Origin of the sequence: Parasphingorhabdus sp., from assembly GCF_039982395.1 — a bacterium.
Taxonomy (GTDB): Bacteria; Pseudomonadota; Alphaproteobacteria; order Sphingomonadales; family Sphingomonadaceae; genus Parasphingorhabdus.
Window position 1 is genome coordinate 1 of the sequence record NZ_JBDWYO010000001.1, and the last position, 56482, is coordinate 56482.

Here is a 56482-nt window from a genome sequence, read left to right on the forward strand (position 1 = left end):
GGGCATCACACAAATTCAGAACACCTATCAGAAAGGCATATTGGAACTGTTGCCTCAAAGCCTGGATCGCTGAATGCAATAAAACGAGCATTTCTATGAGATTACGAAAGAAATGCGCGAAGGTCAGCTCTCCTGGCTTACTCTCGCCTAAAAACGGACATCCCGCTAACGGCCCACTTTCCGAGTTCGATTCATGCCATACCCACACGGGCATACATGTTTCCGTGCTTCCCGCAGGAAACCGATTTTCGCTAAGCTGAACAAATGGTGCTGCTAGAGAGAATTGAACTCTCGACCTCGTCATTACCAATGACGCGCTCTACCACTGAGCTACAGCAGCCGGACCATTTTGCTTCGTTGGTGTTGGCCGCCGCGACGGGCGGTTTCCAACCAACCGCGGGCCTAAGACCAAATGGTTACCATCTTGTCAAGCGGAGTTGCGTTTTTCGCGGGATAGTGCAATCAGACGCCATGCCAAAACCGCAGCCAAAATCCGAAAAGATACGCAAAGAACAAGAGAAAGCCGAGCGATTGGCTGAGCAACTTCGTGCCAATTTGCGCCGCCGCAAGTCCCAGGCCAAACAGCTGGTACCCAGCGATGGCGGCGACGGCAAAGCCTAGTCCTCGGCGTTCACGACCGCCCGTTCTGGCTTTATAATTTCGAAATCGCTAACCGCCTCGATGAATTTTGCGGCTACCGGTTCAACCTGATCCGTCTCCGGATCAAACCAGACATAGGTCAGCTTGACCACATTGAGCAGCTCTTCACCGCGCAAAATATGCACCAGCAACGAATAGCTGGTCCGGCCAAAGCGAGTGATCCGGACCGCGACATCAATCAGGTCATCCGCCTTTGCCGGCGTACGGAAATCCACTTCAGCATGGCGCACCCAATTGTCACCGCCAAAATGCTGCATGAAACCGCCAAGCATATCGCCTTCGCCTTGCGGACCATTGTCCGCCATCAAAGCGCGCATATATTCGGTCAGACCAACGTCGGCAAAGACCAGATAGTTGGCGTTAAAGACAATGCCTTGCAAATCGCATTCGGCGTAGCGCACACGGATCGGCGTGATTAGCCGAAAACCGTCGCGGAGATTTTTCTGTTCTGTCATGAGGCTGGCTCATTCCCCAGCCTCATGAGACTGTCAACCGCCTTAGCCCGCGTTCATGCAAAAGGCATTCAGCTTATTGCCATCCGGATCGCGAAAATAACCGGCATAAAAGCCTCCCTCGCCGCGTGGTCCCGGAGCGCCTTCATCGCTGCCGCCATGGGCCAACGCGATGTCATAGAGCCGCTGCACCTGATCATTGTCCTTGGCTTCGATCGCGACCATCACACCATTGCCGACGCTGGCCGCTTGACCATCAAAGGGTTTGCTTGCCGCTATGCCGGCCGCACCCCCCATTTCGCCCCAAGCAATGAACTGGTCGGAATCCATCATCCGTCCAACGCCCATTTCTTTGCCAATGGCATCGTAGAATTTCGCCGCTTTCTCCAGGTCATTCGTACCCACGGTGACATAGCCGATCATGTTCTTCCTCCTTGTTATTGAGTGAGAACATTAGGAGAACATATGGGTCACGTCAATAGGGTCAGAGCGCTGCTGTCTGCGCCTCCAGCCATGTCAGCGCTTCGCCATCCAGCTGCGGCGCAATCGTTGCGCGCACCTTGGCATGATAGGCATCGACCCAATGCCGCTGGCTATCAGATAGCAGCGAGACATCGATCAATCTGCGCTCCAGTGGCGCAAAGGTCAGCGTCTCGAAGCCGAGCATCGGTTGTTCGGCGCCATCTATGATGCGTTCTTCGACCAGAATCAGATTTTCGATACGGATACCAAATCCATCTGTCTTGTAATAGCCAGGCTCATTGGAGCAGATCATGCCCGCCACCAGCGGTTCGTTAAAGCCGCTATTGGCCGCGATCCGCTGGGGGCCCTCATGAACCGCCAGATATGCGCCGACGCCATGACCGGTGCCATGGGCATAATCAACGCCATCAGCCCAGAGATATTGACGGGCCAATATGTCCAATTGGCCGCCAGTGGTGCCTTTCGGAAAAGCCGCCTGTGCCAAAGCAATATGACCTTGCAACACCTGTGTGTAGCGTTTGATCATTTCTGCCGTCGGTTCTCCCACTGCCATTGTGCGGGTGACATCCGTTGTCCCGTCGCGATATTGCCCGCCGCTATCCACCAGATAGAGCGTGCCTGTTTCGATCTTGCGATTGGTTTCTTCATTCACGCTATAGTGGCAGAGCGCGCCATTGGGGCCTGCGCCCGAAATCGTCCGGAAGGACAGGTCCAGCAACTTGTCCGATTGGCCCCGAAATTCAGCCAGTTTTGCCGCAACCGACAATTCATCATGGCCGCCTTTGGGAGCTTCCTGGGAAAACCAGTGGAGAAAGCGACTGAGCGCTGCGCCATCACGCGCTTGTGCCGCTTTGTGGCCGTTTACTTCGGTTTCATTTTTGATCGCTTTGGCCAATATCGTCGGATCGCGCTTTTTGACAATATGCGCGCCTGCACCTTCCAACTGTCCAAATATCGCAGCAACCGAACGTTCCGGATCCACACCGACCTTCCGGCCTTTATATTCGTTCAACGCTGCGGGAAATTCATCATAGCTCCGCAATCCCACCGCATTTCCGAGATGAACCCGCACTTCGTCGGTCAGCTTTTCGGGTGCGACAAACAGCTCCGCGCTGCCGTCAGATTTGACAATCGCATAACCGCGCGGGACTGGCGTGTTGGCAATATCTTTGCCCCGAATATTAAACGCCCAGGCCACGGAATCGAGCGCGGCAATGACGGTGGCATCTAGGCCTTCGGCTTTGAGCCATGCCGCGATATCCGCGCGTTTGTCATTGGCGCTTTTGCCCGCAAATTCATCCGGCTGCACATCAAGCTTGGCCAAAGATGGCTCGGGCTGATCTTCCCAAACCTGATCGATAGGATTGACCTCAACGGCCACCAGCTTTGCACCGGCCTTGTCCAGCTTGGCCGCAGCCGACTTCGCCCAGTCCTGCGTATGCAACCAGGCATCATAGCCAATAGCAGAGCCTTGCGGCGCGTTAGCGCCCAGCCAGTCAATCACGCTCTGGTCGGCAGTGCCGACATATTCATATAGCTTGCCATCAACCTGATCCCGCACCTGAATCGTGTAACGGCCATCGATGAAGATCGCGGCTTTGTCTTTCAGCACCACCGCAGAACCAGCAGAGCCACCGAATCCCGTCAACCAGGACAGCCGCTGCGCATAATCGCCGACATATTCGCTCATATGTTCATCGCAGATGGGAACAACAAAGCCATCGAGGCCATCTTTTTGCATTTGTTCCCGCAACGCCTTCAGGCGGGTTTCATAGGTGGACATCAACATCGCTGAGCAAACTCCTTGAATAAGCTTATCCTGCAACACATAGGGGTTCCAAGCCCAATTCGCCACCAAATTCAGGCCAAAGAAAAGCAGAATATATGACCGAGAAGCTGACCCGACCGCCACTCGCAGACCAACGCTCGCATAGTTACGAGCGACACGGATATGTCGTAAACGATCCGTGGCACTGGCTGAAAGACCCGCGATATCCGGTTGTCGAAGACGAAGATATTCTCGCCTATCTCAAGGCAGAAAATCAGTGGTTTGAGCAGAATATGGCCGATCGCAAGCCGCTGACCGAAACTTTATTCCAAGAGATGAAGGCGCGGATCAAGGAGGATGATAGCTCGGTCCCGCAAAGAGATGGGGACTGGATCTACTGGAGCAGGTTCGAGGAAGGCATGCAATATCGCCAGCATTGGCGCAAAGCGGCGGCAGGCGGCGAAGACCAATTGATGCTGGACGAGAATATACTGGCCAAAGGGAAGGAATATTTCCGCCTCGGAGCCGCATCCGTATCCCCCGACGGACGCTTGCTAGCTTATGCCTATGACGACAACGGGTCGGAGCGGTTTGAAGTCCGGTTCAAGGATCTGGATAGCGGTGAATTGCTGCCCGACGTCATCCCCGGCACCCTGTCGAGTCTGGTCTGGTCTGCCGATTCAAGAAACCTGCTCTATGGCCTCGCCAACGAACAATGGCGCACCGACAATGCGCGGCTCCATGTCTTGGGCAGCGACATTGCCGATGATGTCGAACTCTATCATGAAGACGACGAAGGTTTCCGCGTTGGCATCGGCCTGACTCACTCGGAAAAATATATCGCCATTTCCAGCGGTGATCATGAAACCAGCGAAGTCAGACTGGTACCCACCGACAATCCGCTGGCGGAACCGATTTTGGTATCAGCGCGTCGGGCTGGCCGCGAATATGAGGTGGAAGAGCATGACGGCACGCTCTACATTCTTACCAACGACAATCATGTGAACTTCCGGCTGGTGACGGCGTCAATCGAAAGCCCCTCCGATTGGACAAGCCTGATTGCCGGGTCGGATGATTTCTATCTAACGGATGTCTGCACATTCAAAAATTTCTACGTAACCGAAGGGCGCGAAAACGGGCTCGATCAGATTGCGATCAGATCCTATGACGATCCCGCCAAGATAGAATATATCGCCTTTCCCGAAGCCAGCTATAGCGCCGGCCTGGATGACAATCCCGAATATGATGTCGACAAGCTCCGGATCGGCTATGATTCCATGATTACGCCCGGCACGGTCTACGACTATCATTTGACCGACAAATCGCTCGAAACGCTCAAGGTACAAGAGATTCCTTCGGGCTATGACGCCAGCCAATATCAGACCGAGCGGTTGATGATCGCAGTCCGTGACGGGACCTTGGTGCCGGTATCATTGGTCTATCATAATGACACCAAAATCGATGGCAGCGCGCCGCTGCACCTCTATTCCTATGGCGCTTATGGCTATGCCGTGCCGCCAAGCTTCTCGACCACGCGGCTAAGTCTGGTCGATCGCGGATTTGTTTATGCGATTGCCCACATCCGCGGCGGCGATGACCTAGGCCGCAACTGGTATCTCGACGGCAAGCTGACCAAGCGGACGAACACGTTCAACGATTTCGTCGATGTCGCAAAAGGATTGATTGCCAAGGACTATACAAGCACAGGCCGGATCACTGCCTCTGGCGGCTCCGCGGGTGGCGAACTTATGGGCGCGATCGTCAACAGCGACCCGGAACTATGGGGTACAATCGTTGCACATGTCCCCTTTGTCGATGTGCTCAACACGATGCAGGATGAGAGCCTGCCTTTGACCCCGGGCGAATGGCCCGAATGGGGCAATCCAATCACCGACAAAACGGCGTTCGAATATATTCAAAGCTATTCCCCTTATGATCAGGTGAGTGCGCAGGCCTATCCACCGATGTTGATCACCGGCGGGCTCAACGATCCCCGCGTGACCTATTGGGAGCCAGCGAAATGGACAGCCAAGCTGCGCGCAACCAAAACGGATGATAATATGCTGCTGCTCAAGACCAATATGGGGGCCGGCCATGGCGGCAAGTCCGGCCGATGGAATGCACTCGAGGAAACGGCCGAAGAATTCGCATTCATCCTGTGGCAAATGGACATTGCCCCATGAACCGGCGAGAATCCGAACCAGAAATACCGGATTCGGGATTTGCGCTGTCGATCACTGCCCAGCCAGAAGACATAGACGAGCTCGGTCATGTGAACAACGCGGTCTGGGTGCGCTGGATTCAGGACATGGCAACGGCCCATTGGAACGCTGTCGCGCCGGCAGCCGCTATTGAACAATATATCTGGGTCGTCACCCGTCACGAGATTGATTATCGCGGCAATGTAGGGGCTGGCGAGACCGTTACCGGACGCACCTGGATTTCCGAACCGCCCAAAGGCGCGCGCTTCTGGCGCAACGTCAGCTTCACCGGGGCCGATAGCAAGATCAAGGTCGCCGCGAAAACCAACTGGGCGATTATCGATCGAACAAGCAGCCGGCCGGTTCGTGTGCCAAAGGATCTGGCAGATCTTTTCCTAAAAAATTAGGGCGCCGGAATGGGAGTCGACGGCGCTAGAGGAGATGGTTGATCCACCCGCTCCCCTTCAGCGGTGCGCAATTGTTGTGGTTCCAATATTGCCGCGGTTTCAATGACATCCAACGCGCGCCGTGCTTCATTATAGCGGCGGGCTTTTTCCATCCATTGGGAAGCGTCTTCGTCTTTCTCAACTCCCGCCAATTTTTCGATTTCCGCAATCGCCGCATCGACGTTGCCGGTTTCGACATAGCGTTTCGCGCGAATGAGGCGCTGTTCCGGTGCCGGTGACGGTGTGCCTTCGCGGCGAATGATGAACAGTTCGGACAATTCCCGTTGAAAATCAGTCCAGAAGCCTGCTCCACTTGATCCAGTCGTCAAGGTTGGCCCCAATTCATCCAGCCCTGCCGAGAGCTCTTCTAAAGTGACCGGTTGGCGCGACGCATTGACGATCGTCGTCACAGCTTTGGGCTGTGCATCTCCGAAGCGAAGGCGCAATTGCGATTCAATATAACCCAGAGGTGATCCGCGATCGAGCGCACGGCGTGCAGCAAAAGCGATCAGCAAGCCTTCGGCTCGGGCAGCATTACCAGAAGCGGCCTGGGCCTGAACATTGATGCGCGACAAGCGGTCTTCCAGATCAGCAACGCGCACAGCGAGCGCTCGCTCCAGATCGGGTGTTAGTGCCGACACTGCCGGTTCCGCCGATTGTGAAGGCGCAGGCAGAACGCTTCCATCCGCATCAATCCGGTTGGCAAGGGCGGTCGCTGGATCAGGCTCCGCGATGACCGCACCTGACGGGGTTGCGATCGCCGCGGCTTCCGTTTCAGAGCTGTTTTCAAACGGATTGTAGCGCGACAATATCCAGCCGGTCAGGATCACCCCGCCGATGAAGGCAACGATCATCAAAATCAGCACATTGCGCGTCAAATTGCTTTTGCCCGTTGATGGCGAAAGCCTTTCATAATCCCGGCTCATTCCGGCTCCTTTGCTTCAATCCGGCGCCTGAACAGGCCAGATCCTCTCGTTACTAGAGGCATAGTCTGCTGGCTAGGGACAGTAAAGCGTCGTCGTCCGGCTGATCCGCAACGTGCAAACTTTTCCAGCCATTTCCTGCCGCTTCTGCAACCTTCGCGGAAAAGGCCAGCATATGATATCTGCTTTTCGGTAAATATAAGCGGTCCAGTTCCGCCGCCAGATGCTGGGCTGCGCGGGCCGAATATAACAGAATAGCCGTTTCTTCCGCGAGACAGGCTTTTGCCTGCTCGCCCAGTTCACAAGCTTGCGACCGATAGACCGGCAAGATGTGCAAATGCCGTTCCGGAGCAGAAATTTCGGTATATTGTTCCCCGGTCAGCCACAAAATATTACGATATTGATCTGCGGTCGAATGATCCAGGAGATCCTGTGCGCCGGCTTGCCCCGTCTCGACGACCTGAAATCCCGCATCTGTCGCCGCCGCCGCCGTCTTCTCGCCGACCGCCAACACCGGCAGGGATTGATATATATTCAAATCTGCGCCGCCAAATTTCAGGGCGTTGGCGCTGGTTAGCAGCAAAGCATCAAATTCTGCCGTTTTCGGCGCCAACCATGGAACCGCCTCGATGACAAACAGAGGATCAACAACCACAGACAAATCTAAACCCCTTGCCCGCCGCTCGGTCTGCAACGCCCCATCAAGCGGGCGAAGGATTAGCAACGGCAGAGTCATCGCCCGAACACGGCCTTCAGATCTGCGCTTGCCTGACCCACAAGCTTGTCCGCCAAAATGCGCGGCGCGGATATATCTCCGGTTTCAAAACTGGACTCACCGGCGACATGCTCCGAACCGTCGGGCAGCAATATCTCGGCCCGTAGATGAACCATGGTGCCATCGATCGTCGCCAATGCAGCAACCGGGCTGTGACAATCTGCGGTCAATCGCTCCAAAAACAAGCGCTCGGCCGTCACAGCGCGAAATGTGTTTGTGGAAGATATGGCCCGCAACAGCCGACGGACGTGACCATCATCGGTTCGCGATTCCACTCCGACTGCTCCCTGTGCTGGAGCCGGAAGCATGACCTCGTCGGATATGTCGATCCCGACATCCTCCATATCCAAACGGTTCAAGCCCGCTGCGGCCAACAGAGTCGCGTCATATTCCCTGTCTTCTATTTTTTGCAGGCGGGTCTGCACATTGCCGCGGATCAGCCTGATATCGAGATCATGTCTTTCCCGCAGAAGCTGGGCCTTACGACGCGGAGATGCTGTGCCGACAACCGCGCCCTTGGGCAGAGCCTCTATCGAATCTGCGCCGATCAACCGATCATGAATATCGGCGCGATCCAGCATCGCCGCAAGGATGAACGCGCCTGGCCGGATGGTTTCAACATCCTTCATACTATGCACCGCGCAGTCAATTTCACCGGTCCCGAGTGCGCGATCCAGCTCTTTGGTCCAAAGCGCTTTGCCGCCAACTTCCGCCAGCGAACGATCGAGGATCTTATCCCCGCTTGCGATCATCGGCACCAGTTCCACTTGATCGGGCCGCCAGCCATGAAATGACAACAGCGCGTTTGCGGTCATCCTTGCTTGCGCCAAAGCCAGTGGTGATTGACGCGTGCCTATGCGCAGCGGCCTATCCACACCGGCGAGAATCTCTTTTTTACTGTCTTCGCTCATGATAGCGCTTGTCCTAATGGCTTGAGCGCTTAAGTAAAAGCGTCATGAGCCTGATCTTGGGAATAGAATCCAGCTGTGATGAAACAGCGGCCGCGTTAGTGACGTCCGATCGAGAGATTCTGGCGCATCAACTGGCTGGGCAAGAGGACGAACATGCCCCTTATGGCGGCGTGGTTCCCGAGATTGCCGCTCGCGCCCATGCTGAAATATTGACGCCGCTCATAGCAGCGGCGCTCGATGAAGCCGGAAAATGCCTTGATGACGTCGATGCGGTTGCCGCCACTGCGGGCCCGGGTTTGATCGGCGGCGTAATGGTCGGCCTCGTTACGGGTAAAGCACTAGCCATGGCGGCAGACAAGCCCCTGATTGCGGTCAACCATCTCGAAGGCCACGCGCTATCGCCACGACTGGTCAATCCGGACTTGGCCTTTCCCTATTTGCTCCTCTTGGTGTCCGGCGGTCATTGCCAGATTTTGCGCGTTGAAGGCCCTGGCCAATATCGGCGCCTGGCCACCACGATTGATGATGCAGCCGGAGAGGCTTTTGACAAGACCGCCAAAATATTGGGTCTCGGCTATCCCGGTGGACCCAAGGTCGAGGCCATGGCCCAAGACGGCGATCCCAAAGCCGTCCCTTTGCCACGTCCGCTGATCCGCTCCAAAGAACCCCATTTCTCCTTCGCTGGCTTGAAAAGCGCGGTGGTGCGCGCGCACCATAGTGGCGATCACCAATCTGCAGATATCGCAGCTTCCTTTCAACAGGCCGTCGTCGATTGCCTGCGAGACCGTTTGGAAAAAGCCATTCGCGACCATGGAAGCTGCGCGAGCCTGGTGGTTGCCGGCGGGGTCGCCGCCAATACACCGATCCGCGCCATGCTCGAACAAGTAGCAGATGCTCATGAAATGGCCTTCACCGCACCGCCGCACTGGCTCTGTACCGACAATGCCGCAATGATCGCCTGGGCTGGCGCCGAACGGTTTGCTGCGGGCCTCACCGATCCATTGGATTTCGTCGCCCGTCCGCGCTGGCCGCTGGACCCGAACGCCGAGAAAGCCCGCGGCGCAGGGGTAAAGGCATGACGACGGCATCCGCTAAAATCGGCGTCGTCGGTGCCGGGGCCTGGGGCACTGCCTTGGCTCAGGTTCTATCAGAAGGGCAAGACAGGCTGCTGCTTTGGGCCCGTGAGCCCGAGATTGTAAACCAGATCAATCAGCAGCACGAAAACCAGTCTTTTCTCCCTGATCATCCGCTTCGCAATACTATTCAAGCAACGCAGGATTGGGATGCGATGGCAGCCTGCGACGTGTTGTTGATGGTGACACCGGCACAACATCTGCGCGCTAGCCTTCAGGCACTGCCCGCATCCGACGCAACCCTGGTCCTTTGCTGCAAGGGTATTGAAGCCGAGAGCCAGATGCTGCTGAGCGAGGTTGCCAAACAAGAGCGACCACAAAACACCCTCGCTGTCTTATCCGGCCCGACCTTTGCCCATGAAGTGGCTCAAGGGCTGCCGACTGCTCTGACGCTTGCCTGTGAGGACGAGGCCTTGTGGGATCAACTCAACCCGCTAATCGCAAAAACCTCCTTCCGTCCCTATTTTTCGGACGATATCGTCGGCGCGGAAATCGGCGGCGCGGTCAAGAATGTGCTGGCCATCGGATGCGGTGTGGTCGACGGTGCCGGCCTGGGTCAAAATGCACGCGCGTCTCTGATCAGTCGAGGCTTTGCGGAAATGATCCGCTATGGCGAGGCCCGCGGAGCACGGTTGGAAACGCTCTCCGGTTTATGCGGGCTGGGAGACTTAGTGCTAACCTGCTCTTCTACCAGTTCCCGTAATTTTTCGCTCGGAAAGGGATTGGGACAAGGCCAATCGGCACAAACATTGTTGTCCGACCGGACCACGGTCGCCGAAGGCGCCTCAACCGCCCCCGTTCTTCAACAAGATTCCAACGCACGCGAAGTCAATATGCCGATCGTCGATGCCGTCTGCGCTTTGCTGACCGGAGAGGCTGACGTTCAGTCTGTGGCCACCCAACTCATGAAAAGGCCGCTGGTTTCTGAACGTAAATAGACCGGCGAGGCATGGTGATGACAATTGCACGAAACTGCTATAGACCGTCGCCCTTCAAGCGGGCCAGCCGGAGAGCATTTTGAACAGTCCTGAACCAACAGGCACGGCTCGTGCAGCGCCAGCGGATGGCGATACGGCTGCTGAGAAAAGCAAAGATGATATTGCCGCACTCGCAAAAGGTGGCCGGACCAATATATTCGGATTTCTTCTGCGCCTGGCCGCGCGCCTGCCATTTCTGTTCATTGCCGGCCGCATATACGGAGCCGAAGCGCTCGGCCGGTTTGCTTATGCAATTCTGGTGGTGGAATTTGCGGCGCAACTCGCAACCCTGGGCTTGAAACGCGGGCTAGCGGCCCAGTTGAGCAAAACCCAGCGACCGCATGTGCATGTGGTCTGGGATGGCCTGCTGGTCAGCTTCGTGGCCTCCGCTGTGGCAGCAGGGCTATTGATCGCATTCCCGTTCATCATGTTCCCCAATAGCGAGATCAACGGCCTCGACCGGTTCTTGCCGCTCGTCATATTCACCATCGTCGGCGCAGATATAGCGCTAGCAGCCCTCGCCTATCGGTACGACATTGCCTCAACCGTGCGCGCGCGATCGATTGTCGAGCCTTGGACCATCAGCATTGCCGCCTTTCTCTTTTCTTATTATTCCCTCCGCGACGGCCTGATCATTTCTTATGTCGTATCGATGGTTGCGGCGCTGCTCGCGTCGCTTTGGCCGTTGTTCAAAAGCTATGGCTTGCCGCATGGCTGGCGACCGGAACCGTTGAAAATCGCGAGAATGGCAGGGCGCAATATGCCGCTCGCCGCTGCTGATGCTGCCGAATGGGGGTCCCGTCGATTGGATCTGGCTATTCTTGGGCTGTTTGCGTCGCCGGCGATTGTCGGCATCTATTATATTGCCCAGCAAGTGGCGAGCCTGCCGCAGAAACTCAAAACCAGTTTTGATCCTATTTTGGGCCCGGTCATCACCCGCAATCTGGAAGCTGGCAATATGAAAGCCATCGCCAGTCAGGTGAGTCAGGTCGGCTTCTGGATCATTGCCGCACAAATTGGCATTGCCTTGGCCTTGGCGATTCCAGGAGAAGCCGTAATGGGACTGGTCGGACCGAATTTCGTTGGCGGAACGGGCGCCCTTGCCTTCTTACTGGCTGCTGAAGCGGTGGCGGCGACGGCGGTGGTCAGCGAATCTGCGCTCGTCTATATTGCACGCCATCGCAACCTGTTGATATCACTATCGATGCTATTGCTGCAAGCGGCGCTTAGCGTGGCATTCATCCAGATCTGTATGCTTCTGGGCTGGGGACCGTTGTTTCAGGCCGCAGCGGTCGCAGCGGCTCTAATGGTCGCTCTCGCTTATGCTTCGATCGTGAAAGCCATATTCCTATCGAAACTGTTGGAAGCGCCGGTCAACGGTTGGCGCTGGACGTTGCTGCTCGCCGTCGGCGTAGCGAGCGGCATTGGTTATCTTGCCACCTATCTGCCTGAATGGGCGGAATTGATCGTCGGCATTCCGATGATCCTAGGCAGCTACGCCTGGATCATCTGGAGATGGGGTTTTGGTCCGGAAGACCGCAAATTGTTTAAAATGAAAGACTGATCAACCGAGCCGGTTTTTGACCAGTTCCTGCAAATCGGCTTCCGGACGCGCGCCATAATGCGAAATCACCTCTGCTGCCGCGATAGCGCCAATGGTCAGGCATTCTTCCATCGGACGTTGCTCGATATAGCCACTCAGGAAGCCCGCGGCAAAAAGATCTCCGGCGCCAGTCGTATCCAAAATTTGGTCGACGGGTTCCGCAGCAACGGCAAAAGTCTTGCCATCACGAACGGCAATCGCACCCTGTTCGCTTCGGGTCACGACAAGAGTTTCGACTTTGGCGGCTGTTTGCGCAACAGCAGCATCAAAATCCTCCGTTTCGGCCAGCATCATGACTTCCGCTTCATTGGCGAACAGAATATCGATCTTGCCGCCATCGACCAGGCCCACGAATTCTTCCCTATGCCGGTCCACACAGAATGTGTCGGATAGGGTGAAGGCAACCTTGCGGTCATTTTTGCGAGCGATATCGATACCCAGGGCCATCGCCGCCTTGGGTTCGTCGGCATCCCACAAATAGCCCTCGAGATAAAGAATAGCGCCGCTCGCGATAAGATCAGCATCGACCGCTGCCGGTGGCAGAAACTGGGAAGCGCCCAGAAAGGTATTCATGGTCCGTTGCGCGTCTGGCGTAACAAAAATCAGGCAGCGCGCCGTGGGAGGCTCTTTGCCGAGCGGAGGCACATCAAAGTCGATTCCCGTCGCACGAATATCATGCGCAAAAACTTCGCCAAGCTGATCATCGGCCACTTGTGCAATCAGTGCGCATTGGCGCCCCAGGGTGGATGCTCCGGCAAGCGTATTCGCTCCCGAACCGCCGCTTACTTCCCGTGCAGGCCCCATATCCCGGTATAATGCTTCCGCCCGTTCGGCATCGATCAGGGCCATGCTGCCCTTAACCAACTGCTCCTCGTCGAGGAAACTGTCGCTGGACTGGGAGATTACATCAACAATCGCATTGCCGATGGCGACAATATCGTAACGGGCTTCAGTGGTCATAAAAAGTCCTTTTGAGGCTGATTTCATTCTTTCCGGTGCGTTAGGACTTTGGCTGGTTGCCATCAAGCAGAATTGACGTTGGCCAGACAATCATGACATGGAGCGCAAATGTTTCAGGCCTTTTCCCGATCCCTCGCGCAGCTCAGCGACAAAGCCATATTGGTGATCCTGCTAAAGGTCATTCTTCTGACCCTGCTGTTATTTGTTGTTTTTGGCGTGGCGGCATATTTCGCTCTGCTTTGGCTATTCGCTTGGCTGGGCTGGACGGATGGCGGCTTGGCAGCCGCCGCCGGTGCCGCAGTGATCGCCATATTGACCGGCCTTTTGCTATTCCGGATAATTGCGATCTTTGTGCTCAACATTTTTTCGGATGATATTGTCGATGCCGTCGAGCGACAATATTATCCGGATCGCGCAGAAACGGCGAGACCACCGAGCTATGTGCTCGGCATCAAAATGGGCCTCGCTTCCGCCGGACGGGCATTGGGTTATAATCTTCTGGCGGTGCCGGTATATTTGGTGTTGCTCGTGACCGGAGTAGGGCTTCCCATTGCATTTTTCTCGGTCAATGCCGTTCTGCTCGGCCGGGATTTGCAGGACATGGTCGCCGCTCGCCACATTGCGGACCATCAAAAACTGACGGCTGAATGGAGTCTTCCCAAGTTGGAACGCTTCTTCCTCGGGCTGGTGAGCGCATTGTTGCTGGCCATCCCCTTTGTCAATTTCCTTGCACCGGTATTGGGAGCCGCTATGGCTACCCATCTGGTTCATGGGAAGAAGGAAGAATGATCCGCATGAAAGCCAAATGTCTAGTGCTGCTGAGCTTACCCGCACTCGCCGCCTGCGCCTCTACTAACGCGACAACGGGGCCTAGCCTTCCACCTGCGGCGGCATCTCCGCTTAATTCAGTGGCTGGTCTGGATGCCGTCATGGGCAAAACAGCCGGACAGCTTATCCGCCTCTTCGGTGACCCACAATTGGATTTGGCTGAACCGCCGGCCCGGAAACTCCAGTTCGGCAGCGGCGCATGTATATTGGACGCCTATCTCTATCCTTCAAAAAATGGCGGCACCAGTCGGGTTACCCATATCGATGCCCGCCGCAGCGATGGCGCAGCCGTCGACCGGGTCAGTTGTGTCAATGCGCTAAGGTTGCGCTAACGCCAATTGATCAAGCGCCCAATTGGCTGCTTCTCGGATCGTCTCATCGCCATCACTCAATAGCGCCTGAATTGGCCCTATCAACGCTATATCTCCGCTATTGCCAGCAGCGATCAACGCATTGCGCACCATCCTGTCACGACCGCTGCGCTTGATCGGAGAGCCCGAGAAGACCTGACGGAATCCGGCATCATCAAGCGCCAGAATATCCGCTAAAGCCGGGGCAGCCAATTCCGCGCGCGGCAAGAAAGCCTTGTTTGCCGATCCCGCTTGCGCAAATTTGTTCCACGGACAGACGGCCAGACAATCATCACAGCCATAGATATGGTTGCCCATCTCCTTGCGATATTTGTGCGGGATGGGCCCCTTATGCTCGATCGTCAGATAAGAAATACAGGCCCGTGCATCGAGTTTATAGGGTTCCGGAAAGGCTCCGGTCGGGCATATGTCCTGACAGGCCGAACAGCTGCCGCAACTGTCCTTTCCCGGCGTCGATGCCTGCAGATCCAGAGTTGTGTAAATAGCGCCGAGAAACAGCCAGCTCCCGTGATCCCGACTGACAACATTGGTGTGCTTGCCTTGCCAGCCCAATCCCGCTGCTTCGGCCAAAGGCTTTTCCATCACCGGGGCTGTGTCGACAAAAACCTTTACCTCGCAGTCCGCAGTTTCAACCAGCCAGCGGGCAGTCCGCTTCAGGGCGCCCTTCACAACATCGTGATAATCCCTGCCCTGCGCGTAAACAGATATCCGGCCATGATCGGAAATATCTTCTAGCGCGAACGGATCGGTTGCGGGCGCGTAGCTCATGCCCAGCATGATGATCGAGCGAACGTCAGGCCATAACGTCATCGGGTCAGATCGCTCATCCGACCGGTTCGCCATCCAGATCATATCGCCATGGCAACCGTCCGCCAGCCATTGCTGCAAGCGCTGTTGGGTTTTGGGTCCCAGCGTGGCGGGCGCAATACCGACAGAGGAAAAGCCCTCCTCGATCGCCTTTTTTTCGATCGCTTTTGCCAATCTTAACTTGTCATCCGCCATAGGGATTCCCTATCAATCACTCCTGTCAGATATGAAAGCCGTAAATGCACGCGTCACCTTCCGAATTTGCCATAGAGGCCCGCAATATTGTCAAAAAATTTGATGGCGACGCCGCTGTCGACGGCATTGATCTGACGATAGAAAAAGGCAGTATTTTCGGGATATTGGGCCCGAACGGAGCCGGAAAAACCACGACGTTACGGATGCTACTCGGGATTATCGATCCCGACGAAGGCGAGCGGTTTCTGCTGGGATCATCGGAACCGATTTCCAAAGCACATCAAGTGGGTTACCTCCCCGAAGAACGCGGCCTCTATCAATCCATGAAAGCCTTTGATGCCATTGCGTTCATGGGTGCCCTGCGCGGCCTGCCGCTGGCGGACGGTCGCAAACGCGGACGCAAGATGATGGAAGATCATGGGCTTGGCGATGCCGCCGACAAGCAGATCCGGCAGCTATCCAAGGGCATGGCACAGACTGTGCAATTGCTCGGCACCCTCGTCCACGATCCCGATTTGATCATTCTCGACGAACCATTTTCCGGCCTTGATGCACTGAATCAGGGCAAGTTGGAACGATTGATCCGCGATCAGGCTGACAAGGGCGTCACGATCATTTTCTCAACCCATGTGATCGCCCATGCCGAGCGCCTTTGCGAAGAGATCGCCATTATCGCCGACGGGAAAATCCCCTTTAAAGGCAAGGTTTCAGAGGCCCGGGACCGGTTGCGTCCCCAAGTGCATCTCGAAACACGGAACCTGGATGGCCCATGGCGCTCGGCCATCCCTGCAGACTGTAAGCCGCTGGGTCATAATTGGCATTTCACATTGCCGGAAAGCGGTGTCGAACCCTTGCTCCATGCCTTGGTGGAAGGCGGTGCCGGTATCGAATCCCTCTCGATCGAACGCCCCGGCCTCCACGACGCATTTGTCCAAATCGCCGGTGAAGCGGCCGCCAAGAAAATGGATGCCGATGCTGCCGCCAACGCTATGGAGACAGCAGCATGATCGAGACCATCCGCGCCGCCTTCGTCATTGCCCGCCGTGATTTCACCGCGATCATATTTTCGAAATCCTTCTTCTTCTTTTTGCTGGGACCGTTGTTTCCACTGGGAATAGGAGTTGCAGCCGGCGGACTTGGATCGCAGGTCTCCCGGGATATTGACAATCCGGTCATTGGTGTCGCCATGACCACAGAAGAGGCTGATAGGTTGCTTTCAACACGATTGCGGCTATCCAAAAGCCTCGGTTCAAAAGCACTTCCAGAGCTGATTGTTTTAAAGGACTTTTCCGGAAGTGAAGCCGATATAATTGCAAAATTGAACAGCGAAAAATCGTTGGCTGCCGTGCTTTCCGGGACGCTGACAGCCCCTATGCTGACGGGATCGGAGAGAGACGTCAAGCGATGGCAAGGGAAGATCGCTCTGCTATCAGAGACTGCGCTTTCGCAGCCTGCAACCGTCGATATTGCAACCACATTTGTCAGGCAGACCAGCAGCTCAAGCGAACGGAACCAGCTGGTGACGGCGCAAGTCGGGCAAGCGATTCTCATCCTGCTGACCATGATATTGGCCGGGATGGTTCTATCCAATCTGGTCGAGGAAAAGACCAACAAGATCATTGAGATTCTAGCCGCGGCCATTCCGATGGATGCGATTTTTCTAGGCAAGCTGTTCGCCATGCTGGGCATGGCACTTGTTGGCATTGCGGTGTGGAGCACAGTGGGTTTCACAATAGCCCTGCTGGTCGGAGGAAATTGGGGAGCCCTGCCCTCTCCTGCAGTCGGCTGGCCCCTATTTGGCCTGTTGATGATATTGTACTTTTCTATGGCCTATTTGCTTCTCGGTTCATTGTTCCTCGGAATCGGCGCGATGGCCACGACCGTGCGCGAGGTGCAAACCCTGTCGATGCCGGTCACCATGGGTCAATTGCTTGTCTTTTTTCTGGCATATTCCTCCATCACCAAGCTCGGTGAATCGGTAGAATGGTTCGCGGTCCTCTTTCCGTTTAGCTCCCCCTTTGCGATGATCGCACGGGCGGCACAGATGGACAATATCTGGCAACATGGCCTCGCGCTGGCTTGGCAGGGTCTTTTCACGATGATCATCATCCGCTTTTCGGTGATGCTGTTCCGTCGCAATGTGATGAAATCCGGACAGTCCGCCCGCAAAAAGAGCCTGTTTGCCAGAGTGACCGGCAAATAGTCTCCAGATTCGCGGTTTTTGGCGAAAAGACATTGACATTACTGTCAATAGAGGCAGATTGAACGCGTTTTGAAACGCAACCGATTGCTGACACAAGCAACGGCAGGAGAGACTTATGGCTTCCGTCCCGCAAATTGATCTGAATAATCTGACCACTTCCCCCACTGCCGATGAAGCGCTCGAAGCGTGGTATGTGCGCAACCCTCCTATTGCCGATGGCGATGCCAATCCCTGGGATGTGAGTCGGGCCGATTTGTATAGCAAAGATCTGTGGCGCAAACCCTTTGCGGAAATGCGCGCTCAGGCCCCGATCAACAAGGTCGAAGGCGGCGTGCACGGCGACTATTGGAACATCACCACCTACAAGCCGATCCAGCATGTAGAAGCGCTGCCGGATATCTATTCTTCCGATGTAGAACATGGCGGCATTACCATTGCCGATCCCGACTTTGATCAGGACTTTCAGCTTCCGATGTTCATCGCCATGGATCGACCCAAGCACACGGGCCAGCGCCGCACCGTTGCACCAGCATTCACGCCGACCGAGATGAAACGGATGGAAACGGAAATCCGGAAGCGCACAGAAGAAGTGCTTGATGACCTGCCATGGGGCGAAAAATTCGACTGGGTCGACAAGGTTTCGATCGAACTCACCACCGGCATGCTTGCCATTCTGTTCGGCTTTCCATGGGAAGACCGCAGATTGCTGACCTACTGGTCCGACTGGGCTGGCGATGTAGAATTGTCCGTCGCAGAAGATCTGACCGAACAGCGCCGCCAGATCCTATTCGAAATGGGCGCCTATTTCACCCAGCTCTGGAATGACCGGGTGGACGCAGAGCCGACCCCCGATCTCATCTCGATGATGATCCACTCCGAGCATATGCGCGATATGGATCCGATGGAATTCATGGGCAATCTGGTGCTGTTGATCGTTGGCGGCAATGACACGACCCGCAACACCATGTCAGGCGTCGCTTATGGCCTGGGTCAATTTCCGGAAGAACGGGCAAAACTGCAGCAGAACCCCGATCTCATTCCCAATACCGTGCAGGAAATCATCCGCTGGCAAACGCCGCTTGCGCACATGCGGCGCACCGCGCTGGAAGACCACGACCTGTTCGGCCACCAGATCAAAAAGGGCGACAAGGTCGTGATGTGGTATATTTCGGCCAATCGTGACGAAGAAGTTTTTCCGGAAGCGGACAAAATCAAAGTCGATCGTGAAAATGCGCGCCGCCATCTGGCCTTTGGCTATGGCATTCACCGCTGCGTTGGCGCCCGTTTGGCCGAACTGCAAATCCGGATATTGCTCGAAGAAATGCACAAACGGCGGATGCAGGTTAATCCAACAGGCAAGAATCGCCGGGTCCATGCATGTTTCGTCCACGGATTCCGCGAACTGGAAGTTGAGCTGACCAAATATTGATCAGTTCCTGTTCAGGCGCAAATCTGTAACCAATCTGCTTCCGGGGTCGAATGATTTGGGAATATTGAGAAGGACTGCAGATGAAAAGCGTTGATCGTCGCACCATAATATCCGGCACTCTCGCGGCTACCGGCGCAATTGGGATTGCCGGCCTTACCGGGCTGTTCGGCGGTACCAAGGCGCAGGCCGGCGGGACGTTCAAAATCAAACGCACGCCGGACCAATGGAAACAACGACTGGGTCCCTCACGCTATCGCATTTTGCGCCAGGCAGGCACAGAACGTGCTTATTCCAGCCCGCTCAATGCCGAAAAGCGCGCGGGCGTCTTCGCCTGCGCCGGTTGCAACCTGGGTGTCTACAAGTCAGACACAAAATATGACAGCCGCACGGGCTGGCCGAGCTTTTGGGCACCGATCGCCAAAAACCGGATTGGCACCACCACAGATTATAAAATTGGCTATGCGCGCACCGAAGTCCACTGCGCTCGCTGCGGCGGGCATCTGGGACATATTTTCAATGATGGCCCCAAACCAACCGGAAAGCGGCATTGCATCAACGGTCTCTCGCTGAAGTTTATCCCAGCCTAAACCGGAAGCTCAGCTTTCCGGCGCCTCGACCTGTTGCCAGAATTCCAGCTTGATTCCGTCACAATCAAGGATCCAGGCAAATTGGCCATATCCTTCATCAACCTGTCCCAGAATTTCTAAACCTTTGGCCTTGAGCTGCTCAACATAAGCGTCCAGATCATCTACCCTCAGGTTGATCATGAACGGCGCCTCGCTGGGTTTTAGATAATCGCTGTCTTTGGCAAAATGACTGATCAAACTATAGGGGCTTTCCCCTTTTTCATCCGACCAGTTGAGCATAGGACCATATTCTCCGTCCAAGCCCAGATATTCCTTGTACCATTTGCGTGTTGCGGCTGGATCTTTCACCATGTGAAAAACTCCGCCGAGGCCCGTGACCCTTGCCATATCAATCTCCATGGTTCTTGTTATTATGCGACCATCGATTGAAATCATATCATATTTTACATAGTGTTACGCAAGTCTTTTGACACCACTCGCCAGACCAGCAGCTCATTGTCCCGTAAATAGACAGGTTGTAACCAGTCCAGCTTTTCGCCTTTCACCAGCAGAGACCATAGGCCTTGCGGGTGTTTTTTTGCGTAAAAGGCCAGTTCGGGCTCCGCTTCACAGGCAACAATATAGCGAATATTATGCTCTTCCAAGAGATTGCGGGCCACTTTCGGTTTAGATGTAAAAGCTCTTATCTGATCGGCCATTGCCTTGTCATTGCGATGATGGCTGGTTGCAAGCACATGATGGGGCGTCAGCAACAAGATCCGTGGTCCATAGTCAAATGGCGCAAGAATATTGGCGCGTGGCAAAGCGTTGAGCCGAGCCAGAGATTCATTATTTTCGCATATCGCAGTTTCTGATTTTGCTTCACCCTGTTCTTCATTGCCTGTGATGCCTGAGAAAAGCGCAATGGCAAGCGGTCCGGGCATGATCAGGAAAATGACCGAAGCCGTGGCCAATATCCGCGAAACAGGTCGCTTGATGCCACGCGCCCAGATAAAAGCTCTATGCACTGCCCATGCCATGAACGGCAGAGCAAAGGCAGCTGCAACCGCAGTTGCGCGCTGGACAAACAGTGACAAAAGCAACGCCCAGAGAAATGCATAAGCGAGGACCAGCAATTTGTTGCGATCAATCTGACGGGATTGCGCACGGACGATATATATCAAACTGCCCAGTCCTACGATGATCGAACCTCCTAGCAAGGTGATCATGGTCTTCGGATTTTGGTACCAGATAGGCAGGCCTTCAAGGATGTTGACCAGCCAATATTTGCGGACCAGCGGGTCCATGGTATTGAATGCACCGCCGATACATTGCGGTGCAGAATGATGCAGGACTGCCAAGGCCGCGATGCCTGCGACTGCGAGACTTGCGATCCGCAAACCGATATTGGACGGCAGCAATTTGATAGCCGGCAACATGATGGCTGCACCGACTGTGCAAGCGAATAGGTGCGCTGGAGAGATGGCATCGCAATAGTTGCGGGCGCTATCAAAGCTCCCTTGCGACGCCAGATACAGAATGAAGCTGGATGTGAGAAAAGATAGCAGCGTCCAGAACAGTCGAACCCCTTCCTCGGTCTTGAATATCCAACGGAACGTCAAGAGCACGACAAAGGCTACCGACAAAGGCAGGCCTTCCAGAGAGATTGAGAGCCAGAGCGCGAGCGCTGCCCCCATTGCCAAGCCGCCCTTGCGTTTGTCCGGCCAGAACATGGTCCATAGCGCCATCAACGCCAGAACAATCTGCCAGCCATGATGATCCACCCGCATAGGCCGGATTTGGGCAACAATGGGAACAGCAGTGGCCGTCAAAGCCCCCGCCAGAATCGCAACCTTGCTATCAAACACATGTTCGCTGATCTTGAAAACCAACCACATAGCGATTCCGAGAGTCACCAGCGGTATGATGACCATCGCGGCCGTTTCCGCACCGGTCGCACCAATCAGCGGCTTCAGAAGCAGAACCACCAATGCAAGTGGCAGTTCGATCCAGCGCGGCCAGTGCATCGGCTGACTGTCAGGCTCACCGATCCGATATTGGGTTGTGTCGAACCAGTTTTGTCCGCCGAGCCAATCGCGCAGCTGGACCATGCGAAGCTGATCGTCTGGATCCCAACCAATGCCGGTCATAATCTGCCCGCGCGTGACCAGAATAAGCACCACGCAGACCGCGAGCCAGATCAAAAATAACGGGAATTTTCCACGCAAGCGATCCAAAATCTTACCCCTTGGGTTGAGAGTTTTTGGCCTTCAGATACAGCCATGGAACCCGTTCAGGATCAAATTGCGAACGATGATGGCGGTCAAAAAATGGCGGCATATGATCGCCAACCAGCAAAATGTCCGCTTCCGGAAAATCACTTGCGGTGATCTCCGCAATCAGGGCCTTATCGATATCATCGAATATAGAAAACTGGCGGCAAATCATCGGATAATCACGCGCCAGCGCAACAGAGACCTTCTCGCAATTTCCAGTGTCGAGATTCTGTTCTGTCGGTACGGGCAAATGCGTGTTCAACGTCAACCAATATTGAAACGTCGGTTGCTTTGCCTGCTTCAAATTCTCGGCAAGCATTTTTGGCACGTGACGATCGCAAGCACCGGCAAAAACGCCGCCGCACCATTCTGCGCCACGCTGCTCCAGATCTGCGGCAAATTCACGTTTCTGGAAACCGATCTTGGGATACCAGGTAGCGCGCTTGAAAAATGGCGCTTTGAAACTGTGCATCGCTTGGGTGGCATAGCCCTTTTTGGCCAGTTGAGCGGGCAGGCAATCAAGAACCTTCGGATCGTCGGTTTCAAGCAGCTCGTAATAGTCGCCCCAGCGACCGCATAGTTCGCGTACTTCGCCAGAAGTGGTACTATTATAATAGAGGCTGCTGCCTTGGCTAACCTCATAGCGCGCCTTGATCATACTATCGTTATAATAAGCAAACAGCTTGTCGGACATCGCTTGATTGTCTTTTGGCATGCCGAGCGATTCAACCATGATCAACACCAGATGGCGTTTGCCATCCGCACGCGCGGCAAAGCCGGATTTGTTGATAGCGGATTCGAACGTAGCACCGACCGGGGCCGGCCGGAAATAGTGACCGCGCATCCCCGCGCCGACAGCAGAGTCAGCACCAACGAGGCCAAAGATAAGAACGCCTCCCAACAGGATATGCAGTGGTTTGGCAAAATTGGTATCGCGCTTCAGCAGGAACCAGCTGCCAATCCAGATTCCCACTATGACCACCGCAGCGGCGATATATTCCATCGAATTGCTGGGTTTTATCTCTGCAAAAAACTGCAGAGAGTAGACCAGCGAATCCAGCGTAAGACTGAACAGTCCCGACACAAATGAGAGCAATGAAAAGACCATCACGCCAACAAAAGCAATCCATTGGACCACACGTGGCATGCGTTTTACAACAAGCCCCACCAAACCGGCCATCGCGATTGGGATTGCACGCGGGGGCGCACCGACCAGCCACATAGCCATGAACGGAATATTGGCCAAAACGATCCAAACGAGAGCCCAGTTCATGAATCGGGTAAAATCGGGACTGAAGCGATGCTTGCTGACCGGCGCATCTATGGTTTTATCCATGTAGCTCAACGGAACACTCCATATTTGCGCGTGAAATAAACCGCAAAGAAACTGACTCCGACTGCGGCCGCTTTGGCGACAACAGGCAAAATGCCCAAATCAACGAGCCAGCTTACCATGCTGACCGTTATGCCCAAGCCAAGCACGGCCGTGCCGATGAAACCGAGGCGCTGCAGTTGCAGAGCCGCGCCATCACGGGCTTTTCCTGGAAATACGAAACTGGATGAAATCAACCAGTGGACGAGAATACCGGCGCCATACCCGGCGGCCGATGACCATCCCGGGTCAAACATAAAGGCGACCAGAACCATGAACAAAGCAACGTCAAAGGCAAGGCTAACAACGCTTGCCAGCAAATAGCGGGTGATAGAAAAACGGTTGAGCATGGCCAGCGGAGCGGGCAAATTGCCCACCCAGCCGCCGATAGTCGACCGTCTGTCTATTCCGCTGCGTTCCATTATTTTCTAGGCTGCTTTCTTCGCTTTGGCTTCGGCAGATTCTTCAATCCGGGTCGGGACATCACGCATGCTTTCAAGAGCCGCGGCACGGTCTTCGCTGATTTCCTCAGCAATGATTGTCTCGGCGCCTTCATCACCCGCTTCGTGATATTCCGCGTCTTCGTTGACGTTCCAGACATTCCATTTCCGGGTGCCGGCTTCAATATTTTCGACCGTTAGCATCGCGGTCATCATCGCGTGATCCTGATTGTTATAGCGGTGCATCCCGTTGCGTCCGACCATGTGAAGCGTCGGGAAACGGCTTTCCAGATCATCGCGCATGGTTTCGACGTTGCTTTCATAGCTGTCATCGTAAACCGGATAGGCTTTTTCCTGACGAACGACCGCACCGCCAACCACATCTTCGGGTTTGCACAGGTTGAGGATCGCCATTTCTTTCTTGGCCAGTTCAACCAGGTCCTCGTCCGACGAAGACCACAGGCCGTCATTCTCGAAGCAGAAATATTCAAGGCCGACACAAGCGATATTCTCGTCCGGCACCATTTCAGGCGACCAGCTGCGGAAATTCTGAACGCGGCCGACCTGCACACGATCATCATGGATATAAATCCAGTTGTCGGGGAACAGGTCTTCGGATTTAACCATGATCGCTACGGTCAGGAAATCGCGATAGTTCAGCTCCTGCGCTTCCGGCAAGGACTGTGGCAGCGGGTGGATACGGGTTGCCAGTTCACGCATGGGCGCGCTGGAGATTACATGTTTCGCCGTGAGGACAGTCTCGCCTTCATCTGTAGAAGCGCTCACCCGCCAGTTGCCATCGGCATCCTGTGCGAGCTGCTTCAGACTATGGCCCATCAACACGTCATTGCCCTTGGCTTCGACATGGGCCTTGGCCGCATCCCACATCATACCGGGGCCGAGGCGCGGATAGCGGAAGGTTTCGAGCAGCGTCTTGGTTTCCATGCCGTCATTGGGTTTTTTGTTAAGACCCAAAGACCGTTTCAGACCGTCGACAACCGCGCTCCAGAGGCTCAGCCCCTTGATACGTTGTGCCGCCCAGTCTGCGGACATTTCGTCGCAGGGCATGCCCCAGACTTTCTCAGTATAGGTTTTGAAAAAGATCGAATAGAGCTTGTAACCGAACTGGTTGACCGTCCAGTCTTCAAAGCTTTTGACATTCTTGTTCGGGAAAACTTTCGCCTTGGCATAGCTCAGCATGCAAAGCGTCGAACGCCAGATGCCGAGATTCCAGAGCGCTTCAAAGGCCCGCAGCGGATAGCTGTAAAATTTGCCTTCATAGTAGATGCGACTCATCCGCGGACGTTGAATGAAGTCATCCGGAAGAATTTCGTTCCACAGATCGACCACTTCCTGAGATTTTGAGAAAAAGCGATGACCGCCAATATCAAAGCGAAAACCTTCATGTTCCACTGTCCGGCTGATGCCACCAACATATTGGGGGTCTTTTTCGATCACTTTGACCGAATAGCCTTTTTTGGAAAGCAGATAGGCGGCGGTCAGGCCGGCTGGCCCCGCGCCAATAATAGCGACATCTACTGGAGTATTAGAGGGTTTTTCCTGTGTGGTCATAAAGTCTGGTCCCTGTCCATGGTGCGCGCATATCCGCGCCGTTCATGTTTCAGAAACCGGAGTGAACGAAATTGGTTAACGAAAGGTTATGGGTCGTCGGGAATTTGCCAAACAATAGTCTGATAATCGCAATCCAAAACCCGGTTCAGGACCCTGGGCCATAGACGCAAATTATCGACGGACTTTCTGAAACCTGTCGAGGGTCACGCCACTCACCTAGTCCGACACCACTTCACCGAGCAAATCCTCTGGCAATATCGGCTGACTCAACAATGCTTCCATCGCCTTCCAGCGCCAAACCGGTGAACTGCCTCCGCTTTCGATCCAGTCACGGACCATTTCCATGCCGAGGCCATAGTTGATCACATAGCTGCGATATTGTTCGGTGAAGTCGGTCATCTGCGCAGCACGTTTGGCCGATACCAGTTGATATTTCTGCGTGAGCACAATTGCTTCATCCCGCGAGATCTCGCCATCAAGATATTGTTTGGCAATGGTCATGCGTGCACCGCTAAGCGCCTGCTTGGCGATTTGCATCGCCCAATAGGCTGCCGCTGTGTCGGGATCCAGACCGGCGAGTGGATAAAGCACGTCGCGCTCATAGTCCAATCGCTGCTGTCCCGTGAACGCTAGCTCGATCCCATAGTTGGCCGACCCCTCAGCGATCAGGCTTTGTGGGGAATAGAGCGGATAGATCGAGAATTCCTGCCAGCCTTTGCCGCGTGTCAAATTCTGCTCAAGCAGCATATTATAAACGTGGTGACCGGGATATCCTTCGTGGCAGCCCAGATCGACGGCACGGCCAATGAAGATCGGCAGATCGGTGTTGATCTGGATCAAACTTTGATAATTGCCTTGGTAATAATTATACCCGCTCCAGCTTTTGCCGGTAACAAATTCCATCTTGAAATTCTCGGTTTTGGGCAGGCCGAAATATTTCTCGGTTCGCGCCTTACACTCAGCGATTGCGGCATCGAAAACAACCTTCAGACGGTCTTTCGGGATGATATACCCCTTCTCAAAATCCGCCACCCGTTCGCTAAGCGGTCCATCACCGGGCGCAAGATTCTCGATTTCCTCAAGCACAGGGTCGAAGGCAGAGAGCGGCTTGAATATGGGGGTGACATCGAACAGCCCCTTGGCCTCCTTGGCAAACGGAAACACCTCTTCCTGCATCATCGCGTGACGGGTCAGCGCAGCTTCCAACTGTGCCGACAGGAAGCGCTTGCGCAAGGCTATCTCTGGATCATCACCGTCGGAAGCCGCGTCGAGCCGCAACATCAGATCGATGATAGCATTGCCCAATTCACGCATATCACGCGGATCGGATTTTGCCGCCGTGGCCCATTCTTCCGGTCCGTAATAAGCGTCAACATAGCCTGGCTCTTTTTCGCCAAGAGCAAGCGTCAGCTTGACATAGTCAGATGCGATCTTGTCCAAAGTCGCCGTGACCGGCGAAGGCGGATGGGCTTGCTCTACAGACTGAACAGTCGAGACCTCCATCTGTGTGGCGGTACAACCAGACAGAAAAGCCGTTGCGGCGAGCAGACCGAGAAGCCTCAAAGAGTCACCTTCAGCTCTTGCTCGTCTTCCATCGAGTCCAAATGTCCGCCCTGCGGTGCAAAGCGCAAAATCAAGAAACCGACAACTGCGGAAAGAAGTGACCCCATCAACACCCCGATCTTGGCTTCCTCGATCAACAATTCATTGCCCGGAAATGCCAGTGCGCCGATAAACAGGCTCATCGTAAAGCCGATACCGCAGAGCATCGCCACGCCATATACTTGCAACCAAGTGGCGCCACCCAAACGACCGGCGAAACCTGTTTTTACCGCGATCCAGACACTTGCGAAAATTCCGATTTGCTTGCCGAAGAACAGACCAGCCGCGATGCCCAAAGGCAGCGGCGCGAAAATCTGATCCATGCCGAGCCCCTCCAATGAAACACCGGCATTGGCAAAACCGAAGACCGGAACAATCAGGAAAGCGCTCCAGGGCGCAATCCCATGTTCCATGATGTGCAGTGGAGAATTTTGGGCATCTGGTGATGTCGGGGTGACGATGATCGGAATACACAATGCCGCCAAAACACCGGCTATGGTGGCATGTACGCCGGACATCAAAACCGCATACCAGAGAATGATAGACAGGATGATATAAGGCCACAGCTTGAGAACGCCGTTGCGGTTCATGGTGTACATGATGGCGAGGATCACGGCACTGGCGAGCAGGGCTGCACCATTGATCTCTGCGGTATAAACCAGCGCAATAATTGCCACCGCGCCCATATCATCGACGATCGCCACCGTGACCAGGAAAAGCTTCAGCGAAGCCGGAGCTCTGGAACCAAGCAGCGCCAAGACGCCAATGGCAAAGGCAATATCCGTCGCAGCCGGGATTGCCCAGCCATTGTATAGCGCTGGCACATCCTTGACGATAAACAGATAGATAACCGCCGGCACAACCATACCAGCCGCCGCAGCGAGTACCGGCAAGCGTCTGCGTTCCCAGGTATTGAGACGTCCATCGACAAATTCACGTTTTATTTCCAGCCCGACCAGAAAGAAAAAGACCGCCATCAGACCATCATTGATCCACAGATGGGGCGTCATCGGTCCAAGTTTGCTGGATAGGGTCGGCCCCTTTAATTCGTGCAGAAAATGATGATACATGTCGTACAACGGGCTGTTCGCCACAATCATAGCGAGGGCGGCTGCAAACATCAGCAAGATACCACCGGCCGCTTCGCTTCTCAGAAAATCGCGTAGCGCGGAATCTCTGCCTAAGCGTTGCACTTTTTCGTCTGCCATAAGGGCACCTTTTTTGGAATTTTAATTGGTCAGAGTCATGCGCAGACTATGTTACAAAATCAAGGCCTGTATGCAGAGAATTGGGTCTTAGGCGGCAACCAATTCGCGAATATTGGCAGCAATAGTATAGCTTTTCTCGCGCGCTGCCTGATCGAAGATTGATCCGGAGATGATCAGCTCGTCAGCGCCCGTGCGGTCGATGAACCGATCTACGCCCTGCTTCACCTTATCTGGCCCACCAATCGCGCTGCCTTGCATGATCTGTCCCAGCATGGATTGGGCCTGTGGAGGCAGGCTTTCGCGATAGCCTTCAACCGGCGGCGGCATTTTTCCGGGATTACCCGTGCGCAACGCAACAAAGCTTTGCATCATGGAACTGGAGAGATATTCGGCTTCTTCATCACTATCCGCTGCAAATATATTGAAACCGCACAGCACGTAGGGTTCGGCAAGCTGTTCAGAGGGCTTAAAGTCACGGCGATAGATCATCAGTGCTTCGTCCAGCATCTGAGGCGCGAAATGCGAGGCGAAGGCATAAGGCAGACCAAGAGCGGCCGCCAACTGTGCCCCGAACAGGCTGCTGCCGAGAATGTAGAGCGGTATGTTCGTGCCCTGCCCCGGTGTCGCCTGTATTCCGAGTCTGTCATCGCCAGCCAAAAAGGCTTGCAGTTCCAACACGTCGCGCGGAAATTCATTCGCGTCACTTTGCAAGCCGCGCCGCAACGCCTGAGCGGTCCGCTGGTCTGAACCGGGTGCGCGACCAAGGCCGAGGTCAACGCGCCCCGGGAACAAAGCTTCCAATGTCCCGAATTGCTCGGCGATCACCATGGGTGCGTGATTGGGTAGCATGATCCCGCCGGCACCGATGCGGATGGACTTGGTTCCCTGCCCGATATGCGCGAGTGAAACCGCTGTCGCCGCACTGGCTATGCCTTCCATACCGTGATGTTCGGCCATCCAGAATCGTTCATAGCCCAGTGCCTCGGCATGCTGGGCCAGCGCCAAAGACCGATCCAGCGCTGTCTTTACGTCGCTTCCTTGCGGAACCGGAGATAGATCAAGAATGGAAAATTTTACCGCATTGGTCATTGCACGTTCCTTTGCCCCAGCTGTCCGGCGACCTTGATCGCATAGCCATTGGGGACATTGCGAAAGCCTAAGGTCGGCAATAGCAGCGTCCAGGCACGATTGCCGCCTGACAGAAATAACCGGGCCGTATAAAATCCATTGCCCTCTAGCTTGAAGGTCAGTTGCTCCATCCCGGAGCCGCTTTGAAGAGGCAGGACCAATACACCATCGCGGCATTCGGCATTTCCCAACAGGCCTTGCTTCAAATCAAGGCCCGGAATATTTGCGTCCAGTGAGAGCCGAACCTTGCCACTGGCCGATTGGCAGCGGCCCTGAGCAAAAGCGACGTTCAAACCATCCAGATCGATGTTAGACGCGGGCAATGGTGCCAATTGCGAACCAATATTCAACTGTGTCTTTAAATCCTGAACCAACAGGTTTTGGCCATTTTTCCCGATGGTAGCGGCTAGTCCGTCCTGAACTGAACCGGCAGGGCGTTCCAGATCCATCAAAATTTTTCCAGTCAAAAGCGGTACAAATTGAACGCCTGCATCCAGATCACCCAATGCAAACGGGCCCAGTTGGGCGCCTTCAATCCGGCCATTCCAAACAGACCCTGTGATGTCCTTGGCCGAAAAGCGCGATCCTTCCAGTCCGGCCAAGCTGACCGCTAGCCGCAGCGGCAGGAAGAATAGCGCAACCGCGAGCACCGCCAGCAGGATCAATATATAAGTCAATGGGCGCGGCACCTGCTTTCCTTCGGATCAGAGTTCGGGAACAAAGCGGTCGAAATATGAGAAGATATCCTCTTCCTCCCGGCTCGCCGCGTTGCGCCATTTGGGAGCCGACTTGCGGTTCAGCAAGGCCCCACGAGGCGAGAGAATAAGCACCGTCGGCGTGCCTTTGATCGATTTGATACCAAAGCGCTGGGCGATATCAATATTGCGGTCCTTGAAACCGACATCGACATAGACGAGTTCATATTTTTCCTGAAGCATCGCAGCGAAACGCGGCTCCGCAAACCAACCGGCCAATCCGCGGCTATCGTGACACCAGTTCGCGCCCATGACCACAATCACCCGTCTATCCGAGCTTAGCGAACGAGCCAACGCTGCATCAACTTGAGAAGATGCATCCGATTCTGATTCAAACGGTCGGGCTTCAGGGTGGTCCGCTTCGGCTGGCGCAGCAGACACGGCCGAGGCCGAAGGAAGGGCCAATAGGGCCAAAACAAGCAGCAACAATCTCATACACCGGCTATTACACTTCCAGCGGCGTGAGGGAACAGGCTTTTGTGAGACCAAGGCCGCGTTTCATAGCCGGATAGCTGCGGACAATCGCCGCAGACATGGCCAATTCGAAACGAACGGTGCGGCCATATTCCGCCTCGATCCTATCGCCCAGTTCAAACGCATCGACCGATTGTGTCGCGATGGCATGACCGAATTTATATGCCAACGCCTGATCTTCAGGCAGATTGTCTGCCCCTTTGAACCATCTATTGACGGTTTCTCTCGGGACATTGTCGACCAGCGCCCAATTCGCGCATGTGATCGCGCAAGGCCCGCAATCCTCGACCATATTGGCACCCATACGGGCTGCATGAAACAAGATGGCCGGTGCTTCATGCCGATGCATGGAGGCTGGCATGAAATGGGTAAATTTCTCAAACGCATGGCCGGGTGCTGCAGCGACCTCATAGAGATATTGTTTCTCGCTTTCGTCGATCTTCGCCGTAGCGACTTTGAGAAAGAGCGATCGAGGAATTCCGGCAGGCGCAATCCTTTGCCGCGCGAACAATATGCCGAGCGCAACAAACACCAGCAGTGGCGGCCCCAATACCCCCGGCGCATCGGCTATGAAAACATCCGGCGAGCATATTCCGACCGATACCTCGTAAATATGCAAGACACCGTGCAGCGACAACCATAATGCTCCGGCAAACGCCGCCAGCCAGCGCAAGTGAATGTTCCAGCTCGCGTAGAGCAGGATGAACCCGCAAACCGCATAAGCAATGCCGATATCGCGGATGAAATGCTTGTTCGGCGGACCGGTGGTGATGACCGTGGGGATCGCGACATACCAATCCAGCGGCCAGATGATCATGAACAGACCAAAGAGCAGCGCAAAAAGACCGACGGCCAACACCAGAAATTGCGCGAGGCGGTCCAGCCAGTCTGGTTTCCCAATGAGCATGATTTTGACCTTTATCCGTTTTCGACTCTATGTTATTCGGATATTTATTGTCTGAATTAAACAAAGAGTCAAGCGATGCAGATTTCCAAAGGCGTAGAATGGGCAGCTCATGCCGCCGCCATGATGATTGCCCTGCCGGAAGGTCGCGGGCTAAAAGCCGAAGCGCTCGCGCGATATCATGACGTGCCTACAGCCTATATGGCGAAACAGCTGCAAGCGCTGAGCAAGGCCGGGATCATTCAATCCTCGCGCGGGGCCCATGGCGGCTACCGGCTCGCAAAACTGGCCACAGATATTAGCCTGTGGGACATAACCGCCGCGGTGGATGGCCGTACACCCGCTTTTCGATGCACCGAAATCCGGCAAAACGGCCCCTGCGGCCTAAAGCGAAAGGACTGCAAAAGCCCGTGCCATATCGCCGCATCCTTCGCGGTGGCGGAAGCAGCGTTCCGCAATAGTTTGAAGGCGGTGACCCTGGCCGACCTGGGAGGACAAGTGGTCCGAGATTCCACGCCCGAACATTTGACGGATGTCATGACCTGGTTGCACGAAGAGGCCCAACCGTTGAGTGAAACCAGCTAACCGGCAGATAGGTGCTATTCAGCAGCCTCAACCAGTTCCGCTTCCGCCTCAATCTCCGCCGCTTTGGCTTCGACCAGCTTGACGATATGATCGACCATAGCATCATCTTCGACATGATGATCCGTGACACCGGAAAGATAGACCATGTGCTTGCCCTTGCCGCCGCCGGTGATGCCGATGTCGGTTTCGCGGGCCTCGCCGGGACCGTTTACGACACAGCCCAGGACAGAGAGCGATAAAGGCGTGCGGATATGCTGCAACCGCTCTTCCAGCGTCTGGACGGTGCGGATCACGTCAAACCCCTGCCGCGCGCAACTGGGGCAAGACACGACGCGGACACCCCGTGTTCTCAGGCCCAATGATTTGAGCATTTCATAACCGACGCGCACTTCTTCTTCCGGTTCCGCCGACAGGCTTACCCGGATTGTGTCGCCAATGCCGGCCCAGAGCAAATTGCCCATGCCAATCGAGCTTTTCACGGTGCCGCCGATCAAGCCACCGGCTTCGGTGATGCCGAGATGCAATGGGCAGTCCACTGCGTCCGCAAGTTGCGCATAAGCTGCAACCGCCAGGAACACGTCGGATGCTTTCACCGCAACCTTGAATTCATGAAAATCATGATCCTGCAAAATCTTGATATGATCGAGCGCGCTTTCGACCAGTGCCTCGGGACAAGGCTCGCCATATTTTTCGAGCAGGTCTTTTTCCAGACTACCGGCGTTTACGCCGATACGGATCGCACAGCCATTGGACTTGGCCGCATCAATGACTTCCTTCACCCGGTCCGCAGATCCGATATTGCCCGGATTGATCCGCAAGCAGGCCGCGCCCGCCTCGGCGGCTTCAATCCCGCGCTTATAGTGAAAATGAATATCCGCGACGATGGGCACTTTGCTGGCCCGCACAATCTGTTTGAGCGCTGCCGTGCTTTCGACATCGGGACAGGACACGCGGATGATATCAACACCCGCCTCTTCGCAGCGCCGGATCTGGTCGATCGTCGCCTTGGCGTCCGAGGTCAACGTATTGGTCATCGTCTGCACGGTAATCGGCGCATCGCCGCCTACCGGAACATCACCAACCATGATCTGGCGGCTCTTGCGCCGTTCAATATCGCGCCAGGGACGGAGGGAAGAGTTTTGGGCGGTCATATCTTTGCTCTTGTCAGAAGGGCCTAATTACCGGACATATAGGCTGTCTGCCAAGAAATGGTAAGAGCCAATCGGGAGAGAGTTTGGATGATCCGCTATTTACGAATTTTATGCGCATTGGCTTTGGCCGCAGGCGCAGCGAATATGCCAGCCGCGGCGCAAGCTTTCCCGGACGGCGAAGCCTGGTCCATCGCTATTCATGGCGGAGCCGGAACCATCGAGCGCGAGAATATCACGCCTGAGAAAGATGCAGAGATCAGAGCCGCGCTCTCCAAGGCTCTCGATGCAGGGTTCAGAATTCTTCGCGACGGCGGCAGTTCGATGGATGCGATCACCGCGACCATCATGATCCTTGAAGATGACCCCAATTTCAACGCTGGCAAGGGCGCGGTGTTCACTTGGGACAAGACCAACGAGCTCGACAGCAGCATTATGGATGGCAGTGACCTGTCCGCTGGCGCGGCGGCGGGCATCAACGGCACCAAAAACCCGATCTTGCTGGCCCGCGCGGTGAAAGACAATAGTCCGCACGTGATGCTGTCCGGCGCAGGCGCCAACCAGTTCAGCCGGGAACAGGGACTTGAGCAGGTCACAGCGGATTATTATGCAACACCACGACGGCTTGAACAGATCGATGCGGTTCTCGCCAAAGAAATCAGCGCTGCCGATGTCGACTATAAATTCGGCACAGTTGGCGCGGTCGCCATGGACAAAAACGGCAATATGGCCGCTGGCACCTCGACTGGCGGGATGACCGGCAAGCGATGGGGTCGGATTGGCGACAGTCCGATCATCGGCGCAGGCACCTATGCCGACGATCGCAGCTGTGCAATCTCCGCAACCGGAGCGGGCGAATATTTCATTCGGCTCGGCGTCGCTCACGAAATCTGCGCCCGCATTCGGATGCGCTGGCCAATTGCTATCGAAGAAGCCCAATTGACCGTACCGAAAGATGCAGACGGCAATTACACCTATATCATTCACGCCAGTGAATTCATGCTGCCGGATGCGGAAATCCAGCAGATTGCCGATGATGTGATTGCCGAACTCGGCGAGCTAGGCGGCGATGGCGGGATCATTTACGCCACGCCATGGGGACAGGCCGGTTACAGCTACAACACCCCCGGCATGTACCGCGGCCGTGCCACCAGCGAAGGCGAGAAGAGCGTTGGCATCTATGGGGATGAGGATTAGCTTCTAAATCCCTTCAAGCAGACTCACTTTTGCTGCCGGTGAGAGCCATAATTCGCGCTTGGCTATAATGCTCGATCGCGAAGGGCCGAGTGGACGCATCGCTAATGTCCGCTTTGGGCGCAAAAGGGGACTCTAGAAAAGCAGCCTTCAAACTACGCAGAGATCTTGAGATGCGCAGCTATCTCTTCAACACACGCCGTTGGTGATGAGTCGGTTGTGTCGATTTCAAGATCATATGGTATTTCCGCATGGACTACATCAAGTTGCGATTGCGCTAGACCAATTCTCCGGTCTCCACGAGCCAATTCACGTCTTTCAAGTTCATCCAATCGGCAATCAACCTTCACGACTAACGTAGGTACACCAACAAGAGCATCCGAGAACTCCAAGTGAGATTTTAGACCGCTATGCACAATGTCTACAACAACATTATGTCCAGTATCCGCCAGAGCTCTGACTGATTTTGCCATGGCCAGTTTCATTGCAGGAAAATTCAAGGAATTGGCAGGAATATCTTGAGGAGTCATGTTCCAAAACGCATCGAGCTGGCAATGCAGATAGGTATCATTCAACTTTCGTTGAAGCTCTCGAGATAGAGTAGATTTTCCGGAACTGGATGTCCCGTTGAGTACAATCACATTTCCTGTTTTTGCCAAGTATCATTCCCTAAGATTGATCATAAGTGATGTCTGGTTCTATTGACCGTTCCTCTAATCCAAATCAACGGAAGTTATCTCGGATGTGTGATAGTCCAATGTCCGCTTTCGGGATAAAGCGGACATCTATTCACATCCAGCCGCCGGCTGAGGGTGAGCCGACAGAAGTTGTGCGGTCTCGATCCGAAACAAGCTGTTTCGAGACTTGCTAAGCACGAACATGAACTCACGGTCCTCGCGCATATAAGTATGAGCGAAATATCGTATTGGGACAAGTGATGGGATATCTGTTCCTACTACGACCTTTCTAACCTTTATTCTGCCGGTAGCCCAGCCATGGCCTAGAAGGTCATCTTCAATATAGACAGCTTCGTAGTCTTCATTTTCAAGTCGACCAATCAGAACGATGTCATCGCACCCATAACGCAAAATTCTATCATCTGTAGACGGAAGTGTTGAGCATGCGACGATCATCAAGCTTGCTAATAAGAGAGAACCCATGATCTTCATAGTTATCGCGTTACCAGACGGCGCACCACCAAACTAGCAATTATTGTCGTAACAATATCTAATTCCAATGTCCGCTTTCGGGATGTTGTCGTCTCCAAAAGTTCGGTTTTCTCCGCTGCGACAATGGCTCCAATGCCTAGTGACAGGATCACGACTGAGTTGCCTGTGTGAGTTCCGCTAAGCGGAGAGAAGCCGGAGACATTATGTTCAAATGAACCAGGGGCCCTAGGCGAGAAACGCATATCATCTGCTCCGTGCAACTTTACGACTTGCCAATCTGGAAGCAGCGGCAATGGAGATAGGAAAAAGCGTGCCCCGAACATTTCTCAATCGACGTCACTTTGCCTTCGCGATGGTTGCTGGAGGCGTGACCATCGCGCGCAAAATTTCGGCAAAGCCAGTTCCGGTTTCTGACCTGCACATAGAATCGGAAATTGGTTATCATCGTTGCCGGACCGGCGCCGTCCATTTTCGTTCCGTTCGTCCCGCAGTTGATAGCTGCAAAACGCCCCTCCTCTGTCTTCACGCCAGCCCCGGTTCAAGCCGGGCCTATACGAATTTCCTGCCCAGAATGGGCTCAGATCGCCTTACAATTGCAGCCGATACGCCAGGATATGGCCTGTCGGATCGCCCTTCCGAACAATCCGGCATCGCTGATTTTGCTGGAGCTATGGGAGATTTGATGGATGCGATGAATCTGCAGAAGATCGACCTGCTCGGCAGTCACACCAGTTCTGCGACCGCGGTGGAACTGGCCCGCCAGAGACCGGACCTCGTCCGGAAAATTGTCCTCAATTCAGCGCTCCTGTTTACGCCGGAGGAGCTTGCTGACATCAGGGCCGACGTTGCGCGTTCGCAGGCATCCAGCTTGGAAGCCGCTGCGGATCAGGTGCCTGAACGCTGGCGGCGATTTCGCAAATACCGATCGGATTTAAGCGAAGAGCAGGCTTGGTTGTTTTTTTGGGAGACAAATCGGGATCCGATGCATCAATCATGGGGTTATGCGGCAGCCTTTGATTACAATTTTGCAGAGGCTTTGGCACAGACAAATCATCCCATGTTGATTCTAAATCCGGACGATGTGCTGTTCCCGATGACCAAGCGCGCCCGAGACTTGGTTCGGAATGGGAAAGTCGTGAATTTGCCATGGAAAATGGGAACATTCGGAACACATTCGGCCAAAGTCGCTACATTGATACGGGACTTTCTAGAAAACTAAGCAGCAATTGTTGTCATGCCCAGAAATGGCTAATACTAGCGTCCGATTTCGGGATATTGCGGACAATACCATTACAACGAGAACAATTAATCTATGGCATGCGAAGTCAACACCAGTTTTGTTCCAGACTTAGATAATTGGGTGGCGGAAGTTGTGGTCGATGATAAGTACGATGCAATGATCCTAAGAGAAAACGGGAAAGTTTATCTGTTAAGTTACAACGATCAGGGCGTCGTCTCAAAATTTGACTACAACGAATTTGAAAAAGGGATTGGGCAAGCTATCGCCAAGTTAGAAGCAATCGCATCCGAGACGGACTAGCTTCGATTTCTAATGTCCGCTTTGGGCCCAAAAGCGGACAGATGGCTCGAACCATTAGTGTAGGTCTTTTTTGAGAGCATTCGGAAAAATATCCCCTACTCACCAAATACTTGTACTGTGTTTCCTTCAGGATCTCGCATAGCAAAAGTCCGTAGGTGCAGCGGCGCGCCTGTTGAGACAATAGGATGATTGAAATTCGCTCCTTTGGTTTCAAGGAATCTTGCCAATTCATCAAGGTCATTGGCGAAAAAGCCAATCTTAAAAACTCCAAAGGCACGGTGCGCTTCTTTTTTTCCATCCATATATAGGTGCCGGTCAACAGCATCGCTCCGCATTTGCATTTCAATCAACAGTTGGTTGTTTCCTAAGATTACTACGGGGCCATCAGGTGCTGGCCGATCGGCTTTCACAATCTGTTCTACCTTCAGCATTTGCTGATACCAGGCACTCATCGAGTCGATGTCCTTGACTGTAAGCGCAAAAAAAGCTCTTGTTTGTTGAGTCGGAATTGATTGGGTCGCACTGATCACCGGACCCTGAGACAGCGTCTCGCTCTTGCAAGCTGTCAGACATGACATGAACACCAACAACAAAACCCAAAAAAATCCGTATCCACGGGTTTTCATCTTTATACCACCTTCAAAACTTCTGTGCATTGCCCGAATGTCAATTAGGCGCATTATGCTGTTCATAATTGATGAGTCCAGAACTTCGTTCACTAGAAGCCAATGTCCGCTTTCGGGATATAACAGGCATTGGCAACCGGTCGGTGGAATCACAGCGGGGATAGTTTTCGAACGGCTTATGGAGATGTGATAGATTGGATATTGGATTGGGCGGCGTTTATGGCGCCACGACCCACAGAGCCATGGGTTTTAATCGATCAGTGCGGGTAGAAAATCACTCGCCCGATTAAAATCAAATCTTTGGTAGGCCCGCTGTCGATAGGTGAGCACAGAGCCTGCCGAGAGGCCCAGTTCCAGTCCGATTTTCTTGGCGCTATGGCCCGCGATGGACCGGGCGCAGACTTGCCGTTCGCGCTGGGTCAAGGCGGCGAAAGAGCGTTGCAATCGCCTTTCCATCGTGTCGACAAAGCTTTGCTTGTCAATCGGTGCATGGCGTTTGACCATGATCGCGAGCGTTAGATTGGCAAGGCTTGCCAATTTTCCCAGAACCTCCTGATCGGAGGATTCGATCCGGTAAAAGCTGAGCACCAGAAGATAGCCGGCACCCCGCCAGCCAAAGCTGAGCTTTTCCGAAAAGCCCGGTTTGGCGAAACAATGTTCGCGATAATCATAGGGGATGATGTCTTTCAGGCCGATCCGCTGGACGAAGCTATGGCCTTTTTTGATTTTGCCCATGTGTTGCACCGCCGGATCATGCCTGTAAAAATGGTGCATATAGCTTTTGACGCGTTCATCGGCACCGGCCAGCAGGCTGTTTGATATGATGGAGCGCGGCTCTTTGCCGTCGACCACAATATAGCCGAACAGTTCATCGACATGGGCGATGTCTCCGGCGATCGATAGCAACAGCCGGCCGAAATCATCGGTCCCGACCGCTTCAACCAGCTGTGCCCCAATTTCAGCATCCAGCGGCGGAGCCAATGCAATCGTCATGGCCATCCCCATCTCTCTTTGTATATAGAACTATAGACAAGGCGTCGCTCCGGATCAACGATAAGCAGATGCTATAAACGCGATCGCGATCCCGGCCCCATGGGACGCGGCGCATATTGGGCAGGAGAATATCGGATGGCGAAACCCTTTGCATCTTCGGAAGATCTAACGGAAAAAACCGAAACATTGGAAGTGCTGAGCGATGGCGTGTACGCGCTGACAGCGGAAGGCGACCCCAATGTTGGCGCCATTGAAGGTGAGGATTTTCTGGTCTGCATAGAGGCACGGGCCACCCCCGCCGCCGCCCGCGACTGGCTGGTCAAATTGCGCGAGCATACTGATAAGCCGATCAAATATCTGGTGCTGACCCACTATCACGCGGTGCGCGTCTTGGGTGCGAGCGCTTTTGATGCCGAAACGATCATTACGTCCGATACCACGCTGCGGTTGATCAACGAACGTGGGACGCAGGATTGGGACAGCGAATTTGGCAGAATGCCTCGCCTGTTCAAAGAACCGGAAGAGATTCCCGGTCTGACGCGGCCCAATCTGACGTTCAACGATCATATGACGATCGAGCTGGGCGGGGATCGCGGGCATCTTGATCTGCAATTTTGTGGTCGCGGTCATACCGCTGGCGATATCGTAGTTTGGCATGACCGGTCGAAAACCCTGTTCGCCGGTGATCTGGTCGAGGCGCAAGCCGCGCTCTATACCGGAGACGCCTTCCATATGGACTGGGCCAGCGATACGCTCGATCATGTCAAAGCCTTTCGGTCTGAAAATCTTGTCGGCGGTCGCGGCGCGGTCGCCATCGGCAATGATGCCTGTGATGCAGCGGTGGAGCAAACCCGCGAATTTTTGAACGGAATGATCACCCATGTCCGCGCGGCCCATGGCAATGGGGGCAGTCTGAAAGATGCGTTTGAGGCGACCCACAAGGCGCTGGCCCCGAAATTCGGGCATTGGCCGATCTTTGAACATTGTCTGCCCTTCAATGTCCAGCGGCTCTGGGATGAGCTGGACGGTCTCGACTGGCCGCGCATCTGGACGATGGAACGCGACCGCGAAGTCTGGGATCAGCTGCAAGACTGAAGGGCTGATGCATGGCCAGATTTGCAGACATCCCGAAATATAAGGAGAAGCAGGCGGTGGTCGCGCCGGAAATTGCCGGCGGCGATCAGGGTCTCTATCCCTTTGTCATTGTCGGGTCGGGTCCGATCGGTCTGGCAACCGCCCTGGATTTGGCGCGCAAAGGCCATTCTGTTACGCTGCTCACCGCTTTCGACTTTATCGCGTCGGGTTCCAAGGCGATCTGCTTTGCGAAACAGAGTCTCGACATATTGGACCGGCTGGGTGTTGGCGAGCGGGTGCTGGAAAAAGGCGTGATCTGGAATGTCGGAAAGCTGTTCTGGAAGGATCAGCCGGACCCGATTTACCAATTTGATATGCTGCCGGTTCGCCATCAGAAAAACCCCGGCTTTGTGAATATCCAGCAATATTATGTGGAAGAATATTTGATCGACGCGCTGGAAGCGATGGACAATGTCGATATCCGCTGGGGCAATGCCATCACCGATATTGCCGTGCATTCAGAGGGCGCGACCCTGCATGTTGCGAGCGATGCCGGCTCCTACCAGATGGAGACCGCCTATGTGCTGGCCTGCGACGGCTCCAATTCCACGATCCGCAAAGCCATGGGACTGAGCTTTGACGGGCGGGTCTTTGAAGATAATTTTCTGATCGCCGATATCAAATTTACCGGTGCGGATGCGGACCAGCGGCCCAGCGAACGCTGGTTCTGGTTTGATCCACCCTTCTGCCCCGGGGGCACGGCCTTGCTGCACAAACAGCCCGACCATGTCTGGCGGCTGGACTTCCAGCTCGGTCCGGATATCGATCGCGCCGCGGTCATCAAGCCGGAAAATGTCGAACCCTATGTGCGGGGCATGCTGGGTGACAGGGTGCAGTTCGAGCAGGAATGGTATTCGGTCTACAGTTTTCAGTGCCGCCGCATGGATCGCTTTGTCCATGGCCCGGTGATCTTCGTCGGCGATAGCGCGCATCTGCTGTCCCCCTTTGGCGCGCGCGGGGCCAATGGGGGTTTCGCAGACGCGGAAAATATCGCGTGGAAGCTGGACAAGCTGTTGCGCAATGAAGCCCCGAAGGCGTTGCTGGAAAGCTATAATTTCGAACGGGTGATGGGGGCGGACGAGAATATCATGAACAGCACGCGTTCGACCGATTTCATGACTCCGAAAAATGATCAATCCAGAGCGTTTCGCGATGCGGTTCTGGCACTGTCGCACGACTATGAATTTGCTCGTCCGTTCATCAATTCCGGACGTCTATCGACGCCGACCCCTTACAGGGACAGTCCGCTTTCAACGAGCGATGTTGACGACTGGCGAGACGGTCCGAAGCCGGGCTGTCCTTGCATCGATTCACCGATCATGGAGGGCGGAAAAAGTGGCTGGTTGCTGGAACAATTGGGGGACCAGTTCAGATTGCTTCATTTCGGCGACAATCCACCCGAGAGCGCGCTGCCGATCATCATCGAAAAGAGCAGTCCGCTGGCGGCGGAACGCTATGACGCCTTGGCTGGAGCCACCTATCTTGTGCGACCCGACCAGGTCGTTGCGGCCCGCTGGAAAAACGCATCGGCGGGCGCCATTGATGCCGCCTATCAACGCGCGATCGGGAACGGATGATGACCAAAGCTTCAACTGAAATCAAACTCAACCGGCATGATGATATATATGAAAAGCTTGTCCTTTTGCACGATGGGTTATCCGACGAAGAAAGCCGCATATTAAACGCCAAGTTGATCATCACACTGATCAATCAGGTCGGAGATCCAGACATTGTGATCGACCTTATGGACAAGATCAAAATCAACAGTGAAGAAAGCCATCCGAACCAAAAGAATGATGGATAGAAATTCGGGCTGTTTTGCATGTGCGCCGATCAGTCCGGTCTTTTGCCCGCTCTCGGGATATTGCGGACATAATGACCCACCGACCATTTGACAGGTTTAGGCGGATAGCCGTTGACAGCCTTGCCATTTCTTGCGGTGCTCATCTCACACGTTTTAACTGCACGCGGAAAAGCAGTTGCGCCTTTCCGCTGGCGATACGCTCTACATTTTCTATTGATTCTCCGGGATTGAGATCGCGTCGCAAATTTTTTGCTTTGAGCAACAGGCTGCTTTTGTCGTTCTTGAGATCCAATGGCCCGAGCAGATCGTTAAGGGTTGTGTAGATCACCAAATTGGAAAACCCATCCTGCCCTGGCGGAACGACGATTCTAAGCGATCCTTTTCCATTTGCATCGTGGATCAGTGCTTGCCTTCGGGAGCCCTTTTTGGTGCAACGGACATCGAAGTTGCGATTGCCGGAACGGATTTCATTTCCTTCAGCATCGGTCACACTGATAGAATAATATCCGCGATATCGCTTCCTCAGCAGTGCAGTCCCGTCGCATGATATGACATTGACATAAAGATGATACTCACGGTCCTGTTCTGGGGTTATTGGAGTATCGTCCGCCGGGACGTCATCGACCACGGGATTGTCAACATAATCGACCGGGATTAGCTTGTAGCGCACCGGACCTAACGCGCCGGCCACTTTGACGTCGAGCACACCGTCAGCCTGACGAACAAATGCCGCCTTACCTAATAGTGGCAGATCATCAGCAATGAAACGATTGGGCGCAGTCTGTCGAAAATTCCGCATCACCACCATATTGGGCTTTACCTGCAATACCAGCGCATGGACCCAGGGATCAATTGCATAGGCACGGCCATTGGCGATGGTGATGCGTTTGTTGATGCTCGAAATCCGGTAGGTGCCATCAACCTCGCTCGGTTCGCTTGCAGCAACCTTCTCCTTCATGGGCAAAAAGGCCGACATCTGGGCCTGTACCGGCGTGGTCCATGTCGCCATTGCAAAAAAGAGGATCAAAATGGCGCCTCTGTTGAGAAAGCAGTTTTTCATAAGACTATTCCGGAAGAAACGCGCTCGGAATTCAGCACTTCTTGTCTTTCTTTTTTGACCGGAATAGATTGCCGAAGCCGCATTTCGTTTTTTTGCCTACGGCTTTAGCATTGTTGATGTGGTGCTCGGCTCGACCTTTTGCGACTTCAGCAACAGCCTTTACCGGCTTTTTGCTCGTTGCCGCCGCTCCGTAGCGCTTTCTGACATCACTCCCGCGTTCCAACGTCAGGCCGGTTTTGTCCTTGATTCCAGCACGAACATTGCGATCAAATCGATCGACCTTAACAGCAGTATTCCTCAATTTGGTACCCGTTTCCTGACCGTAGGCACTCAGATTTTCTTTCAGCTTGCCTTTGGTTGTGAAGGTCTCACCAATTTTCCGGAAATTCTCGCGGTGATGTGCCCGTCGCTGTGCAGCGACATCGCGCAGGGAGACGTCCTTGTCAAAAATTGCCGCTCCATATTGAAAGCCGGTGCTGATCGGATCCTGCACCTCGGCGCCGGTTAGTGCTTTCACGCCTTCGGTGCCGACGAATTCCGCTGCAACGACCACTGCTCCGACGCCGGTACCGGCGAGTGCAGCACGTCCGCCTTTGCCGATTTTCGCTGCCGTCGCTCCGGTTTTAGCAGCCTTGGCAAGTTTTGCGGTTTTCGCCATCTTGGCAGCATCAGTCGCTTTAGACGCTGCTTTCAAACCCCCAGCACCGCGAGCGACCTGGGCAGAGCGGCCCGCCTTGTTCAGTTTCGAGATGTCGCCGCCCTTGTTGGCAACATTGCGAACCACCTGTCCCTCATTGACGATTCTACCGCGAGCCGCCTGTGCGGCGTCACCCTTGGAGACCAGACGCGCAATATCCGCATTTGCACCTTTGGGATTAATTAGCTTCCGCCCGAAGCCGTCGGCCCCTTTGGTTGAAAGCTTTGCCGGCGCTGGTTTTGCCCGAACTTGATCCCGGAAGGTGACCTTCATGCCGTTACCCTTGCGAGGAGCAGTGGTTTTATTCAGCCTTGCATTTTTCGCGGCGTTTCCGCGACGATTCAGTTCAGTGAGATCATCAGCTGAACCGGCGACCCGATTGACGCGGGCACGCTGCGCAACTTCGCCCTTCTCTATCGCGCGCCCAAGATGGGAATTTGAGATATTGGCCGGGCGAGCACGGGGCGCGGTCTTTACCTGACGTGCACCTTTCGCGGCGTTTCCGCGACGCTCCAGCTCTGCCAGATTATCGGCTGAACCAGCAACCCGGTTCGTGCGAACGCGCTGCGCATTCTGACCGTTCTTAACTACGCGCCCGAGGTCAGAATTGGCTATATTGGACGGCCGAACGCGCGGTGTTGCCTTCGCCTGACGCGCGGCCTTTGCCGCATTGCCGCGGCGCTCTAGCTTTGCCATATCGTCGGCTGACCCTGCAATTCTGTTTGCACGCGCGGCGCGCGCTGCCTCACCGCGCTGCTTCAACTGTTTGAGGCTGGTTGGACGTGATTGGCTTGCGTTTGATTGAGAGGTCTTTGAAAAGCGATTCATCTCCGCCTTGGAAATCTTGCGCATTTTTGGCTTGGGGTCTGAATGCAGCTTTGTTCCAGCTGCCGCCAAAGCGCCGCCGCCGACAATCAAACCAATTTGTGTTTTTTCTTCGTCGCTCAACTCATCATCAGCCGCTGTGCTGGACGACTGTTGGGCCCCTTGAGAAGTCTGCGCGAGTATGGGCGTTGAAGCCATCGACATCGCCAGGGCGGAGGCGCCCAATCCCCAAAACATCTTTGAAATTTTCATAGTCCTGCTCCTAGATCCTTCGTAACGGCCCGCCAAATGGGGTCCCTTGGCATTTTGTGTAGCCGAGCCACGATAAGTCTAGAATGAGGTGAATACCCCAATTGTCAGGATGGGAAAATCAGGCGGCCGCCAAAATGATCCGGGCGGTCGTTCCGTGACCTACTTTTGATGTTATTAAAATCTCAAATCCATGGCGTGCTGCCAGTTCGTGAACAATGGCAAGCCCCAGTCCATCACCCTGCGAATCTTCGTTTTTTGTTCCGCGCTGCTGCGCTTTCTCCAATTGTTCAGCATCCATGCCGCAGCCGTCATCCGATACTTCGATGATGCAGTGTTCCTCATGCAAAACTGCAAGCGTGACATGTTCTGCATCGGCATGGCGCAGAGCATTTGCGACTAGATTGCTTGTCGCCCGGATCAAAGCTAGCGCTGGCAGCTGGGTGCGACATGGAGCGCAATGTGTTTCAAGCGAGATGCCCAGCTTGGCCGCTTCCCCGCTGAACATATCATCGACCGTCTCTACGATTAGTTCGAGCGAATAGGCGTCCTCCTCGATCTCATGCAACGCCATCGCTGACTGATCACGGTCGCTATATTCGTGCGTTAACTCCTCCAGATAGTCGATGGCCTCACCAAGCCGCCCCTGCAGCCCCTGAGAAAGCTTATCAGCTTCTTCGCGGATTGCGGCACGCAGTCCCATCAGGGGTTGGCGGATATCATGGCTGGCAGAGGCAAGCTGCTGTTTGCGCATCCGGGCGGTATCGCGTGCACGGGCGTAGCGACGTTCTGTCACCAGGAGCCGGCGATCAGACTCGGACTGCGCTTTCAGGGCATCAATACGTTCGTGGGTCAACCGGTCGCGTTCTTTCAGATTGCGCTGGATATCGACAATTACAATCACCAGCAAAGTCGCCGCGATGATCAGTCGCATCATGTCTCTGACGAAATTTGAAAATAGCTCGGGGACGACCGTGCCGACCAGAGCTGGTTCGACCAATATTATCGCGACCGAGCCAATCATTATGGCGGCAACCGCGATCCATCTCAGCCTTCTCGTCGTCTCCAGCCGGAACGCGATGACCGCAATCAATCCGAGGACAAGAAAGTAGAATACCGCGACCAGCTCTGAATCCAGTCGATACCAGAAAAGTAAGCCTAAGCCCGCCAATGGTAGTAAAATCATAAAGGCCTGAGCAACTCGGCTGGTCGCCGCGGCGATTTTTTCCCAAAAAGCCGTAAAAATGATGGCTGTCAGTGAACATGACACAAATGTGATGCAGCTGCGCCATACGAGACGGGCCTGCTCAAAATCATTGGCCAATATGGTTGTAAACAACGAAACATCACTTTGAATGGCAGCCAGTGAAAACCCGACGGCAATCAATATGGTCACCCATCTTCTGGCCAATATCCCAAGAATGATAAGTGAAATGCCAACCGCCAGAAAAGTTATGATCACTCCGGCTTTCAGGAGCGTTCCGATAATCTGATTTCGGCCCAGTTCGCCCTCACGAAACAAACCGATTGATGGACGATCTATCCCGGCGAGATTGATCAATATCAGTTCCGATTGACTGGGATCCAACTCAAAGCTTGCCGAATGGAGATAAGTCAGCTTGCGCGGCAACAGCTCACCGCGCGTGCTCGTCAAACCCCCAAGAATTTTCTCTGAGTCACGAGCTTGCCGCGCAATATAAATCTCAGGCACAACATAGAAAATTCCGCCGAGGCCAATGCTACGACGAATAGATCCCTCGTTGGAGGACGCAGCCTTGATCGGGAGAGCAATCCAAAGATCGCGTATCTCTTTGACTTCCGATCTTTGCGGACGAAACGAGGTCGAGAATTTGCCATTTTTATAAGCAGCCAACGCCTCTTTGACATCGACGGTTTGCTCGTGGGTGTTAGAAAAATACAGCGCCTTGCCTTCCACCTGTTCGGTCGGCTGTCCTTCATGGACAATGACGGGGTCGATATCGGAAGGTTGTGCAAAAACGGGCATTGGGGCAGCATGGACTGCGCACAAAATGATCCATAATGCGAACGCTCGCCATATTATATGCTGACTTGACATCATGTTATGTTTACACATCTTTCCGATCGGCAGAAGGGGGTGTGGGATATGCTGGCTTGGATAAGATGAGCTTTGATCGCAATCGCACTGCTATAATCGCAGATGATCACGCAATAGTGCGAGATGCGCTGTCCCAACTGCTTTATAATGCGGACTCGCTTGATGGATATAATTTTACCATTTGCGATAAGGTGTCGGATGGAATCCGCGCGATTGGTGCCATGCGCAAGCATCAACCTAACCTTCTGATGCTGGACGTGACCATGCCGCATGCGGGCGGGACGGAAGTTTTGATTGAAGCCCGGCGATGGTCGCCTGACACCAAAGTCATAGTGTTTACGGCAGTTCAGGCGAGCGGAAAAATAGCCGAACTTGTTGAGGCCGGAGCGGACGGCGTGTTTTGCAAATCCGATGAGATGGATGAGCTGGCAGATGCGATCCCAAAAATCATGGAAGGCGCGCGCATTATCTGTTCTCGTTTTTCGCAAATGCTTGAGGCTGCCGGCGAAGTCGAACCATTGACGGCCCGCGAACGCCAAATCTTGAATCTGGTGGTTTCCGGGCAAACCAATCGCGAAATTGGAGAAACCCTTGGAATCAGCGTGAAGACCGTTGATCGTCATCGCACCAATGTGATGCACAAAGCCAATGCCCGATCGGCGGCGGAACTGATCGCTTATGCGCTGCGGGAAGGGCTGGTGGACCCCAGCGTTTCTTAAGACAAAATCTGACGACCAGTGCACAAAAAACCTATTGCAGATCTTCGACACTGACCCAGCCCAACACACCATAAGCGTCTTTGACCGGTAGAAAAATGCCGTCCAACTCTCCTATTGGTATTAGCGCAACACCGGGGCGGATTGCTCGGATAGTTTCCGCCTCGCGCGATGGCTCCAGATACAGAAAGGAATCTGCCGCCGCGAGTACGGGGGTTGGCTCTTCTTCAACTGTTGAAGTCTCTTCAATTTGTTCGTCTAGCTTTTGTCCTACCCCAAGAGCCCTGGCCTGCCGGACCATGTTGTTATAGGCGATGACAAAGCTCTGAACCATTTCCCGTCCGGATTCCTTCTTGGTATAGCGCAGTTCTGCGGATGCTGTTTCAACACCGCGCATCCAATAGCCTTCGGGCATTTGTGCCATGGCATCATCCTCATCGTCGTGAAATTTGAGTTTGGTCTTTTGAACCAGTCCGGTTCCGGCAGCGATAGCGCTGTTTTGCGAGGTTGCAATCAATGTCAGGCCGGTGACCACGGTGTTCTTCTTACCAATCCCGACCATCCCCGCCAGGCCGTTTACAACAGCTCCGGCGAGAGGAACCACCCCTGCAATATCGCCAGCGGTTCCCATCCCGCTGCGATAACTGCTGTTCTGCGCAAGCGCAGCGGCATTGGCGAATCCCGCGCTGTTCAAATTGGTCGCTTTTGCGACTTCAAACCTATCTCCGGCTACGACAGTCAGCAGATAATTTGCCGCTTGTGCGCTATTGGGGTCATAAAGAGTAAAGCAGCCTGATTGATTGATCAGGGCCTCGATAATCGCTTTAGGGCTACCCAGATTCTTGTCGACCCAGCTGCGGGCCTCTCCTTCGATAACGGCAATCGTGCCCAGCGTATCCTTGCACTGGACCAATTCTATCGGTCGGTGTTTCGATCCTGCACTGACGGGTGCTACAGCCACGTTCGCACCGCATAGAATGACCGCTGCAACAAGGCCTGTAAAACGGTTCAACATCACATACTCCACCGCTGATTGTTGCCATAGAAACAGTCCCAGATCTGAATTCTTCCGCCGTTACGTTTTGATTCAGGACCGTGGGCGTCGAGGCAGTGTCCGGTGGCCTTATGGACAAAGGCTATACCCCCCTCAGAAGTCTCTCGAGTTTCCCATATTTGCGTCTCTTTGCCATCGCAGCCAAAGGCGCGAACAGGGGCTCCATTGTCGGGGCCGACGGCCTCCAGGCACATGCCGCTGGCGGCGACCAATAGCCCATTATCGGGCAAAAAGATAAACCGCTGGTTCTCGCTGCCAAGGCACTTCCAGACCTGGATCCGGCCACCTTGCTTGCCGACGTCGGAACCATTCAGGTCCAGGCACATGCCGTCTGCGCTGGTCACCGGACCAGTGATTTCAAGGTCAACATCAAGCGGATCTGGCCTATCGGCAAGGGCGAAACCATCGGGCGTGAGCAGCAATTCATGCCCCAGTCGAACCGCTTCGAACGCCTCCGGATAAGAAAGTTCGACGGGTTCAAGCGAGAATTTCGGTGCAAGCAACCCTTCGCCACCGGAGGCGAAAATCGTACCATCTTCCCGAACGGTCCATTCCATTTGGCGCTTCAACAACGCGTCATAGGCCGTCAGCTTTTGCCGGTCGGTTTGACGCAACTTGGTAGATGTGACCATGCCGGGTTCCACCACCCAAACAAACAAATGCATCCAACCCTCCAGAGCGAACACATGGCCATTCTCGATAGCAACTTGCTTGTTCAACTCGCGAAGTCGCCAGATACCATCGATCGGGAGTGGTTGCTCGGGGTCTACTTCATCAATTTGAACCAGATCCGCCAATGGACGGCCATCCTGCGCCATGGCGGGGCCTGCTTGGCCAATCAGAAGGGCAAGCAGAAGAAACAATCCAAGACAAAACCCGAACCCACGCCCGCTTTTTTTTGCAAATATCATCAATCAAACTCCCGAGATTGAAGCTTGTATTGCCTGATACAGGTCCAGCAGAAAATGGGGTCTATCCCCCAAATCCCAGCGACAAGATATTGCAACAGGGATTCTTCTATAGCCCGCATGCCATTTTGGATATGTCAGGCTTGGCTTGAGCTTAGCTGTCATTCTCGAACAAAAGCTGATCGCGCGACCGGAACCTAATAAATACCCAGCTTAATTCCCTTTCTGCGCCCGAGGCGGTCAGAACCAGACTGTCTGCTAACGGCCCAGTTGCCGTAATTTGAAACGGTCCAAGCTAACGCCCGCTTTCGGGATATTGCAGCCACAATCAGGCAGTCATAGTTACGAAAGTGCATAGCCTCTTCCCGACGCCCTCTAATTGTCCCCCAGCTCACATCCTCTTGCCACCAGCAACGGCCGCATTTCGCGATAGGCGGCGGGTGTTCGGTCAAGGGGAATATAGGGGTGCAGGTGATGGACGATGTGAAATTGCATGCCCATCGACCCGATATTGCCGATCGCCGACTTCCAGCTGCGCGTTTCTGTATAGCGCCCCCGCGCCGTGCCCGGATGGTGGGGCGCCCAGGACAGGTAGAAGACCAGATAGGTCATCGCAATTTGAAGCGGAAGCCACCAGAGGAAAAAGGCTTCCAACGCAAATCCCGTCCAGGCCAATGTGAACAGGATCGCGAAAAAACCGAGCTTGTAGGCGAGGGTCAGCAATATCAGCCCTTGTCGGTCATGACGCTCAAGCGAGGCCAGATAATCATTCTGGCGCTGTCCCTTGGGCTGGCGTTCCTTCACCGTTCGCCATAGCGCCGCCCAAGGCCCCGCTGCGTGGCTTGTGTAATCTGGGTCCAGCTCCGGGTCATTGGCGTGGCGATGGTGGTCCAGATGAGTCACCCGCAAGACCTCGAACGGCAATATGATCATCCATGATGTTGCATGGCCGACCCATTCATTAAGCCAACGAAGCTTTTGTCCGGGCCTTGCGATAATGTCATGCTGGGCGTCATGGGTCGGCAGATAGACCATTGACATGTTGATCGTCGCGACAATGAAACCGAGCCAGAGCGGCATGATATCCAGCAGCACCAAAGGCCACACGGCCAGCCAGCACAGCAAATTGCCAAAGGCCCAAATCACCATCAGCCAGGGAAACATGCCGGAATGTTTCTTGGCGATCTGACGTTCCAGTTTCATCAACTGCGCGTCTGAGAGGCTCGACAGGTCAGCGGACAGGATGTCTCCGGTCGCGGCGGTCATATCCACCGCCCCTTGATTTGCGCGAACAGACCCCAGAGACCGCCAGCAATCAGAGCAAAGACAATTGTCGAGAGACCGAAGGGAGCGGAAATATCCGCCACACTCATGAGTTGAGCCATGACCGGCACAACGAAGCCAAAGGCAAAGATCAGCGGTAAAAAATTGAGAACCGCAGTCAGAATTTTTTCCATGCCGTCTCCTCTTGAGAGAGGTTTATATACACCAATGTCAGTAATTCCAAGTTTGCCTTTTTTAAGGGGGCAGTTAAGGTCGTCCGATGACATGGAAACCCGAACTCGAAGAACTCGCTGAACGCCAAAGATTGGCCGAAAAAATGGGCGGCGAGGAAAAAGTCTCTCGCCAGCACGGCCGAGGCAAGCTGGATGCGCGGGCCCGCATTGCGGGAATCGTCGATGAAGACAGCTTTCGCGAGATCGGCAAAATTGCCGGGCGTGGAACCTATGCTGAGGACGGAACCTTCGAGGATTTTGCCCCGAGCAACTTGATTTTTGGCCGCGCCAATATTGAAGGGCGTCCGGTTGTTGCCTCCGCCGATGATTTCACAGTCCGCGGCGGCGCCGCCGATGCAGCGCTCCACCGCAAGTTTACCCAATGTGAGAAAATGGCGCATACGCTCGGCATCCCGATGATCCGGATGATCGACGGCACTGGCGGTGGTGGCTCGGTTAAATCGCTTGAAGATATGGGCTTCACCTATGTACCGGCCGTTCCCGGCTGGGAAGACATTATCAAGAATCAGGACACGGTACCGGTCGTAGCCCTAGCGCTTGGTCCGACGGCGGGCATGGGCGCAGCACGGACCGTGGCCAGTCACTATTCCATCATGGTGAAGGGGCTTTCCCAGATTTTTGCTGCGGGTCCCGCCGTGGCCGCTGCCATCGGTGATGATCTTAGCAAGGAACAATTGGGTGGGTCGGACATTCACACCACCAACGGCGTGGTCGATGAAGAGGTCGCCAGCGAAGCGGAAGCCTTTGCCACCGCGCGCAAATTCCTGTCCTACCTGCCCAGCAATGTGAATCAGCTATCCAGCCGCGCCGAGAATTGGGACCCCGTGGACCGCAAGGACGAAAGCCTGCTCACCGCCGTCCCGCGCGCTGACAAGCAGGTCTATTCGATGCGGAAGATCATGGACTCGGTCTTCGATGAAGGCTCTGTATTTGAAATGGGCAAGCGATGGGGCCGTGCGGCGATTACCGCCTTTGCGCGGCTCGACGGCTGGCCGGTTGCGGTGTTGGCCAATGATCCCAGCTTTTTAGGCGGCTCCTGGGAAGCCAAGTCATCGGAAAAGGTCGAACGCTTCGCCAAGCTTGCTGAACAATTCCACCTGCCGGTCGTTCATCTGGTCGATAACCCCGGTTTCATGATCGGCGGTGAAGCCGAGCGCACCGGCACGATCCGCTATGGCGTACAGGCGATGAACGCCGTCTATAAGGCGACCGTGCCTTGGGCCAGCATCATCGTTCGCCGCGCTTATGGCATCGCCGGCAGCGCGATGAGCAATGCGGAGAATTTTCAATATCGCTTTGCATGGCCGTCGGGGGACTGGGGTTCATTGCCAATCGCCGGTGGTCTGGAGGTCGCCTATAAATCGGATATCGAGGCCGCAGACGATCCCGCAGCCAGACTTGCCGAAATCAAGGCCAAGCTCGACAAGGTCACTTCGCCTTTCCGCACCGCCGAGCAGTTTAGCGTGGAGGACATCATCGACCCGCGTGAAACAAGGCCACTCTTGTGCGAATTTGCCGATCTGGCATGGAGCAAACTTGGCGCATATTGACCACTGACGCCAAACTGCAATCAAACTCGATTAGGCATCACTCATGATTAAATTCTGGATCGCAACGCTTCTTGTTCTGCTGCCAGCCCCTGGCTTGGCCTGGGGTGGATATGCCCATCGCACGATTGCCGACATCGCCGAGGTCAATTTGGATCCTTTAGCGAAAGCTCGAATGAACAAGCTTTTCCAATCGGCGTCACTGCTCGGCACGCCCAAATGCGATCTCAAAAATATACAAGATGCCAGCGTCTGGCCCGATTGTGTGCGGCGCGACCGGTTGCGCTGGCGTTATACCGGTCCCTGGCACTATCAGAATGTCGATATCTGCAAGCCCTTTGATATGAAAAGCGCCTGCGCCAACGACAATTGCGTATCCGCCCAAATTGATCGCAACGCGGCGCTATTGGCCGACAAAAGCTTGCCAGCCCATGTCCGGTTGGAAGCCTTGACCTTTCTGGTTCATTTCGTTGGCGATATGCACATGCCGCTGCACAGCGGCGATCGCAGCGACCGGGGCGGCAATGATGTCAGCGCCGCCTATGGGATCATCAAAGGGCGCATGAACCTGCACTGGCTGTGGGACGGCCCGTTGGCCGAGCGCGCGATCACCGACGGCCCCAATATGGTGCGGCGCTATAGCGAGTCGGAAAAAGAGGCACTGGCGTCGGGCACCACAGAATTATGGGCGATGCAGGCTTGGGAAATCTCTCGCGATTACAGCTACAAGACGGCCGAAGACGCGCCATCCTGTGGCCCTCGCATGGACGAACGCGCGATGATCGATAATGACGAAATTCCCGCGCTGGTGCCGATTGCGCGACTCCAGATCGCACGCTCATCGCTTCGATTGGCGCGATTGCTCAACGAAGCGCTCCAATAGAGCCATTCGTCACCCAAGCGACCAAATTTCATTGTAAATTTGTGAATCATTCCGCCACAAAATCAGTCATTTGATTGCAACTATGCTAGGAGTCACTGGAAAGCGGCGATTATATCCTATCGCTTTCCGGGTGATTTGAATAGCATTTCATCTACCGAAATAAACGGTTCATCTCGGATACAGCAACGCGATGATATTCAGTTTGAAGTAAGTTTGGCACAGTTAAGAAAGGAAGAAACGATGTACTTGTCTCCTAGATCATTCATCAATCAGCCTGCTCATGCATTGGCCGAACAGGGACTGGTCCGCGGTTATCAGCCGCTTTATCATCTCGACATTGTCAATCGCTGCCCCGGTTGCGGCAAGTCACACTGGCATGTCGGACGGTTCAGCGCAGAATGTGCCCATTGCGAAACGGCTTTGCCGCTGGCGATGGTTGCTAGCCAACCTATGCAACCGCGCTTTACCGAACATTTCAGCAAAACCGCGATGGCGGCCTAAGCGGCGCAAGCCCCTTAGCTCGACTTCAACCGCGTCAGATAAGAGGCTGCGTCATTTGAGTTGATCCGCACCCACATCGGTTTGTGGTCGGAAAGCTGATAGGTGCGCCAACTGCTCCTATAATATTTGGTGAGGGCAGCGCCCTGCTTGTCCTTGCCACCCTTTTTCTTGCGCAGCTCGCTCTCATATTCCTGCGCATCGCCATCGCGGTAGACCGATTTGAATATCTCGAAAATGCCAGCATTGGCTTTCTTCGGATCATCGGTTTGTCGGTCAATAAAGTTCAACGTGTCATCATCGGTCATAAAGGCGATCTGATCGTAATATTTGCTAAGATCTAGATTGGATGGCCGGTTGAGCGCGTTGGGAATCCGAAAGCCATGCCGCTTCAGCGCGGTCATCGTTTCATGGTCCGGGTGCACGATGTTAAAGTCCCCCAGCAAAATCAGAGACCGCCCTTCCTTCTGCGCCTGCTCTGCGCGATCTCCGAAATAGTCGGCCACGCGATCAATTTCTTGCACCCGTTGCCGCAACTTCGATCCCGATGACGAGCCGTAGAAAAGATGGACGGTACAGACATCAAATTTGAACCAGCCGGACTGGAAAGCGGTGATGAACGGGGATCGCCGGAACTGCTTGCCCTGGAACAGCTCACCGCCCTCTCCCGCTGTGTCGTCGGTGATCAGCATATCGGTGGGCAGGACAATTTCCCCCGCAATATTCTGGAACCGCACCTTGCGCTTGTCATAAAGATAGAGCAGGCGCTCCCCGCCGCTGCCCAGCTTGTGATGGGTCTTGTCCGACGCGATGAAATCATAGTCGGGACCCAGCCGTTTCATAACTGCCCGCCAGTCGTCAAGATCGACGACTTCCTGCACCGCCACAAAGTCAAAGCGGGACAGAATCTCGGCGATATACATCAGGCTTTCCGGCAACCTTCGAACCTTGCCGAAATTGCGGATGTTCCAGGTCGCCATGAGCAAGGTCTGTTCGCTGTCCTTTTCAGGCACATCGCGATCAAGCTGGTTGATCAGCCGCTCGAGATTACCCACAACGCGCGCGCGTTGGGCTTTCGGAATATATTTAAGATAATGATATTGCGGCACCGTGCGGCTTCCTTCCATCGGTTAGAAGCGACCCTATTTTCTTATGCCAACGGTCTAACATAGATTGCCGGTGGCGTCAGGGTCGGAATTCTTGCCACCAACATTCATAAAACTAGAGATCGCCAAAGGACTTGAGTGCGGCCGGCGCGACCATATCGCCCCATTCCTGCACGAAATGTCCGGCCTCTTCGATCAACATCGGTTCGGGGCAGCCCTTGATCAAACCGTGCATCATCTTCATCACCGGCGGCCCGAGCACCGGGTCGGATCCGCCAATCGCCATGAAGCTGGCACCCGACCATTCACCACTCCAGAATGCCGCCGCTTGCTTGCTTACGGCCACGCCGTCCATATCGGGCGAAACCGGGACCAGCGCGGGAAACTTGCGGGCGCCGGCCTGATAGCTGGAGTCAGGATAAGGCGCATTATAAGCCGCTGTTTCCGCTTCGGTCATCTGCGGGGTGCCGCGCGCGATAATCCCACCGGCGTCAAATTCCGGAACCGTCAGCGCATATTCTTTCCACGCATCAAAGCCGTCCCCCGCGCCGGTGCCCAGCCCCAATGCCGTGTTCATGATGATCAACCGCGACAGGCGCGCTTTGAAATTCGCATCAACAGGCAGCGTCAAACCGATCAGCCCGCCCCAATCCTGCACGACCAATGTGACATTGGTCAGGTCCAGCCTCTCAACCAAAGCCAGGATATGATTGCGGTGGAAGTCGAATGTATAATCGTCGAGTTCGGTCGGCTTGTCAGATCGGCCAAAACCGAAGAAATCCGGACAGACCACCCGCGCGCCAGTGGCGGTGAAATGCGGGATCATCTTGCGATAGAGAAAGGACCAGCTCGGCTCGCCATGCAGGCACAGGAACGTTGTCCCGGCATCTTCGGGCCCGGTATCCACATAGGCCGCGCGCAGCCCTTCATAGCCCGGCAGATCGTCGATATAGTGGACCGGAACATCAAAATCCGGGATATCGGCAAAGCGTTCGTCGGGCGTTCGGATGGCTGCTATGGTCATGAAAAGGTTCCTCTCAGATTGCGCAACAGAACCTGTCAGCATGCATTGGACCGGTCAAGTTCGCAAAAGTGCAGAAACGATGCCCGTAACTTGTAAGCAGCAGCCCGCGAACAATAGTCCTCAAGGCTTTGCCGGTTGAAGCGTTCCGTATATGCGTGATGTAGATCGTCATTTTCCAAGGAAGACCAAATGCGCTCGCTCCCCATAACCATCTCCCTGCCATTGTTGCTTACGGCCTGTGTCAGCAACCCTCTGCACGAGAGCGCCGCAGACCCCCAAGCCTGCAAAGCCAATCCGCTGGCGGTCCAGGTGATGGGATCAGGCGGTCCGATTGCCGATGACGACCGGGCCGGTGCTGGCAATATTGTTTGGATCGACGGCAAAGCCCGCGTGATTGTGGATACGGGGCCGGGCAGCTTCCTCCGCCATGCCGAAGCCGGTGTGGAATTCCAGGACCCTTATGTCATTTTGCTGACCCATCTTCATGGTGATCATGCCGGCGGCCTTCCGGGGCTGCTGAACAATGGCAGTTTTTCTGGGCGCAAGGATCCTCTCATCATTGCCGGTCCCGATGGTTCAGAAAATCTTCCCGCTACTTCCGAATTTCTCGACGCTCTCATAGGAGCGCAAGGGGCTTTCCCCTATCTCTCATCCTATCTCGATGACGCAGGACCATTGCCCAAAATCACCGTCCGCAACATCAACA

At 54.6% G+C, this 56482-nt stretch carries 57 protein-coding genes and 1 tRNA gene (1 of these 58 cut by a window edge); 24 read left to right on the forward strand and 34 right to left on the reverse strand.

Features of this window, described 5'->3' with window-relative positions; translation table 11 throughout:
• Together ABJV08_RS00005 and ABJV08_RS00010 are read right to left on the reverse strand one after the other, a co-directional pair.
• Positions 1–214, reverse strand: a 214-nt coding sequence (locus tag ABJV08_RS00005; protein WP_348422299.1) for a hypothetical protein, incomplete at its 3' end; no start/stop codon positions are given.
• Between the two features lie 51 nt (positions 215–265).
• Positions 266–340, reverse strand: a tRNA-Thr gene (locus tag ABJV08_RS00010).
• Positions 341–471: 131 nt separating this feature from the next.
• Between ABJV08_RS00010 and ABJV08_RS00015 the strand changes: the two genes are divergently transcribed.
• Complete coding sequence (locus ABJV08_RS00015; RefSeq protein ID WP_348040006.1) at positions 472–621, forward strand: hypothetical protein; 150 nt, start codon at positions 472–474, stop codon at positions 619–621.
• On the opposite strand, the gene ABJV08_RS00020 is transcribed toward ABJV08_RS00015, so the two are convergent.
• The 3 genes from ABJV08_RS00020 to ABJV08_RS00030 all read right to left on the reverse strand — a co-directional run bounded on the left by ABJV08_RS00020 (position 618) and on the right by ABJV08_RS00030 (position 3378).
• Positions 618–1115 (reverse strand): thioesterase family protein, encoded by a 498-nt coding sequence (locus ABJV08_RS00020; RefSeq protein ID WP_348040007.1) that lies wholly within the window; start codon positions 1113–1115, stop codon positions 618–620. The two genes, ABJV08_RS00015 and ABJV08_RS00020, sit on opposite strands and share 4 nt — an antisense overlap.
• A gap of 42 nt (positions 1116–1157) precedes the next feature.
• Complete coding sequence (locus tag ABJV08_RS00025) at positions 1158–1535, reverse strand: VOC family protein (protein WP_348040008.1); 378 nt, start codon at positions 1533–1535, stop codon at positions 1158–1160.
• Positions 1536–1596: 61 nt separating this feature from the next.
• Positions 1597–3378, reverse strand: coding sequence for an aminopeptidase P family protein (locus ABJV08_RS00030; RefSeq protein ID WP_348040009.1), 1782 nt, complete (start codon positions 3376–3378; stop codon positions 1597–1599).
• Positions 3379–3479: 101 nt separating this feature from the next.
• Here ABJV08_RS00030 and ABJV08_RS00035 point away from each other — a divergent pair, with 101 nt between their 5' ends.
• On the forward strand, positions 3480–5546 hold the full coding sequence (locus ABJV08_RS00035; protein WP_348040010.1) for a S9 family peptidase: 2067 nt from the start codon (positions 3480–3482) through the stop codon (positions 5544–5546).
• Positions 5543–5971, forward strand: a complete 429-nt coding sequence (locus tag ABJV08_RS00040; protein WP_348040011.1) for an acyl-CoA thioesterase — start codon at positions 5543–5545, stop codon at positions 5969–5971. Before ABJV08_RS00035 ends, ABJV08_RS00040 begins: the two co-directional genes overlap by 4 nt.
• Here ABJV08_RS00040 and ABJV08_RS00045 read toward each other — a convergent pair.
• From ABJV08_RS00045 to hemC, 3 genes are read right to left on the reverse strand one after another with little or no spacing between them, the layout of a single operon-like run.
• Complete coding sequence (locus ABJV08_RS00045) at positions 5968–6936, reverse strand: mitofilin family membrane protein (RefSeq protein ID WP_348040012.1); 969 nt, start codon at positions 6934–6936, stop codon at positions 5968–5970. The genes ABJV08_RS00040 and ABJV08_RS00045 overlap by 4 nt on opposite strands.
• A gap of 52 nt (positions 6937–6988) precedes the next feature.
• The gene (locus ABJV08_RS00050; RefSeq protein WP_348040013.1) at positions 6989–7669 is read right to left on the reverse strand and encodes a uroporphyrinogen-III synthase; all 681 of its coding nucleotides are present in this window, start codon (positions 7667–7669) and stop codon (positions 6989–6991) included.
• Positions 7666–8619, reverse strand: coding sequence for a hydroxymethylbilane synthase (gene hemC, locus ABJV08_RS00055; RefSeq protein ID WP_348040014.1), 954 nt, complete (start codon positions 8617–8619; stop codon positions 7666–7668). The genes ABJV08_RS00050 and hemC overlap by 4 nt, the downstream gene beginning before the upstream one ends.
• A 44-nt stretch (positions 8620–8663) precedes the next feature.
• Between hemC and tsaD the strand changes: the two genes are divergently transcribed.
• The 3 genes from tsaD to ABJV08_RS00070 all read left to right on the forward strand — a co-directional run bounded on the left by tsaD (position 8664) and on the right by ABJV08_RS00070 (position 12293).
• Positions 8664–9698: a tRNA (adenosine(37)-N6)-threonylcarbamoyltransferase complex transferase subunit TsaD gene (gene tsaD / locus ABJV08_RS00060; protein WP_348040015.1), complete on the forward strand. Its 1035-nt coding sequence runs from the start codon at positions 8664–8666 to the stop codon at positions 9696–9698.
• Positions 9695–10690 carry an NAD(P)H-dependent glycerol-3-phosphate dehydrogenase gene (locus tag ABJV08_RS00065; protein ID WP_348040016.1) on the forward strand — a complete coding sequence of 332 codons (996 nt, stop codon included), beginning with the start codon at positions 9695–9697 and terminating at the stop codon, positions 10688–10690. The genes tsaD and ABJV08_RS00065 overlap by 4 nt, the downstream gene beginning before the upstream one ends.
• 160 nt (positions 10691–10850) lie before the next feature.
• Entirely contained in the window at positions 10851–12293 is a 1443-nt protein-coding gene (locus ABJV08_RS00070; RefSeq protein WP_348040207.1) for an oligosaccharide flippase family protein, read from the forward strand.
• Here the strand turns inward: ABJV08_RS00070 and ABJV08_RS00075 are convergent, their stop codons facing one another.
• Positions 12294–13292 (reverse strand): adenosine kinase, encoded by a 999-nt coding sequence (locus ABJV08_RS00075; protein WP_348040017.1) that lies wholly within the window; start codon positions 13290–13292, stop codon positions 12294–12296.
• A gap of 108 nt (positions 13293–13400) precedes the next feature.
• Between ABJV08_RS00075 and ABJV08_RS00080 the strand changes: the two genes are divergently transcribed.
• Complete coding sequence (locus ABJV08_RS00080; RefSeq protein ID WP_348040018.1) at positions 13401–14081, forward strand: EI24 domain-containing protein; 681 nt, start codon at positions 13401–13403, stop codon at positions 14079–14081.
• Complete coding sequence (locus ABJV08_RS00085; protein ID WP_348040019.1) at positions 14078–14452, forward strand: hypothetical protein; 375 nt, start codon at positions 14078–14080, stop codon at positions 14450–14452. The genes ABJV08_RS00080 and ABJV08_RS00085 overlap by 4 nt, the downstream gene beginning before the upstream one ends.
• Here ABJV08_RS00085 and queG read toward each other — a convergent pair.
• On the reverse strand, positions 14438–15493 hold the full coding sequence (gene queG, locus ABJV08_RS00090) for a tRNA epoxyqueuosine(34) reductase QueG (RefSeq protein ID WP_348040020.1): 1056 nt from the start codon (positions 15491–15493) through the stop codon (positions 14438–14440). The genes ABJV08_RS00085 and queG overlap by 15 nt on opposite strands.
• Positions 15494–15537: 44 nt before the next feature.
• Here queG and ABJV08_RS00095 point away from each other — a divergent pair, with 44 nt between their 5' ends.
• From ABJV08_RS00095 to msrB, 4 genes are all read left to right on the forward strand, one after another.
• Positions 15538–16500, forward strand: a complete 963-nt coding sequence (locus tag ABJV08_RS00095) for an ATP-binding cassette domain-containing protein (protein WP_348040021.1) — start codon at positions 15538–15540, stop codon at positions 16498–16500.
• Positions 16497–17696, forward strand: a complete 1200-nt coding sequence (locus ABJV08_RS00100) for an ABC transporter permease (RefSeq protein WP_348040022.1) — start codon at positions 16497–16499, stop codon at positions 17694–17696. The genes ABJV08_RS00095 and ABJV08_RS00100 overlap by 4 nt, the downstream gene beginning before the upstream one ends.
• 115 nt (positions 17697–17811) lie before the next feature.
• The gene (locus tag ABJV08_RS00105) at positions 17812–19125 is read left to right on the forward strand and encodes a cytochrome P450 (RefSeq protein ID WP_348040023.1); all 1314 of its coding nucleotides are present in this window, start codon (positions 17812–17814) and stop codon (positions 19123–19125) included.
• A gap of 80 nt (positions 19126–19205) precedes the next feature.
• Positions 19206–19712 (forward strand): peptide-methionine (R)-S-oxide reductase MsrB, encoded by a 507-nt coding sequence (msrB, locus tag ABJV08_RS00110; protein WP_348040024.1) that lies wholly within the window; start codon positions 19206–19208, stop codon positions 19710–19712.
• A 9-nt stretch (positions 19713–19721) separates the two neighbouring features.
• Here msrB and ABJV08_RS00115 read toward each other — a convergent pair whose 3' ends face one another.
• The 11 genes from ABJV08_RS00115 to ABJV08_RS00165 all read right to left on the reverse strand — a co-directional run bounded on the left by ABJV08_RS00115 (position 19722) and on the right by ABJV08_RS00165 (position 31425).
• On the reverse strand, positions 19722–20099 hold the full coding sequence (locus ABJV08_RS00115) for a VOC family protein (protein WP_348040025.1): 378 nt from the start codon (positions 20097–20099) through the stop codon (positions 19722–19724).
• 56 nt (positions 20100–20155) lie between these two features.
• Positions 20156–21928: a hypothetical protein gene (locus ABJV08_RS00120; protein WP_348040026.1), complete on the reverse strand. Its 1773-nt coding sequence runs from the start codon at positions 21926–21928 to the stop codon at positions 20156–20158.
• A 4-nt stretch (positions 21929–21932) separates the two neighbouring features.
• Complete coding sequence (locus ABJV08_RS00125; protein ID WP_348040209.1) at positions 21933–23303, reverse strand: sulfatase-like hydrolase/transferase; 1371 nt, start codon at positions 23301–23303, stop codon at positions 21933–21935.
• 5 nt (positions 23304–23308) lie between these two features.
• On the reverse strand, positions 23309–23761 hold the full coding sequence (locus ABJV08_RS00130; protein ID WP_348040027.1) for a GtrA family protein: 453 nt from the start codon (positions 23759–23761) through the stop codon (positions 23309–23311).
• Positions 23762–23767: 6 nt separating this feature from the next.
• On the reverse strand, positions 23768–25351 hold the full coding sequence (locus tag ABJV08_RS00135) for an NAD(P)/FAD-dependent oxidoreductase (protein WP_348040028.1): 1584 nt from the start codon (positions 25349–25351) through the stop codon (positions 23768–23770).
• A gap of 216 nt (positions 25352–25567) precedes the next feature.
• Positions 25568–26914, reverse strand: a complete 1347-nt coding sequence (locus ABJV08_RS00140; protein WP_348040029.1) for a hypothetical protein — start codon at positions 26912–26914, stop codon at positions 25568–25570.
• Positions 26911–28161: a Na+/H+ antiporter NhaA gene (nhaA, locus tag ABJV08_RS00145; RefSeq protein WP_348040030.1), complete on the reverse strand. Its 1251-nt coding sequence runs from the start codon at positions 28159–28161 to the stop codon at positions 26911–26913. The genes ABJV08_RS00140 and nhaA overlap by 4 nt, the downstream gene beginning before the upstream one ends.
• A gap of 87 nt (positions 28162–28248) precedes the next feature.
• Entirely contained in the window at positions 28249–29250 is a 1002-nt protein-coding gene (locus ABJV08_RS00150) for an LLM class flavin-dependent oxidoreductase (RefSeq protein ID WP_348040031.1), read from the reverse strand.
• The gene (gene gspN, locus ABJV08_RS00155; protein ID WP_348040032.1) at positions 29247–29978 is read right to left on the reverse strand and encodes a type II secretion system protein N; all 732 of its coding nucleotides are present in this window, start codon (positions 29976–29978) and stop codon (positions 29247–29249) included. Before gspN ends, ABJV08_RS00150 begins: the two co-directional genes overlap by 4 nt.
• A 15-nt stretch (positions 29979–29993) precedes the next feature.
• Positions 29994–30425, reverse strand: a complete 432-nt coding sequence (locus tag ABJV08_RS00160; RefSeq protein ID WP_348040033.1) for a thioredoxin family protein — start codon at positions 30423–30425, stop codon at positions 29994–29996.
• A gap of 64 nt (positions 30426–30489) precedes the next feature.
• The gene (locus ABJV08_RS00165) at positions 30490–31425 is read right to left on the reverse strand and encodes a hypothetical protein (protein ID WP_348040034.1); all 936 of its coding nucleotides are present in this window, start codon (positions 31423–31425) and stop codon (positions 30490–30492) included.
• A gap of 75 nt (positions 31426–31500) precedes the next feature.
• Here ABJV08_RS00165 and ABJV08_RS00170 point away from each other — a divergent pair, with 75 nt between their 5' ends.
• Positions 31501–32007: an Rrf2 family transcriptional regulator gene (locus tag ABJV08_RS00170; protein ID WP_348040035.1), complete on the forward strand. Its 507-nt coding sequence runs from the start codon at positions 31501–31503 to the stop codon at positions 32005–32007.
• Between the two features lie 14 nt (positions 32008–32021).
• Here ABJV08_RS00170 and ispG read toward each other — a convergent pair whose 3' ends face one another.
• Positions 32022–33158: a flavodoxin-dependent (E)-4-hydroxy-3-methylbut-2-enyl-diphosphate synthase gene (ispG, locus tag ABJV08_RS00175; protein WP_348040036.1), complete on the reverse strand. Its 1137-nt coding sequence runs from the start codon at positions 33156–33158 to the stop codon at positions 32022–32024.
• An 87-nt stretch (positions 33159–33245) separates the two neighbouring features.
• Between ispG and ABJV08_RS00180 the strand changes: the two genes are divergently transcribed.
• Positions 33246–34352 (forward strand): isoaspartyl peptidase/L-asparaginase, encoded by a 1107-nt coding sequence (locus tag ABJV08_RS00180; protein ID WP_348040037.1) that lies wholly within the window; start codon positions 33246–33248, stop codon positions 34350–34352.
• Positions 34353–34504: 152 nt separating this feature from the next.
• Here the strand turns inward: ABJV08_RS00180 and ABJV08_RS00185 are convergent, their stop codons facing one another.
• Positions 34505–35008, reverse strand: coding sequence for an AAA family ATPase (locus ABJV08_RS00185; protein WP_348040038.1), 504 nt, complete (start codon positions 35006–35008; stop codon positions 34505–34507).
• Between the two features lie 820 nt (positions 35009–35828).
• On the opposite strand from ABJV08_RS00185, the gene ABJV08_RS00190 reads away from it, so the two are divergent.
• Together ABJV08_RS00190 and ABJV08_RS00195 are read left to right on the forward strand one after the other, a co-directional pair.
• On the forward strand, positions 35829–36737 hold the full coding sequence (locus ABJV08_RS00190; RefSeq protein ID WP_348040039.1) for an alpha/beta hydrolase: 909 nt from the start codon (positions 35829–35831) through the stop codon (positions 36735–36737).
• A gap of 93 nt (positions 36738–36830) precedes the next feature.
• Positions 36831–37058 carry a hypothetical protein gene (locus ABJV08_RS00195; RefSeq protein WP_348040040.1) on the forward strand — a complete coding sequence of 76 codons (228 nt, stop codon included), beginning with the start codon at positions 36831–36833 and terminating at the stop codon, positions 37056–37058.
• A gap of 95 nt (positions 37059–37153) precedes the next feature.
• On the opposite strand, the gene ABJV08_RS00200 is transcribed toward ABJV08_RS00195, so the two are convergent.
• On the reverse strand, positions 37154–37777 hold the full coding sequence (locus ABJV08_RS00200; RefSeq protein WP_348116072.1) for a VOC family protein: 624 nt from the start codon (positions 37775–37777) through the stop codon (positions 37154–37156).
• A gap of 156 nt (positions 37778–37933) precedes the next feature.
• The gene (locus ABJV08_RS00205) at positions 37934–38677 is read right to left on the reverse strand and encodes a LuxR C-terminal-related transcriptional regulator (protein ID WP_348040042.1); all 744 of its coding nucleotides are present in this window, start codon (positions 38675–38677) and stop codon (positions 37934–37936) included.
• 135 nt (positions 38678–38812) lie between these two features.
• Between ABJV08_RS00205 and ABJV08_RS00210 the strand changes: the two genes are divergently transcribed.
• Genes ABJV08_RS00210 through ABJV08_RS00220 form a run of 3 tightly spaced genes read left to right on the forward strand, consistent with a single transcriptional unit; the run spans position 38813 to position 41615 of the window.
• Positions 38813–39772: an MBL fold metallo-hydrolase gene (locus ABJV08_RS00210; RefSeq protein WP_348040043.1), complete on the forward strand. Its 960-nt coding sequence runs from the start codon at positions 38813–38815 to the stop codon at positions 39770–39772.
• 11 nt (positions 39773–39783) lie between these two features.
• On the forward strand, positions 39784–41388 hold the full coding sequence (locus ABJV08_RS00215; RefSeq protein ID WP_348040044.1) for an FAD-dependent oxidoreductase: 1605 nt from the start codon (positions 39784–39786) through the stop codon (positions 41386–41388).
• Positions 41388–41615 (forward strand): DUF2783 domain-containing protein, encoded by a 228-nt coding sequence (locus ABJV08_RS00220; protein WP_348040045.1) that lies wholly within the window; start codon positions 41388–41390, stop codon positions 41613–41615. The genes ABJV08_RS00215 and ABJV08_RS00220 overlap by 1 nt, the downstream gene beginning before the upstream one ends.
• Before the next feature lie 139 nt (positions 41616–41754).
• On the opposite strand, the gene ABJV08_RS00225 is transcribed toward ABJV08_RS00220, so the two are convergent.
• The 3 genes from ABJV08_RS00225 to ABJV08_RS00235 all read right to left on the reverse strand — a co-directional run bounded on the left by ABJV08_RS00225 (position 41755) and on the right by ABJV08_RS00235 (position 46451).
• Positions 41755–42624, reverse strand: a complete 870-nt coding sequence (locus ABJV08_RS00225) for a hypothetical protein (protein ID WP_348040046.1) — start codon at positions 42622–42624, stop codon at positions 41755–41757.
• Positions 42625–42706: 82 nt separating this feature from the next.
• Entirely contained in the window at positions 42707–44449 is a 1743-nt protein-coding gene (locus ABJV08_RS00230) for a hypothetical protein (RefSeq protein WP_348040047.1), read from the reverse strand.
• Between the two features lie 118 nt (positions 44450–44567).
• Complete coding sequence (locus ABJV08_RS00235) at positions 44568–46451, reverse strand: HAMP domain-containing sensor histidine kinase (protein WP_348040048.1); 1884 nt, start codon at positions 46449–46451, stop codon at positions 44568–44570.
• A gap of 137 nt (positions 46452–46588) precedes the next feature.
• Here ABJV08_RS00235 and ABJV08_RS00240 point away from each other — a divergent pair, with 137 nt between their 5' ends.
• A complete protein-coding gene (locus tag ABJV08_RS00240; RefSeq protein WP_348040211.1) occupies positions 46589–47242 on the forward strand; it encodes a response regulator transcription factor in 654 nt (217 codons plus the stop codon).
• Between the two features lie 31 nt (positions 47243–47273).
• On the opposite strand, the gene ABJV08_RS00245 is transcribed toward ABJV08_RS00240, so the two are convergent.
• From ABJV08_RS00245 to ABJV08_RS00260, 4 genes are all read right to left on the reverse strand, one after another.
• On the reverse strand, positions 47274–48254 hold the full coding sequence (locus tag ABJV08_RS00245) for an SH3 domain-containing protein (RefSeq protein ID WP_348040049.1): 981 nt from the start codon (positions 48252–48254) through the stop codon (positions 47274–47276).
• Positions 48254–49204, reverse strand: a complete 951-nt coding sequence (locus ABJV08_RS00250) for an RICIN domain-containing protein (protein ID WP_348040050.1) — start codon at positions 49202–49204, stop codon at positions 48254–48256. The genes ABJV08_RS00245 and ABJV08_RS00250 overlap by 1 nt, the downstream gene beginning before the upstream one ends.
• Positions 49205–49576: 372 nt before the next feature.
• Entirely contained in the window at positions 49577–50467 is an 891-nt protein-coding gene (locus ABJV08_RS00255) for a fatty acid desaturase (protein ID WP_348040051.1), read from the reverse strand.
• Positions 50464–50658: a hypothetical protein gene (locus tag ABJV08_RS00260; protein WP_348040052.1), complete on the reverse strand. Its 195-nt coding sequence runs from the start codon at positions 50656–50658 to the stop codon at positions 50464–50466. The genes ABJV08_RS00255 and ABJV08_RS00260 overlap by 4 nt, the downstream gene beginning before the upstream one ends.
• Before the next feature lie 86 nt (positions 50659–50744).
• Here ABJV08_RS00260 and ABJV08_RS00265 point away from each other — a divergent pair, with 86 nt between their 5' ends.
• From ABJV08_RS00265 to ABJV08_RS00275, 3 genes are all read left to right on the forward strand, one after another.
• Complete coding sequence (locus tag ABJV08_RS00265; RefSeq protein ID WP_348040053.1) at positions 50745–52268, forward strand: carboxyl transferase domain-containing protein; 1524 nt, start codon at positions 50745–50747, stop codon at positions 52266–52268.
• Between the two features lie 43 nt (positions 52269–52311).
• On the forward strand, positions 52312–53148 hold the full coding sequence (locus tag ABJV08_RS00270; protein ID WP_348040054.1) for a S1/P1 nuclease: 837 nt from the start codon (positions 52312–52314) through the stop codon (positions 53146–53148).
• A gap of 240 nt (positions 53149–53388) precedes the next feature.
• A complete protein-coding gene (locus ABJV08_RS00275; RefSeq protein ID WP_348040055.1) occupies positions 53389–53649 on the forward strand; it encodes a hypothetical protein in 261 nt (86 codons plus the stop codon).
• Positions 53650–53663: 14 nt separating this feature from the next.
• Here the strand turns inward: ABJV08_RS00275 and ABJV08_RS00280 are convergent, their stop codons facing one another.
• Together ABJV08_RS00280 and ABJV08_RS00285 are read right to left on the reverse strand one after the other, a co-directional pair.
• Complete coding sequence (locus ABJV08_RS00280; RefSeq protein WP_348114475.1) at positions 53664–54773, reverse strand: endonuclease/exonuclease/phosphatase family protein; 1110 nt, start codon at positions 54771–54773, stop codon at positions 53664–53666.
• 94 nt (positions 54774–54867) lie between these two features.
• Positions 54868–55776, reverse strand: a complete 909-nt coding sequence (locus ABJV08_RS00285) for a haloalkane dehalogenase (protein WP_348040057.1) — start codon at positions 55774–55776, stop codon at positions 54868–54870.
• Positions 55777–55965: 189 nt separating this feature from the next.
• Here ABJV08_RS00285 and ABJV08_RS00290 point away from each other — a divergent pair, with 189 nt between their 5' ends.
• On the forward strand, positions 55966–56482 hold the 5' portion of the coding sequence (locus tag ABJV08_RS00290; protein WP_348040058.1) for an MBL fold metallo-hydrolase. The gene runs 428 nt beyond the window's last position; the window shows 517 of its 945 coding nt (coding positions 1–517); it begins with the start codon at positions 55966–55968; its stop codon lies off the right edge, out of view.

Excerpts from the sequence above, each read along its gene's own strand:
- ABJV08_RS00015 (WP_348040006.1), top strand. The coding sequence starts at position 472 with ATGCCAAAACCGCAGCCAAAATCCGAAAAGATACGCAAAGAACAAGAG.
- ABJV08_RS00020 (WP_348040007.1), bottom strand. The coding sequence starts at position 1,115 with ATGACAGAACAGAAAAATCTCCGCGACGGTTTTCGGCTAATCACGCCG.
- ABJV08_RS00025 (WP_348040008.1), bottom strand. The coding sequence starts at position 1,535 with ATGATCGGCTATGTCACCGTGGGTACGAATGACCTGGAGAAAGCGGCG.
- ABJV08_RS00030 (WP_348040009.1), bottom strand. The coding sequence starts at position 3,378 with ATGTCCACCTATGAAACCCGCCTGAAGGCGTTGCGGGAACAAATGCAA.
- ABJV08_RS00035 (WP_348040010.1), top strand. The coding sequence starts at position 3,480 with ATGACCGAGAAGCTGACCCGACCGCCACTCGCAGACCAACGCTCGCAT.
- ABJV08_RS00040 (WP_348040011.1), top strand. The coding sequence starts at position 5,543 with ATGAACCGGCGAGAATCCGAACCAGAAATACCGGATTCGGGATTTGCG.
- ABJV08_RS00045 (WP_348040012.1), bottom strand. The coding sequence starts at position 6,936 with ATGAGCCGGGATTATGAAAGGCTTTCGCCATCAACGGGCAAAAGCAAT.
- ABJV08_RS00050 (WP_348040013.1), bottom strand. The coding sequence starts at position 7,669 with ATGACTCTGCCGTTGCTAATCCTTCGCCCGCTTGATGGGGCGTTGCAG.
- hemC (WP_348040014.1), bottom strand. The coding sequence starts at position 8,619 with ATGAGCGAAGACAGTAAAAAAGAGATTCTCGCCGGTGTGGATAGGCCG.
- tsaD (WP_348040015.1), top strand. The coding sequence starts at position 8,664 with ATGAGCCTGATCTTGGGAATAGAATCCAGCTGTGATGAAACAGCGGCC.
- ABJV08_RS00065 (WP_348040016.1), top strand. The coding sequence starts at position 9,695 with ATGACGACGGCATCCGCTAAAATCGGCGTCGTCGGTGCCGGGGCCTGG.
- ABJV08_RS00075 (WP_348040017.1), bottom strand. The coding sequence starts at position 13,292 with ATGACCACTGAAGCCCGTTACGATATTGTCGCCATCGGCAATGCGATT.
- ABJV08_RS00080 (WP_348040018.1), top strand. The coding sequence starts at position 13,401 with ATGTTTCAGGCCTTTTCCCGATCCCTCGCGCAGCTCAGCGACAAAGCC.
- ABJV08_RS00085 (WP_348040019.1), top strand. The coding sequence starts at position 14,078 with ATGATCCGCATGAAAGCCAAATGTCTAGTGCTGCTGAGCTTACCCGCA.
- queG (WP_348040020.1), bottom strand. The coding sequence starts at position 15,493 with ATGGCGGATGACAAGTTAAGATTGGCAAAAGCGATCGAAAAAAAGGCG.
- ABJV08_RS00095 (WP_348040021.1), top strand. The coding sequence starts at position 15,538 with ATGCACGCGTCACCTTCCGAATTTGCCATAGAGGCCCGCAATATTGTC.
- ABJV08_RS00100 (WP_348040022.1), top strand. The coding sequence starts at position 16,497 with ATGATCGAGACCATCCGCGCCGCCTTCGTCATTGCCCGCCGTGATTTC.
- ABJV08_RS00105 (WP_348040023.1), top strand. The coding sequence starts at position 17,812 with ATGGCTTCCGTCCCGCAAATTGATCTGAATAATCTGACCACTTCCCCC.
- msrB (WP_348040024.1), top strand. The coding sequence starts at position 19,206 with ATGAAAAGCGTTGATCGTCGCACCATAATATCCGGCACTCTCGCGGCT.
- ABJV08_RS00115 (WP_348040025.1), bottom strand. The coding sequence starts at position 20,099 with ATGGCAAGGGTCACGGGCCTCGGCGGAGTTTTTCACATGGTGAAAGAT.
- ABJV08_RS00125 (WP_348040209.1), bottom strand. The coding sequence starts at position 23,303 with ATGGATAAAACCATAGATGCGCCGGTCAGCAAGCATCGCTTCAGTCCC.
- ABJV08_RS00130 (WP_348040027.1), bottom strand. The coding sequence starts at position 23,761 with ATGGAACGCAGCGGAATAGACAGACGGTCGACTATCGGCGGCTGGGTG.
- ABJV08_RS00135 (WP_348040028.1), bottom strand. The coding sequence starts at position 25,351 with ATGACCACACAGGAAAAACCCTCTAATACTCCAGTAGATGTCGCTATT.
- nhaA (WP_348040030.1), bottom strand. The coding sequence starts at position 28,161 with ATGGCAGACGAAAAAGTGCAACGCTTAGGCAGAGATTCCGCGCTACGC.
- ABJV08_RS00150 (WP_348040031.1), bottom strand. The coding sequence starts at position 29,250 with ATGACCAATGCGGTAAAATTTTCCATTCTTGATCTATCTCCGGTTCCG.
- ABJV08_RS00165 (WP_348040034.1), bottom strand. The coding sequence starts at position 31,425 with ATGCTCATTGGGAAACCAGACTGGCTGGACCGCCTCGCGCAATTTCTG.
- ABJV08_RS00170 (WP_348040035.1), top strand. The coding sequence starts at position 31,501 with ATGCAGATTTCCAAAGGCGTAGAATGGGCAGCTCATGCCGCCGCCATG.
- ispG (WP_348040036.1), bottom strand. The coding sequence starts at position 33,158 with ATGACCGCCCAAAACTCTTCCCTCCGTCCCTGGCGCGATATTGAACGG.
- ABJV08_RS00180 (WP_348040037.1), top strand. The coding sequence starts at position 33,246 with ATGATCCGCTATTTACGAATTTTATGCGCATTGGCTTTGGCCGCAGGC.
- ABJV08_RS00195 (WP_348040040.1), top strand. The coding sequence starts at position 36,831 with ATGGCATGCGAAGTCAACACCAGTTTTGTTCCAGACTTAGATAATTGG.
- ABJV08_RS00205 (WP_348040042.1), bottom strand. The coding sequence starts at position 38,677 with ATGACGATTGCATTGGCTCCGCCGCTGGATGCTGAAATTGGGGCACAG.
- ABJV08_RS00210 (WP_348040043.1), top strand. The coding sequence starts at position 38,813 with ATGGCGAAACCCTTTGCATCTTCGGAAGATCTAACGGAAAAAACCGAA.
- ABJV08_RS00215 (WP_348040044.1), top strand. The coding sequence starts at position 39,784 with ATGGCCAGATTTGCAGACATCCCGAAATATAAGGAGAAGCAGGCGGTG.
- ABJV08_RS00220 (WP_348040045.1), top strand. The coding sequence starts at position 41,388 with ATGACCAAAGCTTCAACTGAAATCAAACTCAACCGGCATGATGATATA.
- ABJV08_RS00225 (WP_348040046.1), bottom strand. The coding sequence starts at position 42,624 with ATGGCGACATGGACCACGCCGGTACAGGCCCAGATGTCGGCCTTTTTG.
- ABJV08_RS00230 (WP_348040047.1), bottom strand. The coding sequence starts at position 44,449 with ATGAAAATTTCAAAGATGTTTTGGGGATTGGGCGCCTCCGCCCTGGCG.
- ABJV08_RS00235 (WP_348040048.1), bottom strand. The coding sequence starts at position 46,451 with ATGCCCGTTTTTGCACAACCTTCCGATATCGACCCCGTCATTGTCCAT.
- ABJV08_RS00240 (WP_348040211.1), top strand. The coding sequence starts at position 46,589 with ATGAGCTTTGATCGCAATCGCACTGCTATAATCGCAGATGATCACGCA.
- ABJV08_RS00245 (WP_348040049.1), bottom strand. The coding sequence starts at position 48,254 with ATGTTGAACCGTTTTACAGGCCTTGTTGCAGCGGTCATTCTATGCGGT.
- ABJV08_RS00250 (WP_348040050.1), bottom strand. The coding sequence starts at position 49,204 with ATGATATTTGCAAAAAAAAGCGGGCGTGGGTTCGGGTTTTGTCTTGGA.
- ABJV08_RS00255 (WP_348040051.1), bottom strand. The coding sequence starts at position 50,467 with ATGACCGCCGCGACCGGAGACATCCTGTCCGCTGACCTGTCGAGCCTC.
- ABJV08_RS00260 (WP_348040052.1), bottom strand. The coding sequence starts at position 50,658 with ATGGAAAAAATTCTGACTGCGGTTCTCAATTTTTTACCGCTGATCTTT.
- ABJV08_RS00265 (WP_348040053.1), top strand. The coding sequence starts at position 50,745 with ATGACATGGAAACCCGAACTCGAAGAACTCGCTGAACGCCAAAGATTG.
- ABJV08_RS00270 (WP_348040054.1), top strand. The coding sequence starts at position 52,312 with ATGATTAAATTCTGGATCGCAACGCTTCTTGTTCTGCTGCCAGCCCCT.
- ABJV08_RS00275 (WP_348040055.1), top strand. The coding sequence starts at position 53,389 with ATGTACTTGTCTCCTAGATCATTCATCAATCAGCCTGCTCATGCATTG.
- ABJV08_RS00280 (WP_348114475.1), bottom strand. The coding sequence starts at position 54,773 with ATGGAAGGAAGCCGCACGGTGCCGCAATATCATTATCTTAAATATATT.
- ABJV08_RS00285 (WP_348040057.1), bottom strand. The coding sequence starts at position 55,776 with ATGACCATAGCAGCCATCCGAACGCCCGACGAACGCTTTGCCGATATC.